The sequence below is a fragment of the Sinorhizobium sp. P24N7 genome (genome assembly GCF_042436655.1).
Classification (GTDB): Bacteria; Pseudomonadota; Alphaproteobacteria; order Rhizobiales; family Rhizobiaceae; genus Sinorhizobium; species Sinorhizobium meliloti_A.
Genome location: NZ_JBHMIW010000003.1, coordinates 392,871 through 449,484 on the forward strand (window position 1 = coordinate 392,871; position 56,614 = coordinate 449,484).

A 56,614-nucleotide genomic window follows, 5' to 3' on the forward strand; every position below is an offset into this window, starting at 1 on the left:
CGCGCCGCGCCGGCTATGTCGTCGAAATCGATCCGTCGGATGCATCGTCGACCCCGGTCAAGCGCACCGCACTCGGCCGTATCAAGCATGAGAACGCCGCTGTTGTCATCGCACGCGACGGTCGCGTGGTTGTCTACATGGGCGACGACGAACGCGGCGAATTCCTCTATAAATATGTCTCGAACGGCATCTACGTCCCTGGCGGCGACACCTCTAAGCTGCTGGATGAAGGCACGCTCTTCGTTGCGAAGTTTTCCGACGACGGCAATGGCGAATGGTTGGCCCTCACCCCAGAAACGACCGGCATGAAGATGGACGAGATCTGCGTCTTCACCCGGCAGGCCGCCTCCAAGGTGGGCGCCACCACCATGGATCGACCGGAATGGGTGGCAATCAACCCCGTCGCCATCGAAGCCTATTGCGCGCTCACCAACAACAGCCGCCGCGGCGAAATCAAAGATGGCAAGCTGCGCACCAATGCCGGCGGCGACGAAATGTCGGTCGGCGGCCCGAATCCGCGCGAAAAGAACGAATATGGCCAGATCGTCCGCTGGTATCCGGAAAACGACGACCATGCCGATGGCAAGTTCAAGTGGGACCTGTTCGTCATGGCCGGCAATCCGGACGTCCACAAGGGCGACGCCTATGCCGGTTCGTCCAACATCAACTCCGGCAACATGTTCAACTCGCCGGACGGTATGATTTTCGATTCCACCGGTCTCCTTTGGATCCAGACTGACGGAGAAGACACCAACGAGGCCGACTTCGCCGGTCAGGGCAACAATCAGATGCTCGCCGGCGATCCCGCGACCGGCCGCATCGAGCGCTTCCTGACAGGCCCGCTGGGCTGCGAAGTTACCGGGCTAATCTGGTCTGCCGACAGGCGCACCATGTTTGTCGGCATCCAGCATCCCAACGCGCCGTTCCCGGATGGCGAAGGCAAGCTGCCGCGTTCTACGCTCATCGCCGTTAAGCGCGAGGACGGCGCCCTGATAGGGTAAGCAGGTAAGACGGTCGAGCATGCACGAGGCGCCGGCTTTCGGCGCCTCGTCTACTCTATACGTTTTTACCGAAGTCGTTGCCGTTGATGGCGGTGCTAAAAGCGGAGGGTGGCGTCAGCCGCGCCACTGCCTGTTCAGGCCACTGTTCGTTGAAAGGGTATTGGCCAGGGCGGCTCCTGGTTCGAGCCGGCTCATGCTGGAGAGCGAGATCCCCGCTTTCGCCGATGCGGTGATAAATGCCGGCTGCGCCATCGGGTTACGTCTCGGCGATTTGGAAGAGATTGTCGAGGCGACCGACAAGCTCAAGCGGTGAATGTATTCGGTATAGGGATTTCCCACCTTCGTTCGCCGGCCGGTACCGGGACCCGGCACACGCATCTAGCGGCGGGGATGCCGCTCAGGGCAATAACGCCACCATGTGTGTTGAAAAATCCGCTTGCTCACTCGGCTAAGAGCGGGGGCCCATTCCCCCGGCCTGAAGAAGGCGCATATCGAGAGGTGAACGGCAGCGTCCACAGACCTCCCAGCTCGGTCGCCTGCAATGTCTGCATTCAGGAGAAGCTGGTTTTACGGCCGAAATGGGGGCGCAATGCTGTCGTTTGCAGACCTAAGCGTGGACGCGCCTTACGGGCCGGACAGAATGTGCTTCCACGAGCCCTGCACGCCTTGTTGCTGTGATGTTCACCCTTTGGGCCACGAAGATCGCATAATGTATCGACTGGCACTGACCGGCTTCTCCAGGTCTGGTGGCTCTTTTTGAATAACTAACCAATGGCTGTTGGGCCGTCGCGATCAGTATGGTGGTATGGTGGGCCGGGCAGGGCTCGAACCTGCAACCAGTCGGTCATGAGTCGACGGCTCTAACCATTGAGCTACAGGCCCCACCAGGACGTTTCTAAGAAAAACCGATGGATCAGTCGCGTAGCGGATGCTTTGAAGAATTGCTTTGAACCTTGACGCACCAGTGCGGTTCATCGATAATCAAAGTGAACCAAGGAAGGTTAGATCCCATGACCGCTGCGTTTACCGTGCGTGTAAAAGATGAAACCGCGAGCAAGCTGGATCAGCTCGCTGAGAAGCTGGATCGGTCTCGCTCTTATATGGCTGCAGAGGCCATCGAAGCTTTCGTTGAGCAGCAAGAATGGCAGCTTGCCGAGATTGAAGCCGGGTTGACCGAGGCCGACCGGGGTGAGTTCGCCAGCGATGAAGATGTGGCGAGAGTCCTCAGGAAGTACGTCAAGTCTGCTCGCCAATCATGAGTCGGAAGCGTATTCGTTGGACGCTGCGGGCGTTGCGGCGACTTGATGAGATCGGCGCGTATATCGAGAAAGACGATCCAGATGCGGCGGCTCGCGTCGTGGCGCGGATTGTCACTGCCGTGGATGCGTTAGCGGAGTACCCTGCCAGTGGGCGGCCTGGTCGTATCAAGAGCACGCGCGAGCTCGTGCTGGCCGACATTCCCTACATCATTCCCTACCGCATAAGTCGAGACGTCGAGATCCTCACCGTCATGCACGCGCACCAGCAATGGCCGCAGGTTCTCTAGTCACGACCAACAAAACGCGTCGGCGCGATGAGCGATGATCCGCTCATCAGCCTGCCCGTTACGCCAAGGTGGCCTATTCCCGGCTCCGTCCGAAAAGCACGGCGCTCATGCCACCCCACTCCCCGGGACGTCATCAGATCATCGAGGTCGTCGCGCCCGATACCTTCAAACGGCCGATCTATGCCGGCAACGCCATCCAGACGGTGCAGACGAGCGAGCCGAAGAAGGTGATCACCGTGCGCACCGCCTCCTTTGCCGCTGCTCAAGAAGGCGGCTCGGCCCCGGTCGAGACGGTTGCCGCCGCGGCTAATCCCGGCCTTTCCGCCCATGTTTCCGATGCGCTGTCGTCCTCCGACCGGCCGGAACTGACCTCGGCGAAGATCATCATCTCCGGCGGCCGGGCGCTCGGCTCCTCGGAGAAGTTCAAGGAAGTCATCCTCCCGGTTGCCGACAAGCTCGGGGCCGCCGTCGGCGCCTCACGCGCCGCCGTCGATGCCGGCTATGCGCCGAACGACTGGCAGGTCGGCCAGACCGGTAAGGTGGTCGCCCCCGACCTCTACATCGCCTGCGGCATTTCCGGTGCGATCCAGCACCTCGCCGGCATGAAGGACAGCAAGGTGATCGTCGCCATCAACAAGGACGAGGAAGCGCCGATCTTCCAGGTCGCCGACTACGGCCTCGTCGCTGATCTCTTCGACGTCCTGCCGGAGATACAGAAGACGATGTGACGGAGTCGTTCGCAGTGCGTCGCTCCCGCCTGATGTTTGAACAAAGGAAAGCTATGACTTCTTATGTCCTGACCGTCAGCTGCAAATCCACCCGCGGGATTATCGCCGCCGTTTCCGGCTATCTTGCCGAGAAGGGCTGCAACATCATCGACTCGTCGCAGTTCGACGATCTCGAAACGGGTTTGTTCTTCATGCGGTTGGCTTTCGTCAGCGAGCAGGGCGCCAAGCTCGAAGAACTCCGCGAAGGCTTCGAACCGGTGATCAAGCGCTTCGAGATGACGATGCAGATCCGTGATTCCGAGGAGCGCATGAAGGTGCTGCTCATGGTGTCGCGCTTCGGCCATTGCCTGAACGATCTTCTCTACCGCTGGAAGATCGGCGCCTTGCCGATCGACATCGTCGGGGTCGTCTCCAACCACTTCGACTACCAGAAGGTGGTCGTCAACCACGACATCCCCTTCCACTGCATCAAGGTGACGAAGGAAAACAAGCCGAAGGCCGAAGCCCAGCTGATGGACGTCGTCGAGCAGACCGGCGCCGAGCTGATCGTGCTGGCCCGCTACATGCAGGTGCTTTCCGATGCGCTCTGCAAGAAGATGTCGGGGAAGATCGTCAACATCCACCACTCCTTCCTGCCCTCGTTCAAGGGGGCGAACCCCTACAAGCAGGCCAATGAGCGCGGCGTGAAGCTGATCGGCGCGACGGCGCATTACGTCACCGCCGATCTCGACGAGGGACCGATCATCGAGCAGGATATCGCCCGCATCACCCATGCGCAGTCGGCCGAGGATTACGTCTCGATCGGCCGCGACGTCGAAAGCCAGGTGCTGGCTCGCGCCGTGCACGCCCATATCCATCACCGCTGCTTCATCAACGGCAACCGCGCCGTCGTCTTCCCGCCGAGCCCGGGGTCCTACGCGTCAGAACGGATGGGGTGATCCGTGGCGCAATGTATTGATGGCAAGGCTGTTGCCGCTTCGGTCATCGAAACCGTGAAATTCGCCACCAAGGCGCTGGAAAGCGAAGCGGGTGTGCGCGCGGGGCTCGCGGTGGTCATCGTTGGAGACGATCCGGCAGGGTAAGCTTCACGATATGAGGTGAGCCTCCGGGGCACCCTGCGTGGCTTCGGCCTTGAGATAGGGGCGACGACGCGACGCACTTGCGCCGGGCGCATCCGGGAGCTGAATGCGGCCCATCCGACCGTGGAAGCGATCGCGCTTCTCCGCGATCGCCGCAGCGGCCTCCGGATCCGTGCACAAGGTCCAGGTCGTCACGACCGTGTCGACGCTCTGGTGGTCAAGGGGGATGGATTCTGCAGACGCCTCGATGAAGCTGACGGGCATTCCTGGATCCGGCACACGACGCGCCATCGCTAGAAGTTTTGGGGCCGGCTCGAGCGCGAGAACTTCCCTCACCGTCGGACCGTAGAAAGGCAGGTTAAGACCCGAACCAACTCCGATCTCAAGGACTCGCCCCTCCGCCGCGCGATCACCCGCTCCCGATAGGGCCGCAGTCGGTCGTTGCGCATCGAATGATCGCAGAGCCTCGGTAAGATGATATCAGCGTAGATGCCCATGTGCTCCCTTCCGCGTTCTCAGGCGAGCAGTTCTTCTAGGCCCAGCACGTCGCATTCAATCTTGGGCATATCCGCGCGGGCATTCTGCCGACCTACGATGATAGTCGAATCCTAGCGGGTTTGTGCTGAAAGTGAGCGCGCCCTTGGCAAAAACTCATGTGCCGCGACAGGCAATGCGCGCTTATGCCCGGTCAGCAGATATGCCTTGATGATCCGCTGGTGGGCGACTTCGTCTATGGCCTTTCCCTCGAGGAAGTCGTCGATCTGGTCGTAGGTGACCCCGTAGGCGTCTTCGTCCGGACGCAATGGCGCGTTGGATTCCAAATCGGCGGTCGGCGTCTTGTAGACCAGGTGTTCGGGTGCGCCGAGAACTGTCGCCAGGGCGCGGACGCGGCGCTTCGTGAGGCCCGACAGCGGCAGGATGTCGGCTGCGCCATCCCCGAACTTCGTGAAGAAACCCATGACCGCCTCGGCGGCATGATCAGTGCCAATGACGAGGCCCCTCGACGCGCCGGCCAGCGCGAACTGGGCAATCATCCGCTGCCGGGCCTTGATATTGCCGAGCAGGAAGTCCTCGTGTGCGGCACTCTCAGCCCTGAATCCGCCGGCCTTGAGGTCGGCCAACATTGCGTCGGCCGCCGCTCGTATGTTGACGGTCATGGTCTTGTCCGGGCCGATCGCCGCGAGCGCGCGCTGAGCATCCTCTTCGTCTGCTTGCTCGCCATAGGGAAGACGGACGGCGACGAATTCGGCTTCGTAGCCGGTTTCCCGAAGCTCCCCAACGGCGGTTTGCGCCAGGAGCGCCGCTGTGAGGGAGTCCACGCCGCCGCTGATGCCGAGAACGTAGCAGCGCATATGCGCCGCGACGAGATACTCCTTCAGGAAGGCGACCCGCTCCTCGATCTCGCGTTGCGGATCAAAGAGTGCAGTCACGCCGAGTTCGGCTCCGATTTCTTGAGGTTCTGACATCCGCATCTTCCTGGAGGGTCATAGATGATCGGTTCGAATGCACTACCAGGATTAACTGTTCCGGTCAGTGGCGATTGGAGCGCAGAGTTTTTCACAACCGCCCGTGCAGCTCTAGTTGCTAGAGGTCTTATCCCGCGGAAATTTCAGAAGGAAAGACTCATGACGAAAGCTTCCGTGGAATCGCGCTTCCGTGTCGAAGGAATGGATTGCGCCTACACGCAAGCTCACAAAGCTATAGCGGCCCGACTATGCAGCATCGGTCGCTGGCCAAACTTCGACACCGGCCGCGTTGGAAGATCAGACCGTCGGGTACGCGGGCGCTGGGATTGTTTGAAGACGACCAAGGCAGCAGATCAAGGACATGCCAAGGCGAACTTTCGGGTGCAGAAGCGCCCTTCAACACCCGGCCACGGCGCCGCCCCGTCGCTTACTCAACGATGCCGAGTCTCTGTAGTTGGTCTAGTGCAGCGTTCACAGCAACCGCTGGTGCATTTCCCGGATGAGGCGCAGTGACAGCGGCACCTGCCGCATTCGCTCGAGACCGAACATCATGGCGTCGATATAGTTGGAGACTTCGCGGATGTCATCGACAGGCTCGCCGCTGATTGCTTCTGTCTCGAAGCGCAGGAGATCGGACTGTGTCGACTGCGTGCCCTCGATTTGGGAAGAAAGGACAGCCTCCTTGCGTGCGTACATGTACAGGCAACGTTCTTTGTTCGGAAGCAGGATGGAAATGCCATCAGGTCGCCCCAGAGCGCATTCGGCGGCGCTGAGTCGCGTCAAGAGGCCAGTAATTTCGTTTGGGGGAGAGGTGGAGGTACAAAAGCCTTCACACGCTCGCCGCCAACAGCGGTCTCCACAAAACGACCAAGGTGATTTCCACCAGCTGTGTCGTCCCTCATGCACTTTCTAGTTTGGCTAAGTCTGTCGGCTTTAATTAGCATGCCCGGTTAATAAACAAAATCCCATTTTCGTTAATTACTGAAATCGCTTATTTGATCTGACCGCGGATCATAGCCTCAGTTCGAACCCTGCAAGGCAAGGGCAACCCGGATCATTGTATTTGCGGGTCTACGTCTCGATTCCGATCAAGGCGAGGTGTGAAAGTCGGTTCCGCGCCAGAGGTGAGGGAGACGCCACTCACCGTCAGTTCAATCGAAGTACCCATAGGTTAGATCTTTTCCCCTCCGGAATCCTTGCGAGGCTGTGACACGATCTCCTCGATCTCACGCCGCTGCTCAGCATGCTTCTCTGGATTCTGAGCCTTCAGCTTTTCTAGGTTGAGCAGCTTCCAGCGGACGGCGGGCAGCTCCGCCGCCTGGGGCAGGCCGATTGCCTTGAAATCTGGTTCGCCATCGTGGAGTGACAGCAGGAAGCGCATCGCCTTGTCGTCGAGCTTTGCGAGGATATCCGCCGTCATCCGGGTCCTCGCTGCTTTCAGATCGTCGAGGCCGACGGGCTCGATCGTCATCCCCTCGAACTCCCTCACGAAGGCTTCGTCGAGATCTGCGAGCGAAGGCCTGACCAGCTCGTGCGGCGGGCGCCCGGAGCTGGCGACATAGATCAGGAAAGTCCGGAACAGGGCGTCGGTCAATCCCTCGTTTTCATAGAGCAGCTTCACATCGAACAGGTCTCGCGGATGCTGCCGGTCCACCGCCGCGTGCAGCTTTCCGCCGAACAGGTCCTCGAACGAGACGACCTGCATTTCGGCGAACCCGTATGCGTCTTCGACGGCCGCGCTCACACGTCGGCGTTCGGGCGGATGGACCGTTCCTCGCGCAACGGGTGACGTCTCGATCTTGATTTCGGCATTTCCCTGCCGGACGAGAACGCGCGTGTCGTTGTTCCCGCCGCCGGCGATTCTCTGGACGCTCACACCGCGCAGATTGCGGATCAAGTCTTCACGGATGTGTTCCAGTGTCGTGTCGATGTTTTTCAGCGTCGTTTCACGGTCCTCGATCGGCAGATAGGTCAGATCGATATCGACCGAGAGCCGCGGCATGTCGCGATAGAAGAGGTTGATCGCAGTCCCGCCCTTCAGGGCGAAGGCCTCGTGGCGGGCGATGAAAGGAAGGGTCCGCACCAGGAGGTCGACCTGGCGCATGTATTGTTCACGGGCCATTCGGGGTCTCCTTTGGCATCAAGTCGGCCGGGACTGTGATGCGGTAGATAGGGTGCAGCCGGCCGCCCGGCGTCAGCGCCCGGTCACCCTTGCCGAGATCGACGGAGGAGATGTCGATGTGCCGGCGCCAGGCATGATTGTGCTTGTCGGCAAACACGAAGAAGAGGCGCTTGGTTTTGACGCTTCGGCATAGGGTGAGGAGCGTCGTCAGCAGTTTCGGGCGCAGATTGGCGAGGCTCTCGAACGCCACGTCCACCTTGTGGAAGCTTTCTCCTTTTGGGACCTCGCCGAGCATTTCGAGGATCGCGCGTTCGGGTGAGGACATCGGCATCGGCCAGCGCCATGGGCTTTGTGCCAGCTCCGGATCCTCGTCGTTGGAAAGATCGAAATCCGCGTTTTCGACGCCGATCGCTCCTTCGCCGAACAGGACGTTGCTCCTGGTCTTCACGTCGGCGTCCGTCCGCAGCTTCGATAGCCATGCCGGGATATCGGATCCGTAGAGATAGAGGGCGAATTCGCCCCCGAACGACAGGTAATGAGCATGTCCTCGCAAGGAGAGGGAACTTGCTCCTCCGACATGAAATTTATGCCGCATGAGCCAGACGGCCGAGAGCAGGGGAATTTTCCAGCCTCCGACGGCTTCTGGATTGGGGTCCGAGGAAAACGGGCGGCGGTACACGCCCGACATGACCGGCTCGAGCCAGCCCTGTTTGACATAGCCCGAGACGGACTGCCGCGAGATGGCATGGCGAGCCATCCACCCCGAATCCACCAGGAAACCAGGGGGGACTTGCTGGAGGACGTGCTTTAGCTTTGTCTCTGATTGTCCACTCATGTTTGACATTATGGCATAATGTTAAAGTTCGTGCGACTCCAACTTTACGGAGCGCCAAATTTGTCAATTCAGGCTTGACCGCATGCGTTGGTCTCAAAGTAGACGCCGGACGACCTCCATCGACATGCCTGCATCGCCTACGACGAGGAAGCGATCGCCGAGAGCTGGGAGCTGACGAACGGCGGGCGGATCCGAAGGGCATTGGCCGGCAAAATACTGGCGGCGAACTACGGCGAGCTTATCGCCAGACCGCCAAAAAGATGACAGGCGCTGCTGCATCCACGCCGTCAGGCCAGCAGATTGCTCGCATGGAAAGGGAACTGGCAGCACTTCAGACTCAAGTGAAAAGCGTCGAGGAAACTTACGGCATCGACAATCTGCATCTTACCGTCGCACGCGGATACGTTGCTAAGCTCCTCGCCAACACTCGCATCACCCCGGTGGCTTTCGTATCACCGCCAAGAATATCTTGGGGAGTTTCAGAAAATCGCTGAGATCGATGCGATCGGTCCTCAACCGGAGGCCCCGGAGGCGTAAAGTTCCTTATGGGGCAGGGACGTGGCCCACCGGAATCACGAAATGTTCGCGGCTTGTTCGTCCAGGATCGCATAAATGTATCGACTGGAATGCTTGCCGTCGCTTCGGCTGATGGCACGCGGGGCGTGGTGCCAGCTTTCATGCGCTCAAATCATGGCCGGAGTTTGCTTCGCCGTTGACAGCGCTTGTAGAGAGAAGCTTTGCGGTATCCGCCACGCGCCAATCCGACGTGCTAGGCAATCTGTCTAACTTGTGTGGCGCAACGCTGCGCCACACAGGATGATCCCGCGTTACTTTCCCGCCGCTTGGGCAGCATACACGTAGCTGTCGTAGCTGTATTCGGCGACGCGGAACCACTCGAAGGACTCGTCACGGAACTTCTTCCAGGCCGGATAGATCTTCGCCCAAGCGGGGTGCTTCTCGCTGTATTCGGCATAGAGCTCAAAGGTCGCCTTAAAGGCGGCGTCCATCACGTCGCGCGGCATCGGGCGAAGGTTGACGCCCTTGCCGACCAGGGAGCGGATCGCCGTCGTGTTCTTCACGTCGTAGAGCGCCTGCATGTTGATGTTGGCAGCCTTGCAGGCCGTGTCGAGCGCGACCTTGTAGGGCTCGGGCAGCGCTTCGTATTGCGCCTTGTTGATGAAGAAGTGAATGGTCAGCCCGCCCTCCCAATAGGCCGGGTAGTAGTAGTAAGGAGCAATCTGGTAGAAGCCGAGGCGCTCGTCGTCATAGGGGCCGACCCATTCGGCGGCATCGATCGTGCCGCGTTCCAGCGCCGGATAGATGTCGCCGCCCGGAAGCTGCTGCGGCACGACCCCAAGGCGCGACATGACTTCGCCGGCAACGCCGGCAATGCGCATCTTGATGCCCTTGAGGTCGTCCAGGGTCTTGATCTCATTGCGGAACCAGCCACCCATCTGGGCACCGGTGCCGCCGCCGGGCTTGCCTACGATGCCGTATTCCTTCAGGAACTCGTCATATCGCTCGTTGCCGCCGCCGTGATAGAGCCAGGCATTCTGCTGGCGGGCGTTGAGGCCGAAGGGAATGGTCGAGCCGATGGCGAAGGTCGGGTTCTTGCCGGTGAAATAGTAGCCGCAGGTATGGGCGATTTCCACGGTGTTGCTCTGCACCGCGTCGATTGCCTGGGGGCCCGGCACCAGTTCGCCGGCTTGGAAAACCTGGATCTGGAACTTGCCCTCGGTCATCTTCGACAGCGCTTCCGCCATGACGACGGCGCCGCCATAGATGGTGTCGAGATTGTTCGGGAAGCCGGACGTCAGGCGCCATTTCAGGGTCGGGAGTTCCTGGGCGATTGCAGGTGCCGCGAGCGAAGCCCCGGCGACCGCTGCCGCGCCGCCGAGCGCGCCCTTGGTCAGAAAATTGCGGCGGTTCAAAATGTCAGTCATCGTATCCTCCTCAGGTGGCTGCGTGTCCGGCTGGCGCGGATGTCCGACCGGGGCCGTTTGGTTGTGGTCATTTGGACTGGGCGGGCTGGCCGAAGCTTGGCTGCGGCGAACCGAATTCCGGTGTTTGCGCTCCGAAGGACGGCATCGAACTGTCATCAGACGATTCCGGGGCGCCGAAGGGCTGCGTCGGCGTTCCGAACGGGCTTTCACCCTCGGTACCGGGCATCGGCACATTCAGCTGGATCGTTGCCGGATCGACCGCCGCCTGACCGGATTTGTAGTGGGTGACCAGACCCGGGAATGCCACGACCATCGCGACCATGAACAGTTGGATGCCGAGGAACGGCAGGGCGCCCATGTAGATCTGGCCCGAGGTCACCGGCTGGATCGTCGCGCCGGTCATCCTGTCCTTGTAGGCCCGGTTGGGTGCAACAGAACGCAGGTAGAACAGCGAGAAGCCGAAGGGCGGATGCATGAACGAGGTCTGCATGTTGATCGCCAGCATCACGCCGAACCAGATGAGGTCGATGCCGAGCGCATCGGCGACCGGCGCTAGGAGCGGGATGATGATGAAGGCCAGCTCGAAATAATCGAGGAAGAAGGCCAGGAAGAACACCAGCAGGTTGGCAACGATGAGGAAGCCGATTTCCCCGCCGGGGATCGAGGTCATCAGGTGCTCGACCCAGATATGGCCGTCGACGCCGTAGAAGGTCAGCGAGAAGACGCGCGCGCCGAGCAGGATAAAAATCACGAAGGACGACAGTTTTGCCGTGGCATAGAGCGCCGACCTCATCATGGAGAGATCCAGGCGGCGGTTGGATGCGGCCAGGACGAGCGCGCCGACGGCTCCCATCGCGCCGCCCTCGGTGGGCGTCGCAAGGCCGATGAAGATCGTGCCGAGCACCAGGAAGATCAGAACGAGCGGCGGCACCAGCGAGGTCACCACCTTGCGGCCAAGCCTCCAGCCGCGCAGTATTCGGGCCTCCGGCGGCAACGCCGGAACGCTGGCGGGCTGTAGGTAGGACATGAGAATGATGTAACCGGCATAGATCGCAACGAGCAGCAGGCCGGGCACCAGCGCGCCCTTGTACATGTCGCCGACCGAGCGGCCGAGCTGGTCGGCGAGGATGATCAGCACGAGCGACGGTGGAATGATCTGTGCGAGCGTTCCCGACGCCGCGATCGTACCGGCCGCCACGCGGCGGTCGTAGCCGTAGCGCAGCATGATAGGCAGGGAGATCAGGCCCATCGAGATGACCGAGGCCGCGACGACGCCAGTGGTAGCCGCAAGGATCGCGCCGACGAAGATGACCGCGAAGGCAAGCCCCCCGCGGACCGGACCGAACAGCTGGCCGATCGTATCGAGCAGGTCCTCCGCCATGCCACTTCGTTCCAAAATCAGCCCCATGAAGGTGAAGAACGGAATAGCAAGCAGGGTTTCATTCGACATTTGCCCGAAGATGCGGTCGGGCACGGCGCCGAACAGATTGATCGGCAGCAGGCCCATTTCGATGCCGATGAAGCCGAAGACAAAGCCGACGAAGGCCAGTGCGAAGGCGACGGGATAGCCCATCAGCAGCACGATCACCAGCGACAGGAACATGATGGGCGCGAGGTTTTCCGCGAAGAAAGCAAACATGGGATCGGTTCCTGGCGTTAGAGCGTCTGGGCTTCGGCGTCGGCAAGTGCCGTCGCGTCGGGCATGTCGCCGCGCAAAATGGCTACGCGCTTGATGAGCTCGGAGACACCTTGCAGGGTCAGCAGGCCGAAGCCGATGGGGATCAGCGCCCAGACCGGCCAGAGAAGCAGGCCGCCGGTGTTGTTCGACACCTCACCGCTCAGGAACTTCGACACCACGATCGGCCAGGAGAGATAAATGGTGATGAGGCAGAAAGGGAACAGGAAGAAGATCGTGCCGAGAATCTCGACCCAGAGCTGGGCCTTGCGCGGCATGTGGCCGTAGACAAGGTCGACCTTCACATGTTCGCTGCTAAGCAGGGTAAAGGCAGCCGCGATCAGGAAGACGGCCGAAAACAGGTACCACTGCGCTTCGAGCCACGCGTTGGAGCTCAGGTTGAAGAGCTTGCGCGTGACGGCGTTGACGGCACTGATCAGCACCGCGGCAAGCAGCAGCCACGACACCGATTTTCCAATAAACGTGTTGAGCGCGTCGATGACGCGCGACAGCGACAAAAGGCCGGACATGATGAATTCCTCCCCGGCCGGCACCCTCCGCCGACCGTCATCGGAACTCGTATGGCGTCCTTATTGGGTGAACAAGATAGCTGGGATCACCAAATAAAACCGCCTACCCAGTTGTGGGTAGGCCTACCGGTTAGCCGTCCGCAAGGCTAAAACCGCTGTCGATTGCGTAGCGAATAAGGCCAGCGGTGCTGGAAATTCCAAGCTTCTTCTTGATGTTCTTACGATGTGTTTCCACCGTCGCCTCGGAAAGGGCCAGCGACTGGGCAATGGCGCGGTTGCTCTTGCCGGATGCCAGCAGCATCAGCACGTCGTGCTCGCGGGTGGTCAGCGGATTTGCGGGCTCGCTCGGCCGGCGATCGAGAAGAACTTCGGAGACGCCGGTGGAGAAATAGGTCCGTCCCGCAGCAACGGTCTCGATCGCCGTGACGATCTCGTCAGTCGAAACATCCTTGAGGACATAACCGGACGCGCCATGCAGGACAGATGCCGAGATGTATTCTCGGCTGTCATGCATTGACAGCATCACGATGCGACAGTCGGGCAACTTTGCCTTGAACAGCTCGATTGCCTCGATTCCGCTGAGCTTCGGCATGTTGATGTCGATCAGCACCACCGCTGGGTTGGTCTGGATCGCGACTTCCAAGCCGGTCAGCGCCAGGCCCGCCGTGCCGACCACCTCGATATGCGAAAACGTCTCCAACACGGCGCGAAGGCCGTCGAGAACCAGCGGGTGATTGTCGATGAGGACGACCTTGATCGGCTTGACAATACTCATGCAGCTTCCGTCCGGTTCTTCGGGCTGACATTGGCCGAAAGAGGAAGCATCGCGGTTAGCACGGTTCCCTCCGGCTTGCTCCGGACGAGGAGAACACCGCCGAAATGCGCCATGCGCTCCTGCATGTTGCGAAGGCCAAGGCCGCTCTGCTGCCCGGTCCGGCCAAGGCGAGCGCTTTCTTCGAAACCGTTGCCATTATCCGAAATCGTCATACGCATCCGGCCGCGAGTACTCCAGAGCTTGATCCGCACCTCGCGGGCGCCGGAATGGCGCTCGATGTTGTTCAACGCTTCCTGGGCAACCCTGTAGAGCGCCGTGCTCGCTTCGGTCTTCAGCCTGTCCTTGCCGGCGTCGGCCTCTAGAACCGTACGGATGCCGGTCCGTTCGGAGAAATGGTTGCTCAGTGCTGTCAGCGCAGCCGTCAGACCGAGGTCGTCCAGCGCGGGGGGCCTCAGATCGTGCGACAATCGGCGGACCTCCTTGATGGCGACGTTGAGCGCCTCCACGCCCTTATCGATGGCGCCGGATGCGTCATCGGCGTGGTTCCGCACCTTTCTTCCGGCAAGGTCGATTGCATAGCGCACGCCGACAAGGTTTTGCGATATGCCGTCGTGCAATTCGCGGGCAAGGCGTGCGCGCTCTTCCTCCTGGGTGTCGATAATGCGCTGTGTGAGGGCCTTGAGCTTGCTATCTGCCATGCGCCGTTCACGCAACGTAACGAGCATGCAGGTGGCAAAGACGACCATAACGGCGGGCACAGCTATCAACGCCACCACGAGGAAGGTATGGCCGATCTTTTCGCGCAGGTCCGCTTTCGCAGCCGCCGTCTGCGCGAAGACGTCATCGAGATAGACGCCAGTTCCCAGCATCCACCGCCACTTGTCCAGCCCCATGGCGAAGGAGAGCTTGTCGGCCATCGTGCCGGATGAGGGTTTCTCCCACTTGTACTGATACAGACCGCCGCCTTCCTTGGCCTTTTGGATTAGGTTGGCGATTACCTGGTTGCCGTCAGGGTCGGTCAGATCCAGCCAGTTGTGGCCCGGCCGGAAGGCCTGCCGCGGGTGCACGACATTGTTGCCATCGTAGTCATAGACGAAGAAATAGCCGTCCTTGCCGTAGTCGAGAGACGTCAGAATGCTGCGCACGCGATCCTTGGCCGCTTCATCGTTCGCACCCGCCGAGGCATAAACGTCCTCGATCGCCGAGCGGGCGAGGTTGGTGAGGTTGAGCAGCTCAGTCTCCTTCGCTTTCAGCATGTTGCGTTCGAACGTGTCGATGCTGCTCTGCGCGAGGCTCGTAGCCTGCCACGTGATGAAGGCGGTAATGGTGAGGATCGCAATGACGAGTGGCACGACCGCAAGAGCGACGATCTGATGGCGAAGGTTCACGGCATTCCCCAATGCATTTATTTAGACCATAAGGGTAAAGCGAGCCACGGCTCCGCGCCAGACCCCTCGTCTCACGCAGTCAAATTGCTCCTGAGGAGCGTGTTCGCTTAGCTACGTTTTGGAGGCAACTCAATCAACAAAACTCCATATAGGGCCAGGCGTATGATGAAATGTTCCACTTTCAGGTGACTAGGGCTTCGTGACCGTCTGGTGGTAATATAGTCAGCAGTGGCAGAGGGGTAGAGCTCAACGAGCGCATGCCGGCGGGCGCGCCCACGGGTGACACTCATGGAGGAAACAATGACGGATTGGGAACTCCACGGAATGGAATTCGGAAATTGCAACTGTTCCTACGGATGCCCGTGCCAGTTCAATGCCTTACCGACCCATGGCCATTGCCAGGCCATCGGATTCTTCACGATCGCCAGGGGAAATTTCGGCGCGGCGAAGCTAGATGGATTGAATATGGCCATCGCCGTTGCTTGGCCAGGTGCGGTTCATGAGGGTCGCGGCGTCATGCAGCCGATTATTGACGAACGCGCGGACGACGCTCAGCGCGGTGCACTCCTCAGTATTCTGACCGGCGAGGAAACTGATCCGATGGCAACGTTCTGGGCGGTCTACACTGCGATGTGCGAAACCGTCCGCGATCCGATCTATACGGCGATCAGCATCGATGTCGACATGAAGGCTCGTCGGGCGAAGTGCAAAGCGGAGGGCGTCGCCATTGGCCGTGGCGAGCCTATCCTGAACCCGGTAACGGGCGACGAGCATCGCGTTGGTATTCTCCTGCCGAACGGCTTCGAATACGAGCGGAACGAAGTCGGCCGCGGATGGTCGTCGTCATTCACGGGTGTGCCGTTGAACTTGGAGGACAGTTACGCTCACTGGTGCGAGTTGCATTTTAATCAGCATGGGCGTATTCAATAGCCCTAGGCCGGCAGGACTCGAACCTGGAACCAATCGGTTATGAACCGACGGCTCTAACCATTTAGCTACAGGCCCCACCAGAGAGTTTCTAGGGACAGCAAACCGATCGATCAAGCTCGGTCGCGATGAATTGTTCCCCTCTCAAGAGCGCCGGCTTTGAGGCTCAGATGACAGTCCAGGGGATCGCTGAAACGCCAGGTGGGTAAATAGTAGCTTTGGTGACCTAGCTACCTCGGCCATGCTGCCCCGCGGGCACTTTTGACTATTCTTTCGGCAGACCGTAGCGAAGCACGCGGAGGTCTTCGTCTTCGAGGGAAATCTCCAACACCCGATTGATGAGGTCATCGTCATTGTCGAGCTCGATCAATGCCTGCTCGAACAACTCAAGCTGCATGTCGAGGTCCATGCCGGGTGGCCGTTAAGGCAGATCAGCCCGGCATGGATGGCGACGTCGGCATATTGTCCCTTGGTGCCCGGCTTGTCTTTTGGTCCCCGGAAATCGACCGAGTTCTTCGTGACAAACGTCCAGTCGTCTTCGAGAATCATCGGTTTGAGCTCCCAGTCCTTCAGGCCGCCCATTTTCATCCAGACGACGTGGCTTGTTTCGCCGTGGCCCTTTTCGATTGCCATTTTTGCCAGTTGCGGACTGAGGCACTCATCGATCAGAAACTTCATCCCGTCTTCCTACGACGGGGGACGCGACGATCCTTGATGATGACTGAGCCTTCGGGAATGTCGCCGGAGACGCGGGGCCGGCCGCGCAAGGGGTTCGCTTCCGCGTAGATAGACGCGAGCTTTATATTCTCCGCGTCCAGGCTAGGCCAGGCTTCCAGGATGCGCTCAACCGCATGACCAGCAGCTACGGATGCGGCAACATCATAGACCGGAACGCGGGTGCCGCGGATGACAGGCGTACCGCCAAGTACGTCGGGTGAGGCTGTCACGATCTCTCGCGCTGCGGCAAGGTCGTCCAGCCGTTCGCTCGCACCTCTCATAAAGGGCATAAGATCGATCGTCAGAAACTCGTGGTGAACGGTCCAGTCCTCGCGCAACAGGGCCGCCCAGGGGAGTGTGCGCGCTTTTGTCAGTCGGGCCTCTGCGGTGCGGATGGCAAACAGTCGCTCCTCCGACGTGAGGCGGCGCGCGCTCTCAAAATAGAAGGCAATGAGTGAACAGGCCCCCGCCAGGACGTGGCGGCCATTGTCGAGCGAAACAAAGGCGTCTGGCAGGATGTGCTCATCGATGACGCGATTGATGTCGCGTAGGCTCACGCGTGAGACAACGGCGGCCTCGCTCGCCTTCAGCATTTCCGCAACTGCGGGCATGTGAGCCTCCATATTAAATCTTCCGATGTGTCGGAATATATAACTCGCGAACGGCGGTAGCAAGGTCTTGTCGAGGAGTTCCGAGCTTCCATAAAAACGAGTGTCAGCCTAGAGCAGCTTTTCTGAAGCTACGTGACGGCGTGATAGGCCGATCGCTATATAGCCGACGACCCGCGCGACGACCTGCGCGAAGTCTCGCGCGGGATCGAGAACGGCTATTTATCGGCAAGGCGTCAGAACTCTGGCCATTGCGCTCGCCGCCGTTGCGCGGCCGGCGCAGAGTCTTTATCAGGCCGGGCCGGAAAAAGCTCTACCGATCACAAACGTCGCCATCCAACACTTTGATGTGGCCGCTCTGATGGCGGGTTCGCGGTTCGATTCCGTTCAAGGCGTTCAACTGCAGAACTAACGCTGATACCGCCTGCAGACCTCAACGATCCAAGCCTTGAAACGCTCGACGGCGTCCGAGTTTCTGCGGTCTGGGGTCGTCACGATGTAGTGTGCGGAGGCGCTAGTCATAACAGCTGGCGAGATCGGCACCAGCGCACCGGTCGCAAGATATTTTTCGACGATCGCTTTCCAGCCGAGCACAACACCTTGTCCCTCCACCGCGGCGGTGACTGCATCCATGTAGTAGCTGTAATAAGTGTCAATGCGCGCTGCAATCGGTATGCCGAAGGCAAACTGGGTCCAGTCCTCCCAGCCTTGCCACGCCTTGCCGCCCCGGCTGTAGTCGATGATGCTGTGCGCTTTCATGCTATCCGGCGTGGTCATGGGCGGAAGGTCGCGGAGATAACCCGGACTGCAGACCGGAACGATTTCGTCGCGGAAAAGGAAGGTTGCCTCGCCATCGGGCCAATTTCCGCCGCCGAACCGCAATGCGAGGTCGAAGTCGTTGCGCCTGAGGTCCGGATCGTGATCCTGCGTATCGACGAAGATGCTGAGTTCCGGGTTCTCCGCGCGGAAAAGCGGCAGACGCGGGGCAAGCCAGAGGGTTGAGAAGGCGACGTAGGCGGATACGTGAAGCTGTCTTTTTACCGTGTCGCGCTGGATCTCCTGCCATGTGCCGACGATGTGTTCAATTGAATGTGTAAGCGCGGTCGCCATCTGCTGCCCCTTCGCCGTCAGGTCCAGCGCGCGGTGACGCCGCACGAACAATGGAAAGCCGAGGCTCTTCTCAAGATCCCTGATCTGGCGGCTCACCGCGGGCTGGGTAACGTTCAGTTCCTTCCCGGCTTCCGTGAAGCTCATGTGCCTTGCCGCGGATTCGAACGTCACGAGCGCAGAAAGCGAAGGGATGTTGCGTCTGAATGTGCTCACTAGGCCTGCCTCCTGATCACAAGACTAGACGCATAACGAAGTGTTATGCAAGACGGCAAATTTACTGCCGTTGACCCCGATACCTGTTGAAGCCCTCAATTGCTGGGACAACAACAGGAGAAGCCTATGACGGATATTTTCATGGCGGCAACGAAGGATGGCGACGTGCCCTCGTTTCACACCGTCGAAACCACCAAGCAGGAGTGGGAATATGGAGGCAGCGCGGGATTCTGGCTTAAGCGTCTCCACGACCGGCCAGAGGCACGCGAACAGACGTTCCTGATGAAGGTGGATGCGGGTGCGCATGCCGAAAGCCATGCCCACGACCAGACCGAACAGATTTTCGTGGTGGAGGGCACCTTCTACGACCAGACCCGTACCTATCAGGCGGGCGACTATGTGCTGCGCGAAGCCGGAACGAACCATACGGCCGGCAGCGCTACCGGCGCGACCGTTCTCGTCGTCTACACGCCCTAAGCGGCGCCAGCGTGATCACCTCAAAGAAAGGGAAACGAACAGATGAAACGCATCTTGATGACACTGCCACTTCTCTTCGCGGCCGCCGGCGCCGGGGCTGCCGACTGCGGAGACGTTTCCATCGCCGACATGAACTGGCAATCGGCAACGCTTCTGGCCAACATCGACAAGTTCATACTGGAGACCGGCTACGGCTGCAATGCCACGCTCGTTGCCGGCGACCTGGTGCCGAGCATGACATCGATGGCCGAGAAGGGCGAGCCGGACGTCGCACCGGAAAATTGGATCGCCCTGCTTCCGGATATCCTCAAGCGTGGCAAGGAGGAGGGCAAGATCGTCTCGCTCGGGAAGTCCCTGCCGGACGGTGGCCAGCTCGGCTGGTGGATCCCGCAATACATGGTCGAAAAGTACCCGCACCTGACGTCGATCGCTGAGGTGTTGAAGCACCCTGAACTCTTCCCGGCGCCGGAGGATTCGTCGAAGGGCGCCATCTACAACGGTCCTGAAGGGTGGGCGGCGACGCTCATCACAGCGCAGTACTACAGGGCCTATAAGGCCGAGGAGGCGGGATTCGAATTGGTCTCCTCTGGGACGGCCGCCTCGCTCGATGCGGCTCTCATCCGGGCCTATGAGAAGAAGGAGGGCTGGGTCGGGTTCTACTGGTCGCCGACGCCGTTGCTCGGCAAGTACAAGATGGTCAAGCTCAGTCACGGCGCGCACTTCGATCAGCAGGAATGGACGCGGTGCAACACAGTCGGCGACTGTCCCGATCCCGTGCCAAACGACTGGCCATCCGACACCATTGAAACGGCTGTATCGGGGCGATTCTTCGCCAAGGGCGGTCCTGCGATCGACTACCTTCGCAAGCGCGCAATCCGCAACGACGTGGTCAGCGAGATGTTGAGCTGGATGACCGACAATCAGGGTACGGGCGCCGACGGCGCGCTGGAGTTCCTGCGCAAGCACGAGGCGATCTGGAGCGCCTGGGTGACGCCGGAGGCTGCCGACAAGATCAAGGCCTCGATGTAGCTGATGGAGCGCGGCGAGGCGAGAGTCTCCGTCGCCTTTCTTACTCGCCATCTTCATAACCTCAGGTTTGGCAGCCCGGCATTTTTTTCGCCCTGCTCAGCGCGCGGCAGAATGCTAACATTCTCGAAATAACAACGGGAACATTGGCCGGAACCGGAAACTCCGACGGCCAACTCACACGAAAGCGGTTCAAGCGAACGGCCAGCCGCCGACAGCGGCGCGTGGACTGCTGTTGCACGGGGATCAGGATGATATGGACGGTGGTATCCTTTACGTCGGCGGCGAAGATCGGTTGCGAGTCTCATCGACCGGGGCGCAACCCGTGACGACGACCTCGGATAACGTGCTTATTCGCCTCGCCTCCTTGAGCAAGCACTACGGAAGTCACACTGTCATCGACGGTATCGATCTGGAGGTGCGTTCAGGCGAGGTGCTCGCCATCATCGGGCCGAGCGGCTCGGGCAAGAGCACGCTTCTGCGCTGCATCAACTATCTCGAGCCGCCGGATGGCGGCACCATAACGATCGGTGCGACCACGATCGACGCGACGCGGCCTGTGGCGAGGGCGGAGCTTTCCGGTCTTCGCCGGCGCGTCGGCATGGTCTTCCAGTCCTTCAATCTCTTTCCGCACATGTCGGTGCTGCGCAATGTCAGCCTTGCTCAGGAGCGTGTGCTCGGCCGCAGCCGCAAGGAGGCCGATGAGCGCTCTATGCAGCTCCTGAAGAGGGTTGGTCTCGCCGACAAGGCAGCACAGTTCCCCGTACGGTGTTCCGGCGGCCAGCAGCAGCGCATTGCCATTGCCCGCTCGCTCGCGCTCGATCCGGAAATCATGCTGTTCGACGAACCGACGTCGGCGCTCGACCCGGAACTCGGCCTTGAGGTTCTCACCGTCATGCGCGAGTTGGCCGAAACCGGCATGACCATGATCGTCGTCACGCACGAGATGGGCTTCGCGGAGAATGTCTCCGACACCGTCATGATCATGGCCGATGGCCATATCGTCGAGAAAGGGCCGTCGAAAGAGGTCATGCGCAATCCGCAACAGGAGCGGACCAAGCGCTTTCTCCGCGCGGTACACGACCGATGAGCATGGTGGACCTGTTGCCCCTCCTGCGCGGATTGACTTGGACGATCGCGCTGACCGCCGGTGCGTTCTTCATTGGCGCGGTGCTTGGCGTTCCCTTGCTCGCAGCGCGCCAAAGCCGGTTTCTGCCTTTGCGCTTCGTCGCGATGGTCGTCATCCAGATCGTGCGCGCCATCCCGCCCATCCTCTGGCTTTTCATCATCTTTTTCGGCCTGGGCATGAGCATCATGCCGATCAGCCCGTTCAACGCGGCGCTGATGGGCCTTGGTCTGATCGCAGCCGCGAACATGGCGGAGATCTACCGCGGTGCCGTCGCTTCCATCCATCATGGCCAGTGGGAGGCGTCCGCAGCTCTTGATCTCGGCCGCTGGTCAACCTTCCGCGACATCGTTGCGCCACAGGCCTTCCGCGTCGCATTGCCGTCGGCGGCGAGCTACCTCATCGGCCTCATGAAGGAGACGGCGGTCGCTTCTGCCATCGGCGTTTCGGAACTCGCCTATCAGGGCAACCAGCTCTCGCAAATGACATATCGTGGCCTCGAAGTGTTTGCGCTCGTCGGCCTCTTCTACGTGTTGTTGAGCCTGCCGATCGCCTGGCTCTCGCGCATTGCCGATGGTTATCTCCAGGCAAGGGTGGCACGCTGATGTTCCCGACCTACGACGAAGTCTCCTCGTGGCTGCCGGATCTCCTCGGTGGGCTGTCGATCAGCCTGCAGGTAACGGCGCTGAGCCTTCTGATCGGCATTCCCTTCGGCCTCGTTCTGGCGCTCGGCGTTTTGGCAAAGAGCCGGATGGTGAAAAGCCTCAGCCTCTTTCTGGTCGAGATTGGCCGTGGCGCGCCCGCACTGGTGCTCCTGCAGTTCATCTATTTCGGTCTCCCGACGACAGGATTGACGCTTGGCTCTTATGCTGCCGCGGTAATCGCGCTTGCCTGGAACACCGGAGCCTATACCAGCGAGATCATCCGCGCGAGCCTTCAATCGGTCGCTCATGGCCAGCGGGAGGCCGCGGCCGCCCTTGGTCTCAACCGGCTGGACGAGCTGCGGTACGTGCTGCTGCCGCAGGGCTTGCGTGTTGCTCTTCCGGCACTGCTCGGCTTCTCGATCCTGATCTTTCAAGGAACGTCGCTCTGCTTCACCATCGCGCTGCCGGAACTGGTCAGCCGTGCCTACGAAATCGGCTCCACGACCTTCCGCTATTTCCCGGCACTGCTTTCCGCCGGTGCGCTTTACGCCAGCATCTCCATCCCCGCGGCCCTCCTCGTCAATCACGTCGAGAAGCGTGCGGGCCTTTACGCCCACCGTTGAACCTCGTTGAAAGGATGCCTGCATGACCATGATGACCACCACCAAGCAGACTCTTCTTGCCGGCATTGCCGGTTTCCTGATCTCCTCTTCTCTTGCGGCCGCGCAGGACTGCACGCCAAAGCACCAGTTCTCCACGGTCGAGGCCGGTACGCTGACGGTCGCCGTGACGACCTATGCGCCGCATTCCTTCGTCGATGACAGCGGCAACATGAAGGGCATCGACGGCGACATCGCCGCGGAATTTGCCAAGCGCGAATGCCTGAAAGTCAAACCAATTGCCGTCGATCCGGCAGCGGCCATCCAATATGTCCTCTCCGGCCAGGCCGATATCACGACCGGCGATTGGTATCGCACGGCGGAGCGAGCGAAGGTCATGAGCCTTTCCGCACCGCTCTATACCGACCAGATGGGCATCTACTCGAAGGAAGATTTCAAGAACGTCTCCGATCTCGAAGGCAAGCAGGTTGGCACGGTGCAGGGTTACCTTTGGGTTGCCGACCTTAAGGCCTTGCTGGGCGGTTCGCTGAAGCTCTATCCGAATTCGGTGAACTTGCAGCAGGATCTGAAGTCCGGTCGTATCGATGTGGCCGTCGACGGCTATTCGACCGGTGTCGTTGCGCAACAGAAGGGCGCGCTTGGTGATATCAAGGTCAACGTCGGGGCGCCGGATGATCGCGTGAAGGCGACCAAGGAAGCAGCGCAGGCCGCCTTCCCTTATTCGCTCAAGGCCAAGGACCTGGGCGTTGCCCTCGACGCGGTGATCGCTGAGATGCACACGGACGGTACGATTGTCACGATCCTCAAGACCTACGGTCTTGACGGCACGGCGGCAAACACCGGCGCACCGCGCCTCGTCGAGTAAGCACATATGGCGGGGAGGGCGCTCCCCGCCCCACCCCTGACATCGAAACGGAGACAACGACGATGACTGTCTATACGGTCACGCGCAAAACGCAGTCGTGGTACGGCGAGACGGTAGGCATCTTGATCCTCGATGCGGCGTATCCGTGCGTGCCCGGTAATGTCGGCAACGCGACGACCTATGATTATTCCGTGCGCTTTCAGGAGGTGCGCGGCGCGTCGATCGACCGGCTGCTCAACCAGCGCGATCCGGCGTTGAAGGAAGCCTTTGTAGAAGCCGCCGTCGAATTGCAGAACCGCGGCGTCAAGGCGATCACCGGTGCTTGCGGTTTCATGGCTTATTTTCAAGAAGAGGTCGCGTCCGCGGTCGAGATCCCGGTCTTTCTCTCGAGCCTTATGCAGATACCCTTCATGCATGCACTCTGCGGTGGCCGGGTGGGTGTGATCACCGCCAATGCCTCACGGTTGACCCGGCGCCATTTCGCTGCCTGCAATGTGGGTGATCATGTTCCGCTGGTGGTGGCCGGCATGGAAGGGCAGACGGAATTCCGCGAGGCGATCCTCGAGGAACGGGGCACGCTCGATTCCGCCGCGATCGAGCGAGAGGTGACCGAAGTCGCCCGGCAGCTCGTTGCCGATAACCCCGACGTCAGATCGATCCTGCTCGAATGCAGTGACCTGCCGCCCTATGCACATGCGGTGCAGGCCGCCACCAGCCGGCCAGTCTTCGATTTCATAACGATGATCAACTACGTCCAGCAGAGCACAACGCGCCGGCCTTATACCGGCAACATGTAATCAGTCAGCCGGAATGAACGGGCGCGCAAAGGAACGCGGAAATGCTCAACAATCCACGCTCTCACGGACTGTGGGAAAAGACGGCTCCAGCCGCACCGGCAACAGTGGCGTTGGCGGGCGACACTCGTGCCGATGTCGTGATTGTCGGTGGGGGATTCACCGGCATTTCGGCCGCCCTTCATCTCGCAGAGACGGGGCGGCGCGTGGTCGTGCTCGAGGGCGCGGAAATCGGCTTTGGTGGTGCCGGCCGCAATGTCGGGCTGATCAATGCCGGCATGTGGGTGACGCCGGACGATCTCCCGGGCGAGCTCGGCGAGGTACATGGCGAGCGTCTGCTCGATATGCTCGGCAATGCGCCGAAGCTCGTCATGGAGTTGATCGAACGGCACGGCATTGCATGCGAGCTGGAGCGCAACGGCACATTGCATTGTGCTGTCGGCGAAGCCGGCCTGAAGGAAATCACCGACCGCGCAAGCCAGTGGCGCCGGCGCGGCGCACCTGTGACACTGCTCGATGCAGCCGAGACGGCGAAGCGGGTGGGAACCGGTGCCTATGCTGGCTCGCTACTGGACATGCGCGCTGGTACCCTCCAGCCCCTTGCTTATGTGCGCGGTCTGGCAAAGGCGGCCCTTGCGGCGGGCGCGACCATCCATACCGGATCTCGGGTGACGGGCTATACGCGGTCGGGTTCGGAATGGACCGTGCGGACCGATGCCGGTTCCGTCAAGGCGTCCTGGGTCATCGTGTCGACCGACGCCTACAGCACTGGGCCTTGGGAAGGCGTGCGGCAGGAGCAGGTTCATCTGCCTTACTTCAATCTTGCAACGCACCCTCTGCCAGCCGATATCCTTTCCACCATCCTGCCGGAACGCGAGGGCGTCTGGGATACCAAGGAGATCCTCTCGTCCTTCCGCCTGGATCAGGTTGGCCGGCTCGTCTTCGGCAGCGTCGGCGCGCTGCGCAATACCGGCCGGGCCGTGCATGTCGCCTGGGCAAGGCGGGCGTTGAAGCGTCTCTTTCCGGCGCTCGGCCCTGTTGAATTCGAATGCGAGTGGTTCGGCAAGATCGGCATGACGGACAACGCTTTACCGCGTTTTCATCGTTTTGCCGAGAATGTTGTGGGCTTCTCCGGCTACAATGGCCGCGGCATCGCGCCTGGCACGGTTTTTGGCCATACGCTGGCTCAACTGGTGCTCGGTGACCTCGATGAGGAGGACCTGCCGCTGCCGTTAACAGATCCGAAGGTTCCCGCGTTCCGGCCGGTGAAGGAACTCTACTACGAGGCGGGCGCCCAGATAGCGCACTTTGCCAGCGACCGATTCTAGCGGCAATCAGATCTGGAGGCTCGCATCCGCATTCTGCTCCATCAGCCAGTCACGGAACAGCTCCGCGCCGCGCTTCGGCGGACGTTGTGCCGGCATGATGAGGTGCACCGACTGACCCGATTTATAGGTCTCTTTCAGTGGCGCTACTAGCCGTCCATCCAGCAGATGCTCGTGCACCAGATGCTTCCAACCAAGCGCAATGCCCTGGCCGCGCACCGCTGCCTCAATCGAGCCGAGCGCATCGGTAAACACGAAATCCTGCTTCAGTTTCGCTACCGGAACCGCTTGGCGCTCCAGCCATTCACGCCAGCCAAGCCGCGTGCGATGTCGTTCCTCGAAATTTAGGAGCGTGTGCCGCAGCAGATCGGCCGGCGTTTGAATCGGGCCGTGTTCCTTCAGGTAGTCGGGGCTGCACACCGGCAGCACCTCCTCCGTCACGAAGTGCCAGGAATGGATGCCCGGCCATTTGCCATTACCGAGGCGGGCGGAAAGATCGATGTCCTCCTCCACCAGATCCTGGTCGTCGCGGCTGCTTTCCTCGATGCGCAGCGACACGTCCGGATGCCTGGCCTTGAAGTCCTTCAGCCGCGGCAGCAGCCAGAGCTGCACGAAGGACGCGGAGAAGGAGACACGCACCACGTCATACGAATGCTTTTTCTGGAGCGAGGAGATGACCATGTGCAAGTGGTCGAACGCTTGCTGAACCTCCTTGTAGAGCCGCTGGCCGTCCGCCGTCAGTTCCAGCCGCGTGTGCTCGCGGCGGAAGAGCTTCAGGCCCGTCGCTTCCTCCAGCAGGCGGATAGTCTTGCTGACCGCCGGTTGGCTGACGTTCAGTTCCTCCGCGGCGGCTGTGAAACTGCGCCTTCGTGCGGCAGCCTCGAAGCAGAAGAGGTAGTTGGCGGACGGGATGAGGGAGCGGAGCCTGTGCATAATCTCAAGTTATGCCCGTCGATATTTTTTAGCAAGATTACAGGTGGATGCCGCCCTTGTACGGTGATGGAAATCACTTCGAGGGAACCACTCCATGCAAACTCATGCTCGCGCCGTCGTTATCGGCGGCGGTTGCGTCGGCGCCGCCATTCTTTACGGTCTCACCAAGCGCGGCTGGACCGACGTCGCGCTTCTGGAACGCACACAACTCACCGCGGGCTCGACCTGGCACGCCGCCGGCCTCATCCCCTCTTATGCCCGCAGCATCAATATCGGCCGCATGATCGCCAAGACGATTGAAATTTATGAGGGTCTCGAAGCGGAGACGGGACAGCACGTCGGCTGGCACAGGTGCGGGCAGTTGCGCATCGCCAATACACGCGACCGCCTCGACGAATACAAGAGCTACATGAGCGTCGCCGCCGTGCAGGGCATCCGCGCCGAGTTGGTGACGCCGAGGGAAGCGCGCGACCTCTGGCCTCTGCTCGAAAACAACAACGAGATGCTGGCGGCACTCTATCACCCGGACGACGGCCACATCGCTCCGGCCGACGTCACGCAGGCCATGGCGAAGGGCGCGCGCGACCGCGGCGCCAAGATCCATCTCAACACCGAAGTGAAGGGCTTTGAGCGCCTCGCCGGCGGTGAGTGGAAGATCATGACCAACAATGGCGAGATCATCTGCGAGCACATCATCTCGGCAACCGGCAACTACGCCCGCCAAACAGGCGCGATGCTCGGCCTCGAAATCCCCGCCATTCCGATCCTGCATCAGTATTGGATCACCGATGCTGTACCGGAGATCGTGGAACGCAAGCGCCAGGGTTTGCCCGAAATGCCGATCCTACGCGACGAAGGTTTCGAAGGCTACCTGCGTGAGGAAGGCGATGGCTTGATGTTCGGCCCCTACGAAAAGACCGAGCATCTTAAGCTCTTTGCCGAGAACGGCGTACCAGAATGGTTCGGTGCCGATCTGGTTGAGGAGGATTTCGACGCCGTCGCGTGGAACTGGGAAGCTGCGATGGAAATGGTTCCGGCTCTCGGGCGCGCCGGCATTAAAGCCAACGTTCGAGGCCCGTTCCAGATGACGGCGGACGAACTGCCGCTGGTGGGCCCGGCCTGGGGGCTGGAGAATGTCTGGATAGCCGAGGGCGTTCCGGGCGGCATCCTGTGGGGCGGCGCCATCGGCTATTATCTCTCCGAGCGCATCGTCGAGGGCGCTAACAGCCTCGATACGTCAGAGCTGGACCCGCGCCGCTTCGGCAACTACGCCAACAAGGAATGGACGCGCCAGAAGGTGCGCGAAAGCTGGGGCACCCATGCCGAGTTGCACTTCCCAGGCCAGGACATGCCCGCCGCCCGCCCGCAGAAAACAGCCCCGTCCTTTGATATCCTGTCGCAGCGCGGCGCCGTCTGGGGCGTCTTAAACGGCTGGGAAGTGCCGAACTGGTTTGCGCCGGAAGGTGTGGAGGCCAAGGATCAGTACAGCTGGCGCTGGACGCAGAAGGGCCATTACGTCGCGGAAGAGGTGAAGGCGGTGCGAACCGCAGTCGGCCTCGTCGAGATGACGCCGATGACGAAGTTCGAGGTTTCGGGCCCTGGCGCCGAAGGCTGGCTCGACGGTATCCTTGCCAACCGCCTGCCGAAGGCCGGCCGCGTCAATCTCAGCCACCACCTGACAAAGAACGGCGGCGTGCAGGCTGAATATGTGGTGGCGCGCCTTGAAGATGGAAGCTTCTACCTGATTTCGACACCGCGCGCCGAACGCTGGAATTTCGATGATCTGTCGAAGCTCCTGCCAAAGGACGGCAGCGTGCAGTTGCGCAACGTCACCAACGAGCGCGGCTGCTTCACCGTCGTCGGCCCCAAGGCCCGCGAGGTGTTGCAGGGCCTCACCGAGACGGATCTTTCCAACGAGGAATTCCCGTGGTTCGGCGTCAAGTCCGGCACCTTCGGCCTTGCGACTGACGTGCGTATGCTGCGCGTCAACTATGAAGGCGAACTTGGTTGGGAACTCTACCACCCGCTGCCTTATCAGCGTCAGCTGCTGCAGGCGATTCTTGCGGCCGGTGAGCCGCACGGCCTGCGCCTCATCGGCTACCACGCGCTGGAATCGCTGCGCCTCGAAAAGTCCTACCGCGCCATGTATCGCGATATGAACCCGGAACTGACGGCGTGGGAAAGCAGCCTCGACCGCTTCATCCGGCTCGACAAAGGCGACTTCATCGGCAAGGCGGCCCTGGTGCGCCAGCAGCAGGAAGGTGTGGAAAGGCGCTCGGTGACGATCGCTATCGATACGGACGGAGCAAGCTCGCTCATCCACGAAGGCGTTTATCACGAGGGCAGGCTCGTCGGGCGCATCACCTCCGGCAGCTATGCCTATACGCTCGGATACGATGTCGCCTTGGCGCTGCTGCCGTTGGAATTCGGGACTCCCGGAACGAAACTGCAAGTGCCAATCCTTGGTGAGTTGAGAAAGGCTCGGGTAATCGCGGAATCGCCATACGATCCGGAAGCTCTGCGCGGCCGCATGTGACCGCGACGAATTGCAAAGACAACGAGGAGCCCCGACATGAAAGTACTTGTAACGGTGAAACGGGTCGTCGACTACAACGTCAAGATCCGGGTCAAAGCGGATGGAACGGGCGTCGAGCTTGCCAATGTGAAGATGTCGATGAACCCCTTCGACGAGATCTCGGTCGAAGAGGCGCTGCGGCTGAAGGAAGCCGGCAAGGCGAGTGAAGTGGTGGTCGTGTCGATCGGCCCGGCCAAGGCGGAAGAGACGCTCAGGACCGCGCTCGCCATGGGCGCCGACCGGGCGATCCTGGTCGAGACCGAAGACCAGGTCGAGCCGCTCGCTGTGGCCAAGATCGTCAGGCAAGTCGCCGAGGCCGAACAGCCGGGGCTGATCATCGTCGGCAAGCAGGCGATCGACGACGATTCCAACCAGACCGGCCAGATGCTGTCGGCCTTGCTCGGCTGGGCCCAGGGCACCTTTGCCTCCAAGGTCGAGATCGGCGACGGCAAGATCAACGTTACCCGCGAGGTCGACGGCGGCCTGCAGACGGTCGAACTGAAGCTGCCGGCGGTCGTCACCACCGATCTGCGCCTCAACGAGCCGCGCTATGCCTCGCTGCCGAACATCATGAAGGCGAAGAAGAAGCCGCTCGACAAGAAGACCCCGGCCGATTTCGGCGTCGACACGGCGCCGCGATTGAAAGTCTTGAAGACCGAAGAGCCCTCCGGCCGCAAGGCCGGCGTCAAGGTGAAGACGGTCGCCGAGCTCGTCGAGAAGCTCAAGACCGAAGCCGGCGTGCTTTAAGTTCATGCGTCCGGAAAGCGGACACCGGCTTCCGGGCAAACGCATGAACCACTTCAGACTCAGGAGCTCCGATCCGGAACGGATCGTTGAGCTCGATCGAAAGGGAGAATTCTACCATGGCCATTCTGCTTCTGGCTGACCACGACAACAGCCACCTTTCCGACCAGACGGCGAAGGCGCTGACGGCGGCAACGAAGATCGCCAGTGGGACCGGAACCGACGTGCATGTGCTGGTTGCCGGTCAGAACGTCAAAGGGATTGCCGAGCAAGCCTCCAAGCTTTCGGGCGTCGCCAAGGTGCTGGTCGCCGAGGACGCCTCGCTCGCCAACAATCTCGCCGAGCCGCTGGCCGCGCTGATCGTTTCGCTCGCCGGCAATTACGACACCGTCGTTGCCGCCGCCACGTCGGTCGGCAAGAACGTCATGCCACGGGTCGCAGCCCTTCTCGACGTCGCCCAGGTTTCGGAGATCATCGAGGTCGTCGCGCCCGATACCTTCAAACGGCCGATCTATGCCGGCAACGCCATCCAGACGGTGCAGACGAGCGAGCCGAAGAAGGTGATCACCGTGCGCACCGCCTCCTTTGCCGCTGCTCAAGACGGCGGCTCGGCCCCGGTCGAGACGGTTGCCGCCGCCGCAAATCCCGGCCTTTCCGCCCATGTTTCCGATGCGCTGTCGTCCTCCGACCGGCCGGAACTGACCTCGGCGAAGATCATCATCTCCGGCGGCCGGGCGCTCGGCTCCTCGGAGAAGTTCAAGGAAGTCATCCTCCCGGTTGCCGACAAGCTCGGCGCCGCCGTCGGCGCCTCACGCGCCGCCGTCGATGCCGGCTATGCGCCGAACGACTGGCAGGTCGGCCAGACCGGTAAGGTGGTCGCCCCCGACCTCTACATCGCCTGCGGCATTTCCGGTGCGATCCAGCACCTCGCCGGCATGAAGGACAGCAAGGTGATCGTCGCCATCAACAAGGACGAGGAAGCGCCGATCTTCCAGGTCGCCGACTACGGCCTCGTCGCTGATCTCTTCGACGTCCTGCCGGAGATACAGAAGACGATGTGACGGAGTCGTTCGCAGTGCGTCGCTCCCGCCTGATGTTTGAACAAAGGAAAGCTATGACTTCTTATGTCCTGACCGTCAGCTGCAAATCCACCCGCGGGATTATCGCCGCCGTTTCCGGCTATCTTGCCGAGAAGGGCTGCAACATCATCGACTCGTCGCAGTTCGACGATCTCGAAACGGGTTTGTTCTTCATGCGGTTGGCTTTCGTCAGCGAGCAGGGCGCCAAGCTCGAAGAACTCCGCGAAGGCTTCGAACCGGTGATCAAGCGCTTCGAGATGACGATGCAGATCCGTGATTCCGAGGAGCGCATGAAGGTGCTGCTCATGGTGTCGCGCTTCGGCCATTGCCTGAACGATCTTCTCTACCGCTGGAAGATCGGCGCCTTGCCGATCGACATCGTCGGGGTCGTCTCCAACCACTTCGACTACCAGAAGGTGGTCGTCAACCACGACATCCCCTTCCACTGCATCAAGGTGACGAAGGAGAACAAGCCCAAGGCCGAAGCCCAGCTGATGGACGTCGTCGAGCAGACCGGCGCCGAGCTGATCGTGCTGGCCCGCTACATGCAGGTGCTTTCCGATGCGCTCTGCAAGAAGATGTCGGGGAAGATCGTCAACATCCACCACTCCTTCCTGCCCTCGTTCAAGGGGGCGAACCCCTACAAGCAGGCCAATGAGCGCGGCGTGAAGCTGATCGGCGCGACGGCGCATTACGTCACCGCCGATCTCGACGAGGGACCGATCATCGAGCAGGATATCGCCCGCATCACCCATGCGCAGTCGGCCGAGGATTACGTCTCGATCGGCCGCGACGTCGAAAGCCAGGTGCTGGCCCGCGCCGTGCACGCCCATATCCATCACCGCTGCTTCATCAACGGCAACCGCGCCGTCGTCTTCCCGCCGAGCCCGGGGTCCTACGCGTCAGAACGGATGGGGTGATCCGTGGCGCAATGTATTGATGGCAAGGCTGTTGCCGCTTCGGTCATCGAAACCGTGAAATTCGCCACCAAGGCGCTGGAAAGCGAAGCGGGTGTGCGCGCGGGGCTCGCGGTGGTCATCGTTGGAGACGATCCGGCAGGGTAAGCTTCACGATATGAGGTGAGCCTCCGGGGCATCCTGCGTGGCTTCGGCCTTGAGATAGGGGCGACGACGCGACGCACTTGCGCGGGGCGCATCCGTGAGCTGATTGCCGGCCATCCGACCCTGGAAGCGATACCGACGGCACTATTGAAGGTGCGCGACGCGCTTGTGCATGAATTTACAGGTTTTGAGCGCAAGCTGCGTGCCATCGCCGGCCAGGATGATCTACGCACAGCGGCCAATCACGATGCCAGGCGTTGGCGTGCTGCTGGCGCTGACGTTCGTGGCGGCCGTCGATGCGCCGGAGCGATTCCGCTCCTCACGCGCGGTGGGGCCGCACTTCGGACTGACGCTAAGATCGCATAATGTATCGACGGGAACGTGAAATGGCTTCCCGTCTTCCGTGCGGCGGGAGTTAAATGGGAACGCGATCCAATCTTGCCAATTTTTGCCATTGCCGTTATGGTCTCTCGTATGGGCACGATGAACATTTCTCTACCGGACCACTTGAAGAGCTTCGTCGATGAGCAGGTCGCGGGGCGGGGCTACGGGACGAGCAGCGAGTATATCCGCGAACTGATCCGTCGAGATCAGGACCGTCTTGTTCTGCGCCGGCTTTTGCTTGACGGAGCATCGTCCGCACGGTCCGAACCGGTCGATGGGCATTACTTCAGCAGCCTTCGCGATCGAGCACGTGGTCGGCACAGCAAGTGAATAAATCGATTGTTCCCCGAGAGCTTGCTCGCAGTGATGTCGAGGCAGCCGTCGATTACTATGCTCGCGAGGCTGGGTCCGAAGTCGCTCTCGGCTTCATCGACGCACTTGAAGATGCTTATGATCTGATCGCAAGCTATCCGGAAGCCGGATCATTGCGGTATGCATACGAGTTGGGGTTGCCTGATCTGCGGAGCGTTTCGCTGAAGCGATATCCCTATCTAATCTTTTATCGTGACCAGCCAGATCATGTCGACGTCTGGCGTGTGCTTCATGCCAAACGCGACATTCCGCAGGGGATGCAGGAGCCGGAATAATCATTGAATGCAACATTTCCGCAGCCGTGGGGCCTTGAAAGATTGTGGGGCTGCGGTTCGAATCCACTCACATCAGGATTTTTGTCAATGGTTCATTCCGGTGGCATTGGTTTGTCCCTCGTAGTCGGATCCACGGTCTGAGCCCACAGCAATTACCGGCCCGTCCTCGGGCCTATACAACCTCACATCCGGTCGCCGCTTTCAGCGGCTGCACCATTGTCCCGCTTTCGACGGGCACGGGCTCAGGAGAACGGGGCCAAACTCAAGGTCGGCATTTAAAGCCAAAAGGATTCCCGGTCCGTTCACCTGGATCCGTCAGGACTGATCAGGCCCTGAGGATGAGTATTCTGACTACGATAGCTGCGCCGTGCTTCAGGCGTTTTTCATGATTGCACCCTCGATCACGACGCCGGAGTTCACGTACTTCCAGAGCGCGACCAGCAATTTGCGAGCCAGAGCCACGATCATCGGCGTTTTAAGGCGGCCGCTGTTGCGCGCAATGCGCTCTTTGAACACGACGTCAGCGCGGAGTTCGGTTGATGCCGCAGCCAAAGCCAGGCGAGTTCGATCATCGTCGCTCGCAGACGTGGGTTACCCGCCTTCGACACGCCCTGCTCGCGATTGACGTTGCCGCTTTGCCAAGGCGAGGGAGCGAGTCCCGCGTAGGAGGCGATTTGCCGACGATTGTCGAAGTGTCTGAACAGACCTTCGGTGTAGAGTATCGTAGCGAACTCGGGGCCAATTCCTCTGACCCTTAGAAGCGCGGCCTTCGCCGGTGCGCTCGTTACCTCGCGGGAACGCCGCTGGGCTTTCTGGCGAAGGGCCGCAAAACACGCGAACAAGCCGGCGATGTCGCCTCCCGGTAATCGTATGGCGAGACATCTTTTCGCTCCCCGGCGAAAGAGGCGTCACAAGCGACGTCGATTTGCTCAATTCCAACGAGACAAAAATTACGCCAAGATCGACGGGGGTAGCGGCATGCACTTGGGGTTGATCTGCTTTCATCGGCATGACTGGCCTCCAGAGAGATTTCTAGCGACCTCAATCTGCCACGGTGCGGGCCGCTATCCACTCCTGATGGGATCTCAAGGCGAGGCCTTCACACACACGCTGATCTCCACCGCCCGTCACGCCGCAATATGCGCGACGTTATTCCCGTTCGTCCCTCAGCATCGCCTCACGGATCTGCTGCCGCAACCATGCGCAGCCAAGATCGCTGTCCGTCTGAAGCGGCCAAACCGGTGGAAAAGAAAGCTCCAGTGGCACCGGGCTCACCTCAAGTCCCAGCAGCGGTCCGTAACGAAGTGCAATGCGCCATGATACGGTGGCAATCACGGCAGATGAGCGTGCCGTGGCCAATATCGACATGAAATCGGGTGCTGCCGCCACCACCTCCAGTTCTGCGCCCGCGTGTTTCAGCGCATCCTAGATTGAAATGATTGATGACTTGCATGACCGATATCGATTTGATTGCTGACCGAGACATCCTTACAGGAACAGCGCCGTCGCCGGTCCGAGTCCGCTTGACCGCCCCGTCGTCGCTAGCAAGAGCCCATAACTGCCGGTTGACACAGTTGGCTCACAAGCGCCGCAACTAATGTGCTGCACGACTGGGATCCTGCCGATCAATTACGGGGCCGCCAATTGGCCGGCTGCCCCGTCGCGCTGGTCAAGGATGTGCCAAATTTGCCCCAGGAGGTCCGCGCGCATCGTTGGGTAGTTGAGTGGAGAATGCCAGTCGAAGAATGGACGCCAACCCGACAGGCTGCTCAAGTGTATCTCATGGTAAGAGGGATGGGGGATTTTAAAGCTGTACGCTTCCGTCCGCTCCAGCAGCACTTGCGAATCGTCGGGAGGGCGGAGAGTTGGAACGAAGTTGCCGGGATTTTCGGGCGCCCCCCACGGATCAGAAATCGCCCCTGGATCTTCTGGCATCAACTCGCGGTGGATCCGGAATGTTTCCTCCCGATCCATGCCCGATCCGATCGCCAAGGTTTGTGGCAGCGTCCTGACGGTCTCCCCCTCCACAGGAAACACGCGTGGCCCTTGACAAAGCCCAGGGACGAACATTTCGTCCGTGGCGTACATACGACTGAGTGTGATGTCGTCCGCTGACCGGGTTACAATAAGGTGTCGTGCTTTTCTCGCGGCTTCGACATAGCAGCCAACCCCTTCTCCTTCTTCGATGTAGCCAGGGTGTGGCTTTCGCCCCGCTATACGATCATGAGTTTCCGCCGCAGGAAAACGCACCGTAATCTTGTAGGACCAGGTGCGGAGGCTGGCGACGGGAATTGCCCCCTGGATAAGGATGATAGCATGGAAGCTCGGGTTTTCCGCTGTCTGTGGGACCTCGGATAAGGCCTCCATAGCGACTGCGGCCCCGAGACTATGGGCAATCAGGATGATTCGTCTCTTCCGCAATTGCGACAGCAAGTCAGCAAGATATTTTGCCGCTTGCGATGCAGCGGTCTGAGCACGCGAAAACTGCCTCGCCTTCGTTTCGCCCGGCCAGCCGAACACCAGCACATCCGGTTTGTGGCTGTTTTCCGGAGGCTGCCGTTCGGCAAGCTCCGCAGCCACTAATTTCGCGGCGCAGTCAGCATCGCCCATACTGGTAAGAAAGCCATGGATGTAGACGATCAGGTCGCCAGACCCAGATCGAAGTGGCGCGAGAATGTCCGAGTTGGCCCTGACCCAGTCCGCTGGCTCCCCCGAAACGAAAACAGTGCCCGACCCAGCGTGGCGTAGGTCCAGAGAAATGAACTGATCCACATTCGGTGACAGATTTTTCGGCAAACGGCAAGGTGAGGATAGCGCCTGGACGACTACAAATTTCACCACATCGAGATTAAAGGGCAACGCGACGCCCAAGACCAGCACGATGACTGCAAGAAAGGCTCGCATGTTACGCACCCTGGTGCCGGCTGCACGAGACCTGATGGCGGGGCGAAAGGACGCAGGTCGATTCCGATTGTGTCTCACCGGGAAGTCGGCTGGCGTGGCCCATCGTGGTGGCAGTGAGCAGATTTGGCAACAGTATGTCGGCTACTCCAATGGAGTTAGGCCGAATGCCGCGAAGGGCCGAATGCCGTGGCGAATCGCAGATGGTTGGCGAATCCGATTTCACTCCCTTACCTCAACAACGTTCTCCTTGCTCAAGATCGCGCGCAACTGCCTCGATGTGGTTGCTCCCAGCATGCGATCTACCAGGTGAACTCGAGATAATGACCCAACGCTTCGTGGTCGTTGAAAAGAATTGCGAGTTCAAGAAATTCCGTCCACGCGCCGCTCCCCACTCCAGCCGAGCAAAAACGAACGACTGATATTTTCCTTGCTTGAACAGGATTGACGGACCGCCGTGTGGCCGAAGACGTTGGACCACATAAGAAGGAGCCCTGACCGTCCCCGGTCAGGGCTTTTTTTAAACCGGAAATCTGTCGGCAACATTGAGCAACGACACGGAAATACGGTCCGCCGCAAAGCCCACTACAAGCACTGGCCAAGCTAGAAGATGTGCCGCTGCATGGTGGATCTTACACAAAGGCATCAGAGGCTCCAGTAACAATATAGGGGTTTTGTAGCCTGTGTGGACGAATCTTGAAGGGGGCGACGCCAGTAATCTTTGAAGGCCGTAGCCGCGGTCATGCGGCCGATGCGTGCGCGGCGACCGGGCTTCTCACTGCCACCTGAAGCGACAGTACTCCCAAAGCGACGAAGAAGGAGTATTTTGGATCAGTCGTGATGGGGAGCCACGCTGATGAAGCGCCTTCGCGTGCTCGGTGCCATTGGGAGCCTCTGCGTGCTGGCGGCTGTCCTTTTCGTCGCCGCCGGTCCGCCCAAGGTTCCCGAGGATGCGATCCAATCCTCGGTGATACGCGCGCCCGAACTCATGAAGCGTGCCTGGACGCTTCCAGTGGCCGCGACTTTTCAGTCGAACATTTCTTGGCAATCGAACGGATCGCTATGCGGCCCGTCCAGCCTTGCGAACGTGTTCCGTTCGATCGGCGAAGAGGAGACCACAGAAAGTGAAATCCTGGAGGGTACCGGATTGTGCTGGACTGGGTTTTGCATCATGGGTCTCACGCTCGACGAGCTTGCAACTGTCGCTCGCAGGCACACGGAACGTCGGATTTCGCTACTGCGCGATATCACAGCGGATGAATTTCGGGAGCACATGAAGCGCAGCAACGACCCGAGCCGCCGCTATGTTATCAATTTTACGCGAGAGAAGATATTCGGCTCTGGCGCCGGCCATCATTCTCCCATTGCGGGGTATCTGGAAGCTCAAGACCTCGTGCTCGTGCTGGACGTTAATGAAGACTACAAACCGTGGCTGATTGAGCGTGAGCGCCTGTTTGCCGCCATGGACACGTTCGATGGGGACAATAAACGGGGACTGCTCCTGATAGAGTAACAGCTCCACGTCCGCACGGTTCGTTCAGTCAGAGCACCTTGCTGTGTGTTCACGAGCCGCCACGGGTGGCGCAGTGCACCGGGATGCTCTAGTTATGGGCTGCGAAACTCCCAATCGGATCGCCAACGCCCTTGTTCACCACAAGGGAGAAAACCGCTAACAATCGTGCTATTTTCTGCCGATACTAGTCCGAGACATTGGTGAGCAAATGGGAGAGGCGTCTTCGACCAGCCGGATCGACCGTCGCTTGGCTGCCGTCGTCGTCGCGGATGTCGTCGGCTATTCCCGCATGATGGGGGTAGACGAGTCCGGAACTCTGCATGCAGTCGCTGAGGCTCGTGAAACGATCGTCGCACCGCTTGTTCGAGAATGTAGCGGCAGGATCGTCAAACTCCTGGGGGATGGCGTTCTCATCGAATTTGCGAGCGTTGTGCACGCGGTCGATTGCTCGATACGCATTCAACAGCAGATGAGGGACGCTAATTCTTCTCTCCTGGCCCAACGGCAGATCGTCTTGCGAATTGGGATAAATCTCGGCGACATCATCGATCAGGGAGACGACATCTACGGTGATGGTGTCAATGTCGCTGCTCGTCTGGAGCAGCTTGCAGACCCCGGCGGCATTTGCATATCCGGTAAGGTGTTCGACGAGATCCAGGGCAAGACCCACGCGGCGACCCGAGACATGGGCTTGATCGAACTCAAGAATATCCGGAACCCCGTCAGAGCATACGCCATCGACATACCAAGGTCGGGGGATCCGTCTTCTCCCGCGCCATCGCCCCATGCTTCTCGTGAGTTTACGACCATCGTCGTTATGCCGTTCGCCAATCTGTCTGGCCGAGAGGATCAGAGCTATTTTGCAGACGGAATTACAGAAGACATCATCACAGAGCTCAGCAAGCATAGAGACCTGTCGGTCATCGCTCGCAGCACCGCTTTCGCTTATAGGGATCAGCCGGTAAGCGCCGTTGAGCTGGGGCGGAAATTTGGGGCCGATGTAGTCGTGACGGGAGGCATCCGACGTGCGGAGCAACAGGTTCGCGCGACAGTGCAGCTCGTCGACACCTGTACGGGAAAAGAAGTCTTCGCAGAGCGCTTCGATCGTCGCATCGAGGACATCTTCGCCGTCCAGGACGAGATAGTCGATGCGATCATCGGACGGTTGTTCTTCAATTTGCAGACTGTCGCGAGCACCGCGCGATCTAGAAATCCAACGACAAGCGTTTCGGCATATACGAGTTGGCTTCGCGCCGGCAATGCTTGGCGGAATGGCGACGAGGCGGCTGCACGCCAACACATGCACGATGCCGTTGCCATCGATCCGAGTTACGCGCCAGCCCTTGCCTCGCTATCGCTGATGTATGCCTATTGGCGGTTCAGTGCCCCGGCACGAGAGACTGACGAAGAGCGCAAGCAGCTTTCCATCCAGTACGCCAACAAGGCGCTAACAACTGGCAAAAACGACCCGTTCGTGTTGACGAGCGTTGCGGCATGTTTCTTGTTGGCGGGCGCGATGAAAGACGCATTGCGCCACTCTGAGATTGCCGTCGCCATGAGCCCTCGCGACATCAATGTGTTGGTCGCCAGAGGAATGATCCTCTCCTATGCGGGCCGCCACGATGAAGGGCTTACCCTCGTCCAGCGTGCGTGCAGCTTCGAGCCGTTGTTGCCGCCGGCGTTCGTCTCCAGTTTGGGCGATTGCTATTATCTTTCTCGTGAGTTCGAACTAGCCTTGGAAGCTTACCGATCGCTCATCGATGCTCCGCCTTTCTTCCGTCTGAACGAGGCGGCCTGCCTTGCGCAGCTTGGTAGGGGGGAAGAGGCGAAGAACGCGGCGAGCGAATTGCCCGGTGAATTCGATGCCGCGCTATATGCACGAATTACCGCGGAGATCTGTAACTTGAAAGAGGACGCCGCTCTATGGGTCGACGGCTTGCGTAATGCTGGGGTCGCGATCTGACGCACAGAAAAACGCAAAGGCCGGGGGTCGAAGCCCCCTACAAGGCGAACTTTTGAACAGCCGCCTCGATCTGAGGCGGTCGCTTGATTCAGTCGGCCGAACGTCGGCAGTGGGTCGGGACCTTCTTCGCGAGGCCTTGTGTGCGGCTTGGTGCGAGGATGTTCACGTTCTGGGAAAATCTAATCCAAGTGCAACATTGACGGGTGAAGAGTAGGGCACTACGCGCATTCGCGCAAATGCGCCATGAAGACCTCGGTGGGGCGTTCGATAGCCCAAGCACTTGCGCGGGAGCGCATTCATATGTTGGGCGAGGGCGACGAGCTGTTGCTGACTGACAGCGGAGAGATCGGTATCGCCAGGCATGAAGCGGCGGATCCGCTTGTTGGTGTTTTCCACGGCACCTTTCTGCCAAGGCGCACTGGGGTCGCAGAACCAGCTCCGCGCGCCGATGCCCTCTTCCAAAGCCCTGAATCCGGCAAACTCCGTGCCGCGATCAAAGGTGAAGCTCTGCCGAGCAAAGGCTGGCAAGGGAGAGAACGTTTCGATGATCTTGTCCATGATTGGTTGTGAATGCCGGCTGTGGTTCTTGATCATGACGGTGTAGCGGCTCTTGCGTTCAACCAAGGACGTGACGTTGGCGTTGCCCAAGTCACGCTGGAAGATCAACAAGTCGCCTTCCCAGTGACTGAACTGCGAACGATTACCAATGAAATCAGGACGTTGCGATATCCTGCAGGCAGCAGGAAAAGTGCCGTCGCGGGGTTTCCTCGAGCCGCGGGGGCGGCGTTTGCGGCGGCCTTCCGCCAGATGCTGATGGAGTTCCAGCGCCTGATCTTCCTTGCCATAGATGAAGCGATAGATCGTCTCGGTGCAGACCCGCACGGCGCTCACGCCATCGGCGAGCAGACGACCGGCAATCTGTTCCGGTGACCAAAGTGCCTTCAGCTGCTCGATCACCAGTTCGCGCAATTGCGGGTGCCGCACAAGCTTCCTCAAACGCTGCCGCCGCTCTTTGCGGATATCGTCAGCAACGGTCGGGAAGTAACCGCTATAGTCGGGCAGCTCGCGATCGTGGAAGGTGTTGCGCCTGATCTCACGGTAAATCGTCGATCGATGACGACCAAGTTCGCGCGCCATTTCTTTGATCGGCACTTTGCGTTCGACAAAGTGGAAGAGGCGGCGTCGATCAGTCAGATTCAGCTGCGAATAGCGTCGGGACATTCCAAATCTCCAAGGGGAACCCATTGAAATCATTGGCATGTCGCACTTGGAAATAGAATGTACCAACCTGTTACAGAAGATCGCATAATGTACGAGTGGGACGGTGGCGCGATGGCCGGTATCTTATTTGCCTGCGCGTGATCTGTATCCATTGGGAGGTGGCCGTCTGACCGGATTTCTGGGTCGGTGATAACTCTGACGCGCGGTCGTCGGCGGCGCGGAGTACGTCGGTCGCGCCTCGCTACCAAGTTCGACCGCGCCACCGGTATTTGCTACAGTGGGTTCTTTGGGGGAGGATATCATGGGTATACTTGATCGCCTGCTTTCGTCGCCTGATCCCTTCATCAGCGACGGGGGCATGGAGACAGACCTGATCTTCCACGAAGGCGCCGAAATGCCGCTGTTCGCCTCCTTCGTCCTGCTCGACAGCCCAGAGGGGCGCGAGATGCTGCGGTGTTACGCGCTTTCGTATTTCGACTTGGCCCAGGTCGCGGGGCGCGGCTTTGTGATGGGCACGCCGACCTGGCGCGCCAATGGCGGCTGGGGGCCGAAGCTCGAGCTCGACGAGGCAGGGATCCGGGACGTCAACCGGCGCGCCGTCGCCTTCGCCCGCGACCTGCGGAGCGCCCATCCCTGGCGTGACCATATCCTGATTGAGGGGGTGCTCGGGCCGGCAGGCGATGGCTATGCACCCGAGCAGCTTCTGACCCCGACCGAAGCGGCCCGCCTGCACAGCGCCCAGCTGGAGACCTTTGCCGAGGAGGGTGTGGACATCGCGTCGGCCTTCACCATCACCCATCCAGGCGAGGCCATCGGCATGGTCAACCGGGCGCGCGATCTTGGCCTGCCTTTCGCACTCTCATTCACGGTCGAGACCGACGGGCGGTTGCCAACCGGACAGGACCTCGATGCCGCGCTCAGCGAGGTCGAGTCCGCGACTGGCGGCTACGCTCTTTATTACGGGATCAACTGCGCCCATCCCGAGCATTTTGGTCAACAGCTGCCATCGCGCTGGCTCAACCGGATTGGCATGATCCGCCCAAACGCCTCGCGCCGCAGCCATGCCGAATTGGACGAAGCCACCGAGCTCGATGACGGTGACCCGCAGGAGTTCGGCGCGCTTTACGCTGAAATGGCAGAGCGGCTCCCCGGATTGCGCGTCGTCGGCGGATGTTGTGGTTCGGACCTGCGGCACATCAAAGCGCTGATCGCGGCGGGCGTCTGAGCGCCGGTCGGGCAAGGATGCCTGCTCTATCTGTCGCAATCGATGTCCTTGTAGAGTAAGTATTCTGCTTCACTGAAGCGGACACCCGAATGGTCGAAGCAGAACCGCTTAGGCAGGATCCTGAAAAGGTAGCGCTTCCCGCATGCCGCCGGAACATCCAGAGAATACAAACGAGCCATGCTGGACGGTACGGGGTCTGTCCATTTTTTATGTCCCGCGAAGGAAACGTCCTGCAGGAGCGTCGCCGATCCGGAGCGGCCGACGCCTCCTGCCGCTGCGACGACGCCCGTTCCCTTCGCCTCGTCAACCGTTGGATACTCGTGCCGCGTCAGTGGTGCGCCGGCCAGCGGCACGTCGGTTGTCTTGAATGCCACGTTGAAGCGCACGTCGTCGCGGGTTGGCACGCGGCCGTAGCCGTTCAGGTACTTCCAGGAAAGGCGTAAGAGCTTTTGCGTGCCTTTCGTGGCGGTGGGGTTAGGATGTACGTCGGCCGAAAAGTTCGTTGGCACGAAGGTGTCGACGCCTCCGCCCGGGGGTGGGCACTGCGTGAACAGCGGCGTGTACCCACATTCGCTTCCGCCGACGCCCCATGCGCATCGGCTGAGACGCAGCCAGTCGTCGTCATTGAGTACGCGCACACCTTTCCATAAGCTCCCCCCATGCCCCGGTGTCATCCACGGACTGATCTTGCCTGCTCCAGTGGCGGAGGCCCAGTCGGTCCTATGGTTCTGGACGAGCATGAGGGCTTCCTTTTGCGCGAAGAGGGCCGCGTTCTGCATCACCGTCGGGTTCGGGATGACGGGCGCCTTCCCAGTGGCATCGGCGGCGAAGCGACGTCCCGACTCCAACGTAGTCAGGCTGTGGCAGCTCGAGCATGGATGGCCTTCGATCAAGAAGGACCTACCGTCAAGCAGCGTGCTGGCGTGGGCGGCCGAATATGCCGAACCGATCACGCGGAACGGCGCGTCCGCTCTCGCGATACGGCCCGGAAGGAAGTTGCCCATGCTGAACACGGCGCGCGGATCGTGCCTGCCCTCGAAATAGCCGACCCTCGCCTGTTGCATGTGCGGATCGATGACTGTGGGCTTCTTGTTGTCGTGACAGAGTACGCAGTCGACCATGGCGCTGCCGTCGTAAAGCTCCTCCGCAGCGCGCCGCCCGGCGGAGTCGCCGTAGGATGCTCCGCCGGGCGGCGGGAAGCGCTCCCTCCAGTCGAACACGGAGCGGTCCTTCCGGCCGTCGAGGAAGGCGATTTCACCCGTGACGTTGTTGAATCCGATTGCGCTGTACCGGGAGAACCGTGGATCTGTCTCCGTCCAGTAGGGCTCCGCCGCGATTTCCAGGCTTTCGGACGATTTCCGGCAGAGGAACAGCCACTGTACATGGTCACGCGTGACCCGGCCCACCCGCGAGTTCAGTCCGCAGAAAGTCACGCCCCCTGCGAGCGAAGGCTTGTCGCAGCGGTCGACGGCAGTCGTCCACTTCACCAGTCCGCCTTCGACGTCACGGTGTGCAAATTCGAGCGGAGTGGCTGGCTTGGAAAGATTTGGTTCCAGCCTTACGACGTTTCCGTCGACCTCGAGACCGACGGGTCGCGAATTCGGCCCCGTGCAGACCCCATCCGGCATGGGGCCGAATACCGACCTGGCCTCGTCGCCGAATTTCGTCACCGGATTGGTGCTCGCCGTTGCCGGACCCCACAACACGTCGCCGTTCCATTGAAGAAGAAGGTCGTATGGCGACACCGTTCGGGTGCCGGCGGTTGCGGCTTTTGGGGCAGCGCCTGCAAAGGCCCCCAATTTCTCACAAGGTTCGGCGTGCAGGTCCTGCAGAGTAGGGATCTCCGATTGAACGGGCAGAGAAAGCGCGACAGCAATAGCCGCGGCGAAATGGACGAAGCGCCCCACGTTTCATTCCCCAATTTTCGTCTCGCGCGGATTGTCAGCGCGCGCTAGCCTGGATCCCGGACTGATTGGGGGCGACCTTGAGGACAACGAACTTCAACAATTCGCCGTCCCGTGTTATCGTTGCGTATAACTTGGCCGTGTAGTCGAGCTGTACCGCGCTGACCCCGATCGTCTGAATGCTCACTTGGACCGATAAAGCAACCTCGAAGTTGCCCTCTTGCGTCTTACCAATCAGGATGCTGCTAAGCTGGCGCGTAGCACTGGAGTTCGTTGCAGCGAGGGGCGCGAACATTGTCTGGAATTGCTTGGCCAGCGATCCTGCCGAAATGGCAAGCACCGAATTCGGATTGCCCGGGTCGCAGTGGTAGTACTGTCCCGCATTCACGAACAAAGCCGCCAGTCCGTCGAAGTCGCGGTTGTCCATCGTCCACGCATATTGGGAGAGCAGGTCAATCACGTCTCGCCGTTCCTCCGGCGTGGGCGCGGTTAATGACCCGCCGCGGTATTCCCTCCAAGGCATATTGTTTGGCCCGGGGCATTCATTGGCCGCGACTGCAGGCGATACCGCAAGCAAGGAGAATACGGCCAAAGCCGTGAAAATCTTATACGTCCTCAAGTTGACCCCCTCTGTGCTGCCCACCGAGGGTCCGGCCCGTCCCTACGCTATTCCATGCCATGCACTACCAACGGACCGCACCGGACGTTCTCGCAGCACTGCAATATACGTGGCCACCATGCGACCACGTCTAGATTAAACTCAAGTTGTTGAATGACCTCAGCTTGAAGAGTAGCTTGAACCGAAGAAACACGCAAGTTGAGTTGCCTGTCTACTGGGCGGATCCGGCGATGAACGACGTCACGCAATGGCTGGCCGAGATCGGATTGGGGCATTTGGCGGACAAATTCGTCGACGCGCAGATCGATTTCGACACGCTCGCGCTGCTTTCCGATCAGGATCTGCGCGAACTGGGCGTCCCCATGGGCCCCCGCCGCAAGCTGCTTGCAGCAATCGCTGCGCTCGGCAGGTCGGCGGAGCCCCGCGCGGGTGATCGCACTCCAATCGAACGCCGGCAGTTAACGATCCTCGTTGGCGACATGGTCGGTTCGACCGAGTACGCCTCCAGGCTCGACCCCGAGGACGTCAGCCAGCTCACGCAGACATTCCTCTCGCGATGCAGCGCGCTTGCAAGGTCGCACGGGGGCTTCGTCGCGAATTATGTCGGCGACGCGCTGCAGGTCCTGTTCGGCTTTCCGGCGGCGGAGGAGAACGACGCCGAGCGCGCGATGCACTTGGCGTTCGACATCGTAGCAGCGATGCCACAGATAGAAACGCCGGACAGTTCGCGCTTGGGGGTGAGGATTGGGGTCGCGAGCGGCTTGGTCGTCGTCGGCGACATCGAGGGCGCGCCTGCCGGGATTTCGACGGTGGCGTTCGGCCATGTCCCGAATCTCGCCCACCGACTTCAGGCTATAGCCGAACCGAACAGCATCTACGTCGACGAGAACACGTTCCAGGCGACGTCGGGCGCCTTCCAGTACGCCGACGTCGGCGGCAAGATGCTGAAGGGCTTCAGCAGTCCCGTCCACATCCGGCGCGCCCTCAAGCCGATCGCAAGGAAATACCGCTTTGCGGGCGAACTCCGGTCGACGCCGCTGGTGGGGAGGAGGAGCGAGCTGCAGGCGGTCGAGGCCCTCTGGGACGCCGTGCGAGCCGACCGCCATGGACGCGTTGCGTTGATAAGCGGCGAGCCGGGGATAGGGAAATCGCGGCTGCTCTTCGAGCTTGGGAGGAGCTTTCCCGAAGCGAAGGCGCTTGTTGTGCAGTGCGCCCCCGCCTTCACCAACAGCGCACTTTATCCGTTCCTGAGGCTGCTCAAGCAGGAGGCTGGCATTACCGAGGACGCGCCGTTGCCGTCTGAAAGGCTGCGGGCCGCTCTGTCGGCGAGCACCGTCCCCTTGTCGGTCTCGTATCCGATCTTCACACGGCTCCTGGCGGTCGAACCCGACTACGAGCCGTCCAGGCTTGCCTCGTTCCAGCAGGAGGTCGCGATCAGCCAAGTGTTTTCGGACTGGCTCCGGCAATTGGCGAGCGCTGGACCCGTGATGCTCTTCGTGGAGGACGAGCAATGGATCGACCCGTCCTCCGGCAAGCTCCTCCAGACGCTCGCGCACGACGTCGCACAGTCTCCGGTGCTCCTCCTGGTGACCTCGCGCGAGAGGCAGACGAAGGCGGCGTTCGACACCGCCGTCACGGTGCATCTTGCCCTCGAACGGTTCTCCCGCGAGGAGGCTGGCGAGTTCGTCCAGAACGTCGTCGAAGGGGGCCATCTGTCTTCCGGCGTCCTCTCAATGCTTCTTAGCAAGGCCGAAGGCGTTCCCCTCTATCTTGAGGAACTCGCCCGATCGGCCCTCATGCTTGCTCTCAATACGCCCGGTCGGTTCGGGGCGAAGGCCGAGAGCGACGTCGACGTCCCCGTCTCCCTCCAGTCCGCGCTCATGTCCCGTCTCGATAAGCTCGGCGCCGTCAAGACGGTCGCGCAGACGGCCGCTGTGATCGGCCGGGAATTCGACCTGAAGACGCTCGCCCATGTCGTCGGTCTCTCGAGCGAGGTGCTGCGGCCTCAGATAGATCGTCTTGTTGCCGTCGGCCTCGTCGCGCCGCAGCCCTTCAGCAACTGGCCCCGCTACTCCTTTGCTCACAGTCTGCTGCAGGAGGCCGCCCGCGGGGCGCTGCTTCGGGACAGGCGGCGGGAGCTTCATGCGCTCGTCGCCAAGGCGATCGAGGTCGTTCAGCCGAGGACGGTCGTGGAGCATCCCGAGATCCTTGCCCAGCACTATGACGAGGCGACGCAGTTCGAGCGCGCCGCCGACTATTGGCTCAGGGCGGGCAGGAAGCTTGGGGCAACGTGGGCGAAGGTCGAGGCTGCGAACATGTTCGCCAAAGGGATCGAATGTGTCCGCAGAATGCCGCCTTCGACGACGCGCGACAGTAGAGAGCTGACCCTCGAACTCGAAAGGGGCGACGTCCTCTACGCGGCATACGGATACATGACCGGGGAAGGCAGTGACGCGTACCGGAACGTCATGCGGCTCAGCGAGGCGACCGGAGATCCGGAGGCGGCGATCCGGGCCCTGGACGGCCTGTTCGGAACTTCGTTCAACTCCGCCCGGTTCTCGGACGCGGAATGGGCGAGTAACCAGCTCAAAGAGATTGGCCGCAGGGATGGCAACATTAAGGCCCTCGTACTCGGGCTGCAGTTCGGAGGCATGTGCGCTTTCGCGCGCGGCAGTTTTCCGGAGGCGCGGGAGGTGTTGCTGGAGGCCCTTGTGCACCGTGAGCACGCCGATGAGGTAGGAAGCGACTTTCCAAGCATGTCGATGCTTTATCTCTCGTGGACGCTGCAAATACTTGGGGAGGCAGATGCGGCCATGGAGTTGTTCCACGCGGCTGAAATGGAGACCCGCGGACAAACGGACTACCGCCTCGCTGCGTGTCTGGGTAACGGCTGCATACTGATGTCTCTTCGTCAAGACGTAGCGACGCTCCAGAGGCTGGTGGACGAGCTCGTGCCGCTCGCCACACGCAACGGATTCCAGCTTTGGCTCAACTTCGCGTCGTTCTTTTCCGGGTGGGCCAAGGCGGCAAGTCAACAAGACGCCTCCGGCATCGCGCAGATGAAGCACATATGCGACAACATGGGCGAGCAGGAGGTCGATAAGACATGCTATCTGGGCGTGCTCGCCGATAGCTACCTTCGAATGGGAAGGACTGACGAGGCGTCAGCGACCCTCGATCAGGGCTTGAAGCTCGCACGGCGTACCGGTGAGCACTACTACATGCCTGAGCTGCTTCGTCTACGAGGAGAGCTGCTTAGGCAGACGGATCGGCCGGCTGAGGCCAAGAAATCGTTTGAGGAGGCGATCTCTTTCGCACGCGATCAGGGGGCCAAGGCATGGGAGGCGAGAGCCAAGCAATCACTTGATTTGCTTTCATTGGATCCGCCGTAAAGATAGAGGATGCAAGTCGGGGTACGGTGTCCTCGAACTGCCGCTGACTGACCACCTGACGATCGGCAGAAGTTCATCGGTGCTGGAGCGCGGCGGAAACTCTCGGCCGGCGTGGACGGTACCGCTTCCCTCGCTCGACGGGACCTTTACGAATGCCTTGGATGTCTTGTTATTGGGCACGACGAGGGTTTGGTCTGGCATGCTTTCCTTGTGCGTCACCCAGTCGTTTCCTTCTAGTGGTCACGCCGCGCGCGCAGAGGCCGCAGTTGAAAAGTCGGCGCTCAAGGCGCGCGCCCCCGTCGACCTTGACGAGTGCGTGAGTCTTGGTCTTGTGGTTGCGCAGCAGCCGGCGTTCCGGGTCGACGACTGGGCCGTAGTCGATCTGGCCACGCATGAAGAGGTCGTCGACGAAGGCCTTGGCCGCCGCAGTTCCGCTCGGGGGGAGGATTGGCTCGGCATTGAAGCCGGCGGACGTCACGGTAAAATCGCGCGGCTCGGCCGCGGCCTCCACGAAGAGCACGCCGTCGATGCCATATTGGGACGCCGGCAGCCCGACCATCGGCAGCGGCTCTCGCTCGGCCGTAGCCGAATTCGCCGCCGCGGTGAGCGACTTGACGTTCGCCATCATTGGGAGCGAGGACGCGGATTGCAAGGAAAGGATGCTTCTCCCCACGAACACGCCCTTGGCGATCGACGAATAGGTCGGGTCCGCCTGGGCCGCGATCACCATGTTGGCAGCGACATGGGCGTAGCAGTTGGTGACGATGGGCGACGACCACTTCACACCTTGAACGAGAAATCCGGCGAGGTCGTCGGCGACGGCAAGCAGCTCCGCCTCAGTCGGGGCGCCTGGGTTGGCCGCCTTCGTGGCGAGCGAAACGCCGAGAATCTCGAAGAAGGCGCCCGTGAAAATGCGCGAGAAAGAGTGCGGCTTCGACGAGAGTTGCGACATGGGTGCTGCACTTGGGAGCGTCATCGGGTCCTGATAGTTGAACGAGTTGACCGCACTGCGCAGGCAGTCCGCTTCGGCCAGGTCAGGATCCTGCGCGCGAAGGGCGCTTCCGAGCTGCTCCGCGAGCCTTGAGAGACGCGACGTCGTGTAGAGGTTTCCGCCACTGACGGCGAGGACCGCCGTCCGCAGCGACGGAATCTGAATGGCCGACATCAAGGCGCTGATGTCGCCGAAGGACTCATGAAAGGCTGCGATCTCCTGGCTGGCGACGCCCCATAGCTCGGGCATGAACGCGTCAAGCACGGCGTGTCCCACCTCGTGACAGCTTACGTCGGGACTTTCGCAGGTGAATACCGTTCCTGTCACACCCGGACCGTGGAAGAAGTTCAACGCAGCCCGATCGTAGTTGGCGTCGAGGTCGAATCCGTTGTCGAGCACGACGTTGAGGCTCGGCCCCCCGTGCCATTGCGTCAGCGGTACCCGCTGCGCCCAATAGTCGGCGCCTCGCCTCAACGCGGCCGCGGTGGCCCAATAACGGAACTCAGACGTACCGTGCGCGTAGATGGCAGGTGGCGGCCCCCCCGCTGGGAACGAGAACGCAAGGGGAAGCTTGGAAAGATCCGGCGTAGGCACCGTCAGACCCATGGCCGTTTCAGGATCGTCCTCCCACGAGCCCACCGTTCCAGCAGGAGTGAAGGAAGGTACATTCGTCTTTGGGGTCCTGGTCTTTGCGGTAGCAGTTGTCGACTTGTTCGGAGCTCTTTTGGCTTTCCTGGGCATTTGAGACATGCGGATGCCCTTTCCCTAATTTGCGCTTGAGTTGAACGATAGCTATTTCGGCGCAGAAGATACGGTGTGAGCGCCTTCCTGCGCCTTCACGGCGGCGCGCACCAAAGCGTCGTGGGCCTGGAAGGTTAGACACTCCCTCGCGGATCCATTGCTCCATGCCTTCCAATCGCTGATCTGGACGATGACGGTCCCACTGTCCGGGTAGACGTGGATGAATTGGCCGTCCCGACCGATCGCAGTGAAGTCAGAGTGCCTACGTCGGAACCACCAAAAGTACCGGTATTCCAGAGGGCAGCCGGCATTTTGATAGCTATTTCTCGGGTCGATCAGGTCGCCGGTGTTTCTTGTGGTTGCTACCTCGAACCACGCCTCCGGGATAATCTGGCGCCGGCCCACCCTTCCTTTATTCAGAACAAAGACACCGAACCGTGCGAGGTCAGCGGCTTCCGCTTTGAAGCAACACGACCCGATCGCAGTGCCGTCCCGGTCAACACCCCACGACGCGTCGCCTTGTGCGTCGATAGCGGACCAGATGCCTTCTGCGAGGAAATCGGTGAGGGAGGATGGAGTTACCATGCGTTCCGCAACGGCGGCCGCAATTGCGGAATCCAGGGCAGAATAATTGAAGCTGTCTTCGCGGTCCTCATCGCGCACTCGATATCGCCTTGCGAAGTCCCGAATATTCATCCTCAGGTTTCGCACGTCGAGGCTGAACTGATTTGCGTCGGAGAAAAGTCCGTACCAACCCAACTCATTCCAGCGGACTCGGGAGCGCATACGCAGGACGTCGTGAAGCGGGACGTCGGCGTATGCACTGGCGGGTGGGACATCTAACCTTGCAACAAACCTGCCTACGGGTGTCTTCAGGATATGCTCGAAATCTTCGCGCGACCTTGCGCCAAAGCGCGTCGCGATTGCATGCCCCAGCAGGGTTGAGGTGAGCGATTTCGCTACAGAAGCGATGCCGTAGCGTCGGGTCGGTTCATTGCTCGCGCCCCGCTCGGGGCAGAAGCCCGCATCGGGACTGAAATATTCGAGGTGCAGCGCGTTTTTTCGCACGACGAGCAGTGCGCAGACGCGTGCGTACTGCACAAATGTGTTCAGATCACATCGTCTGGATGGCGTGACGTCGCAGTCAAATGTGACCCCTTTAATTTCTGCTCCTCGCACGAAGGCGGAACGAGACTTTGGACGATGTATTATGTCGTTCTCGGTGGCGACTGCAGAGCCAAATCCACTTACAAAAGTCGCGAATAGGAGTAGGGCCACCAACGCAGCAAGCGGATTTGCCAAATGGTGGACGCTAAGTCCTCTCATTTGGGCGACACCCTCACTGAATCGACCTCAAGGACGTCTGTACTGGGCGTGTAGTTCCGGTAGTGCCCCATCTTGAACTTCGTCTTAATCGTCGTGCCCGGCGCCGGCACGTATCCGATCTTCCCGGATATTCGCACGATGAAACGACCGTCCTGATGAACTTCAATGAAGTCGCGATCATCTCTCCCGGCCTTGATGAGGTAGCGCATTTCCGTCCACCCGGATGTGGGCGGATCCAGCCACGGGTTGGAGCCATAATTCGCGACGAGCGCGCTGGTGCACGCTTCACCCTCGTCCTTCGTCGGATAGGTCACCTTGCATTGTGACAGAGCGCCTTCCTCCCATTTGAAAGTTTGACTTGGAGCCTTGGCGGATGCAATTAGACACCTGCAGTTCTCATCCTGAACAGTGAGATTGAGAATCCCGCCATCATACCGCTGCGCGAGGAACGGGCTCGGGCTCCAGCCGTCGCCATATGAGGGGAGGGGCTCTTGTTTCCATTGAGCCGTAATCCAGCGCGTCCTGGTGGAGAATTCGTGTTTAGTAGTGCGGAATGTAATTGCATATTCATGCGTCGCTGCACTGTCGTGTTCCAGATCATTGGTGAGACGCAGTTCTTGGCGTTGAACTACCGAGGTGTCGGACTTGAGGATGGTATGATCCGACAGCCCCTGGATGAAGGATGGTCCCAGGTCATCCGGGAACTCGTCGTCACGTTTGAAGGCTGACCCGTTTGGGATTTTGCCCCCATTGGGGACGTCACATTCTATTTCTTCGCTTTCTTCGCACTTGTTGTCAGTGATCGATGGATCAACAGTAATCTGGGCGTGCTTGTCGCCGACCTCTTGCGGGTCAGAATCGAAGGTGACAGGCCGATTTTGAGCGATCTGGCAAGTACACCACCTTTCATCGAGTTTGCCAGCGCGAAAGTCTTCCGACAAATCGGTTGCGTAGGAAATCGAAACGGTTGTGGCTAACACGCATGACAGGACGCTCAACCGCATCTTCGCACCAGCCACGCTAGTTGAATCTATCAACCAGCATGCGTTAAAGTACACAACTTGTCGAGGCGGAAATGCAAGGCGCGCAACTACATTTGCTGCTACTTCGCGCTTGAGTAGATTTGCACGCTCATTGAAACACGCAAAGAGAACCTCCATTAACTCAGTGGGCAATCGCATCCACTTGGTAGGTCCTTGATCAAGTCGTCGTCACCAATGATCGCAACGCGCCCCGACGGCTCAACCAGGAAATCGGCGATGGAAACGGCGTCGGCATAGAGTATCAGGGCCGAGTAGCGGCGGTTGCCGTTTTCGTCATGCCCGAAGAAGCGCGGCGGGCGGTAGAGCTCGCGCAAGCTGCGGCTGCCCGAGTGGTCCGTGGTTGGGCGCCAGTCAACGATGCCACGTGGAAGAAAGTCCTGTTCAAGATCATGGATCACGAGAAAAGGGCCGCCTTTGCCTCTGACAAAAAAGCTAAAGAAGGTCAGGTAAAACAGCGCGTTCTCATCCGTCAGCTGAATTGGAGCCCTGGCGTTGACGGTGTGAATCGGGGGCGAGGTACCGTCCAGCCTGATGCTCTCGCCGTCTGAGAGAAGAAAGCAGAATCGTCGGTGTGGATTGTCCCAACCGGGATCGAATACCTGAATGATGCCCACATTGCGATAGAACGGCAGAGATCTATGCAGAACGACCGCTGTGTCCGGATTGAGCGGCGATGCAGCCTCTCCCGAGATATTGCATACGGCAAAACCTGCGGCTCGTCTGGTAGCCTCGTCGACAGGCTGCCAATCAGGGCCGGAATAGGAGAAAGGCTTCATTTGAAGTCTCTCCGTTTGTGAAGTCCCGCGGCGCTGTATCGGAAATCCTTGCCCACGGCGCTCTTGCGGAATCGCAGCGGCGAGTTTGGCCGCCAATACCGAACACGAAGCCTTCGGTGAGCAATCGACCGGCGTTCGGCCCCAGTGGTCCGTTGCGTCTAGAGGAACCGAGTAACTTAGCAGCGTGTCGAAGACCGCAATGTCGCCGGCCATCGCAGCCGCAAACAACGCTGTTTGCCGACGATCATCCGAAGACCGCGCCGGATCCGCGCCAAGAGCCAGAAGGCGCGCTATCAGATCGCGATTGCCACCTAACGTGATCGTGACGCAAAGGGCCATACTCAGCTCGGAGACAATTGCAGTCGTCCTTTTACGGGGTAGTGTCGCGAGCAACAACTCGACAATGGCAGTTTCGCCTTTACGGAACGCCGTCGCCAGCATTGTCGAGTGGCGGGCTTCACAGTTCCAGGGATTGACCCGACCCTCGCGCAGAAGGTCGAGGACGATCTCACTCATATCGTTTTCCACCATAAGCGCCGGGACATAACAATTGAAGAGCTCCATTTCGTCGAGATTGACATCGGTGCGCGAAAGGATGTGTTCGGCAAGGTTGCGGAACACGGCCGTCTGCTGATTGCTGACGGCGACCTGTATCGCAGTCTCTTGTGACTGGTTGCGGGCCTTAATGTCGGCACCTCGATCGATGAGAAGGCGCGCTACCGCCGCCTGACCCCTGCTCGCCGCCAAGTGCAACGGCGTCGATTGCGCTTGATTGCGCGCCTCGACCTCGGCGCCTTTGTCGATGAGGAGGCGTACCACGGCTTCGTGACCGTTGCTTGCAGCCAGATGCAGCGGTGTCCATTGCACTTGATTGTGCGCGTCGACCTTGGCGCCCGTGTCGATGAGGAGGCGTGCTATCCCTTCATGACCGTTGCTCGCGGCCAGATGCAGGGGGGTCCATTGCGCCTGCTGGCGGGCGTCGACTTCTGCGCCTTTGTCGATGAGGAGGCGTGCCACGGCTTCGTGACCGCTGGCGGCCGCCCAATGCAGGGGGGTTAATTGCGCCTGCTCCTGCGCGCTAACATCGGCGCCCTTGTCGACAAGGAGGCGTGCCACGGCTTCGTAACCATTCTGTGCCGCAGCATGCAGCGGTGTCCATTGCGCTTGATTGCGCGCGTCAACCTCGGCACCGCTGTCGATGAGGAGGCGTGCCACGGCTTCGTGTCCGCTGCTCGCGGCCAGATGCAACGGTGTCCATTGGACCTGCTGGCGTGCGTCGACTTCCGCGTCCTTGTCGATGAGGAGGCGTGCTACGGCTTCGTGTCCGTTGCTCGCAGCCAGGTGCAGCGGCGTCCATTGTTCCTGTTGTCGCGCATCGACATCGGCATCCTTGTCGATGAGGAGGCGTGCCACGACTTCGTGTCCGCTGCTCGCGGCCAGATGCAACGGTGTCCATTGGGCCTGCTGGCGTGCGTCGACTGCCGCGTCCTTGTCGATGAGGAGGCGTGTCACGGCTTCGTGTCCGCTGCTCGCGGCCAGATGCAGCGGTGTCCATTGTTCCTGTTGTCGCGCATCGACCTCGGCGCCCTTGTCGATGAGGGCGCGTGCAACGGCTTCGTGTCCGTTGCTCGCAGCCAGGTGCAGCGGAGTCCACTGCGCCTGCTGGCGCGCGTCGATTTCGGCGCCTTTGTCGACAAGTAGGCGTGCCACGGCATCACGACCACTGTTCGCTGCGAGGTGCAGGGCAGTCCATTGCGCCTGCTCTCGCGCGTCGACTTCCGCACCCTTGTCGATGAGGAGGCGCACCACCGCCACGTGCCCGTTGTTTGCGGCCAGATGCAGGGCCATCCATTGTGATGCCACATTAGCGCGAATGTCGGCGCCGTTGTCGATAAGAAGCTGTGCGACCGCCTCGTGTCCGTAATATGCGGCCACGGTCAGAGCGGACCAACCGTCATTGTCTCTGACTTCGACGTCGGCACCGTAGTCGAGAAGAATCCGGGCGGCGCCGCAATCGTCGCGCATGGCCGCTGCCTGCAAGGCATTGCTGCCCGAACTCCGCGTTTTGTAGTTCACGATAGCCGCGCGCTTTGCCAGATCAGTTCGATCAAGTCGCCGAAGCGCCGCCTCGAAGAGAGTTCCGTCCTGCGTTGCAACTGCTGTCGTGACCAGACTCGCGCTGTCAGACAAGACCCACCAGTCGCCATCGGAGCCGGTGATCAATCGCAGCAGGCAGGATCGCATGAATTCAAGCGGCAACCGATCCGTTTCCTCCCACCAATACCACCAGAGCGTCGTCATCGCCACAAGATCGCCGGCATCGACGACCAAACGCCCTTCATTCCCCTTTGCACGCTCTTCCTGCCACAGGAGGGCCTTTCGTTCCATATCGACCAGGGTTTCCTGATGCGACCGATCCTTATCATACCAGCTTCGGGCCTTGGCCCAACCCTCGATGATGGCGGCATGGGTGAGCCTGAGTTCGCCGGGTTTGGGGGGATAGAGGATTCGCTGCCGCCGCAGCGCAGTCACCAGCCCCGGCGCAGTCAGAACCGCGGGATGGTCGCTCCGACAATTGCGCAGAACACAGAAGGAACCGCCGCCTACGCGCGTCTCGACCAGATGGCGCAGCAGGCGATGCAATTTCGCCTCACCGAGGAAACCGCTGTTGCCGAAAGCTTCGGCAAAGGCCCGCTCCCCGAGTCGGTCGAGGACGGCGGCAAGATCGGGCACCAAAGGGGCAGTGCTTTGGCCAGTCGATAACAGCTTTCTCCTTTGTTCCTCGCGGATCATGACCGGTATTTCAGCCATCAACGCCGACAGCAGAGGAAGCACCGGTCCGGGATCCTCTTGACGCAAGAAAGCCAGAGCCTGGTCTACTACCGTTCCTGCTTGCTCCAGAGGCAGACTGAACTTTGTAAAGGACCTGCGGACAATCTCGTCCAAATCCTCCGGGCCAACCGGCAGCAGCCTTTCGATTTGCAAGTCATGTTCTGAGGCGATTGCTTTAAGTTGATCGACCTGCTCGCTCGGCAGCGTTATTACCGCCCATAGAATGTCTTCTCGCGCGAGCGCAAGGATCGCCGCAAAGAGCGCGTCGACTCTCGCACGAACTTCCGCGTCTCCCTCAGCCACGACCAAGGCCTCGTCGAACTGATCGATGCCAAGGAAGAGCCGCGCCGTATCGCTGGAGTTAGGGCCCTTCAACTTGTCGCGGCACGCTTGGATCAGTTTTGCCTGCCGGGTTTCCGGAGCGAACTCGCTTATTCGGTGCTGACCCCAAAGGGGCATATCGATCGCTGTTTCGATCGCATCTGCCAGCGCGACAAGCGGATCGTCCTTCACCAACGACAAAGCGGTTCGGTCCGCGGTTCGGAAGTCTCCCAAGCTTGGATAAGTCCCCATGCGCAAGCGGCCGACCAAACCGGCCCGCATCACCGAGGATTTGCCTTCGCCGCTGCGACCGGTAAGAACCAGAACCGGCGCTTGGCCATTGCCTCCCGTCGATAGGTCACGCAGACGATCGAGGATGTTTCGGATCGACCGCTCGCGCCCAAACAGGATGTCGTGATCATCGGGGCCATAGGAAAACAGCCCCTTAGGCTCTCGTTGAGCTTTGGATTCCTGCGCGAGGTTTAGAATTCTCGGTATCGCGATCAACAGCTTCTCGCGCAGATCAGTGATGTTTTCGTCAAACGTGACATCGTTTCTGCCGAAAGTGTTGAAGCTGTGCTTGCCGTCACGAAAAAAGGCAGTTGCAAATCGATCAAGGGCGTCAACTTGCCTGTCATAGTCGATCGCGAGCTTTTTAGGCAGTCTTTTGGACCCGTGACATAGCCGGTCGTGCTCGTGCAGGAAGCCGTAATCGCGCTCGTAAGCTTCGATATGGGGATCGTCGAATTTGTCCCTGTCCACCATGAAGTAGCACAGAACCTTCGGGTGCACCGTTGCGCCGTCCATCTTGCATCTTTGTGCCGACGCGACCGCATCGAGGAGTTCGAAGAGCGTTCCAGTGAGCGGCACCTGATCGCCGCAA

At 60.4% G+C, this 56,614-nt stretch carries 46 protein-coding genes, 1 tRNA gene and 9 pseudogenes (2 of these 56 only partly in view); 30 read left to right on the plus strand and 26 right to left on the minus strand.

The window, feature by feature from the left end:
• Together ACFHWW_RS07040 and ACFHWW_RS07045 are read left to right on the plus strand one after the other, a co-directional pair.
• A protein-coding gene (locus tag ACFHWW_RS07040; RefSeq protein ID WP_379937796.1) for a PhoX family protein crosses the window boundary here: on the plus strand, positions 1–1,001 show its 3' portion. Its footprint begins 925 nt before the window's first position; the window shows 1,001 of its 1,926 coding nt (coding positions 926–1,926); its start codon lies off the left edge, out of view; its stop codon occupies positions 999–1,001.
• A 19-nt stretch (positions 1,002–1,020) separates the two neighbouring features.
• Positions 1,021–1,314 carry a hypothetical protein gene (locus ACFHWW_RS07045; RefSeq protein ID WP_379937797.1) on the plus strand — a complete coding sequence of 98 codons (294 nt, stop codon included), beginning with the start codon at positions 1,021–1,023 and terminating at the stop codon, positions 1,312–1,314.
• A gap of 493 nt (positions 1,315–1,807) precedes the next feature.
• On the opposite strand, the gene ACFHWW_RS07050 is transcribed toward ACFHWW_RS07045, so the two are convergent.
• A tRNA-Ile gene (locus ACFHWW_RS07050) sits at positions 1,808–1,883 on the minus strand.
• 128 nt (positions 1,884–2,011) lie between these two features.
• Between ACFHWW_RS07050 and ACFHWW_RS07055 the strand changes: the two genes are divergently transcribed.
• The 5 genes and pseudogenes from ACFHWW_RS07055 to ACFHWW_RS07075 all read left to right on the plus strand — a co-directional run.
• Positions 2,012–2,260 carry a CopG family ribbon-helix-helix protein gene (locus tag ACFHWW_RS07055; RefSeq protein ID WP_379937798.1) on the plus strand — a complete coding sequence of 83 codons (249 nt, stop codon included), beginning with the start codon at positions 2,012–2,014 and terminating at the stop codon, positions 2,258–2,260.
• The gene (locus tag ACFHWW_RS07060) at positions 2,257–2,547 is read left to right on the plus strand and encodes a type II toxin-antitoxin system RelE/ParE family toxin (protein WP_057248323.1); all 291 of its coding nucleotides are present in this window, start codon (positions 2,257–2,259) and stop codon (positions 2,545–2,547) included. The genes ACFHWW_RS07055 and ACFHWW_RS07060 overlap by 4 nt, the downstream gene beginning before the upstream one ends.
• Positions 2,548–2,681: 134 nt before the next feature.
• A pseudogene (locus tag ACFHWW_RS07065) lies at positions 2,682–3,275 on the plus strand (electron transfer flavoprotein subunit alpha/FixB family protein); the annotation flags it as partial.
• 53 nt (positions 3,276–3,328) lie between these two features.
• Entirely contained in the window at positions 3,329–4,213 is an 885-nt protein-coding gene (purU, locus tag ACFHWW_RS07070; protein WP_379937799.1) for a formyltetrahydrofolate deformylase, read from the plus strand.
• 3 nt (positions 4,214–4,216) lie between these two features.
• Positions 4,217–4,351 (plus strand): annotated as a pseudogene (locus ACFHWW_RS07075) (bifunctional methylenetetrahydrofolate dehydrogenase/methenyltetrahydrofolate cyclohydrolase); the annotation flags it as partial.
• A 138-nt stretch (positions 4,352–4,489) separates the two neighbouring features.
• On the opposite strand, the pseudogene ACFHWW_RS07080 reads toward ACFHWW_RS07075, so the two are convergent.
• From ACFHWW_RS07080 to ACFHWW_RS07100, 5 genes and pseudogenes are all read right to left on the minus strand, one after another.
• A pseudogene (locus ACFHWW_RS07080) lies at positions 4,490–4,851 on the minus strand (class I SAM-dependent methyltransferase); the annotation flags it as partial.
• A gap of 111 nt (positions 4,852–4,962) precedes the next feature.
• Positions 4,963–5,820, minus strand: coding sequence for an ammonia-dependent NAD(+) synthetase (gene nadE, locus ACFHWW_RS07085; RefSeq protein WP_379937800.1), 858 nt, complete (start codon positions 5,818–5,820; stop codon positions 4,963–4,965).
• Between the two features lie 474 nt (positions 5,821–6,294).
• Positions 6,295–6,722, minus strand: a pseudogene (locus ACFHWW_RS07090) (Fic/DOC family N-terminal domain-containing protein); the annotation flags it as partial.
• Positions 6,723–6,991: 269 nt separating this feature from the next.
• Entirely contained in the window at positions 6,992–7,942 is a 951-nt protein-coding gene (locus ACFHWW_RS07095; RefSeq protein ID WP_379937801.1) for a nucleotidyl transferase AbiEii/AbiGii toxin family protein, read from the minus strand.
• A complete protein-coding gene (locus ACFHWW_RS07100; RefSeq protein WP_379937803.1) occupies positions 7,932–8,786 on the minus strand; it encodes a type IV toxin-antitoxin system AbiEi family antitoxin domain-containing protein in 855 nt (284 codons plus the stop codon). The genes ACFHWW_RS07095 and ACFHWW_RS07100 overlap by 11 nt, the downstream gene beginning before the upstream one ends.
• A gap of 93 nt (positions 8,787–8,879) precedes the next feature.
• Between ACFHWW_RS07100 and ACFHWW_RS07105 the strand changes: the two are divergent.
• Together ACFHWW_RS07105 and ACFHWW_RS07110 are read left to right on the plus strand one after the other, a co-directional pair.
• Positions 8,880–9,026, plus strand: a pseudogene (locus ACFHWW_RS07105) (LysR family transcriptional regulator); the annotation flags it as partial.
• A gap of 59 nt (positions 9,027–9,085) precedes the next feature.
• A complete protein-coding gene (locus ACFHWW_RS07110; RefSeq protein WP_379937804.1) occupies positions 9,086–9,271 on the plus strand; it encodes a plasmid partitioning protein RepB C-terminal domain-containing protein in 186 nt (61 codons plus the stop codon).
• Positions 9,272–9,604: 333 nt separating this feature from the next.
• Here the strand turns inward: ACFHWW_RS07110 and ACFHWW_RS07115 are convergent, their stop codons facing one another.
• From ACFHWW_RS07115 to ACFHWW_RS07135, 5 genes are all read right to left on the minus strand, one after another.
• Positions 9,605–10,720 (minus strand): TRAP transporter substrate-binding protein, encoded by a 1,116-nt coding sequence (locus ACFHWW_RS07115; protein ID WP_379937805.1) that lies wholly within the window; start codon positions 10,718–10,720, stop codon positions 9,605–9,607.
• Between the two features lie 67 nt (positions 10,721–10,787).
• Positions 10,788–12,359, minus strand: coding sequence for a TRAP transporter large permease subunit (locus tag ACFHWW_RS07120; RefSeq protein WP_379937806.1), 1,572 nt, complete (start codon positions 12,357–12,359; stop codon positions 10,788–10,790).
• Positions 12,360–12,376: 17 nt separating this feature from the next.
• Entirely contained in the window at positions 12,377–12,925 is a 549-nt protein-coding gene (locus ACFHWW_RS07125; RefSeq protein ID WP_275598517.1) for a TRAP transporter small permease subunit, read from the minus strand.
• 130 nt (positions 12,926–13,055) lie between these two features.
• Positions 13,056–13,700, minus strand: coding sequence for a response regulator transcription factor (locus ACFHWW_RS07130; protein WP_275598516.1), 645 nt, complete (start codon positions 13,698–13,700; stop codon positions 13,056–13,058).
• Positions 13,697–15,088: a cache domain-containing protein gene (locus ACFHWW_RS07135; RefSeq protein WP_379937807.1), complete on the minus strand. Its 1,392-nt coding sequence runs from the start codon at positions 15,086–15,088 to the stop codon at positions 13,697–13,699. The genes ACFHWW_RS07130 and ACFHWW_RS07135 overlap by 4 nt, the downstream gene beginning before the upstream one ends.
• Positions 15,089–15,388: 300 nt before the next feature.
• Between ACFHWW_RS07135 and ACFHWW_RS07140 the strand changes: the two genes are divergently transcribed.
• Positions 15,389–16,018, plus strand: coding sequence for a DUF1326 domain-containing protein (locus ACFHWW_RS07140; protein ID WP_379937808.1), 630 nt, complete (start codon positions 15,389–15,391; stop codon positions 16,016–16,018).
• 262 nt (positions 16,019–16,280) lie between these two features.
• Here ACFHWW_RS07140 and ACFHWW_RS07145 read toward each other — a convergent pair whose 3' ends face one another.
• From ACFHWW_RS07145 to ACFHWW_RS07160, 4 genes are all read right to left on the minus strand, one after another.
• Positions 16,281–16,412 (minus strand): hypothetical protein, encoded by a 132-nt coding sequence (locus ACFHWW_RS07145; RefSeq protein ID WP_379937809.1) that lies wholly within the window; start codon positions 16,410–16,412, stop codon positions 16,281–16,283.
• Complete coding sequence (locus tag ACFHWW_RS07150) at positions 16,382–16,693, minus strand: DUF5615 family PIN-like protein (protein WP_379937810.1); 312 nt, start codon at positions 16,691–16,693, stop codon at positions 16,382–16,384. Before ACFHWW_RS07150 ends, ACFHWW_RS07145 begins: the two co-directional genes overlap by 31 nt.
• Positions 16,690–17,355 carry a DUF433 domain-containing protein gene (locus ACFHWW_RS07155; RefSeq protein WP_379937811.1) on the minus strand — a complete coding sequence of 222 codons (666 nt, stop codon included), beginning with the start codon at positions 17,353–17,355 and terminating at the stop codon, positions 16,690–16,692. The genes ACFHWW_RS07150 and ACFHWW_RS07155 overlap by 4 nt, the downstream gene beginning before the upstream one ends.
• Before the next feature lie 393 nt (positions 17,356–17,748).
• Positions 17,749–18,663 carry a LysR substrate-binding domain-containing protein gene (locus tag ACFHWW_RS07160; protein WP_379937812.1) on the minus strand — a complete coding sequence of 305 codons (915 nt, stop codon included), beginning with the start codon at positions 18,661–18,663 and terminating at the stop codon, positions 17,749–17,751.
• A 126-nt stretch (positions 18,664–18,789) separates the two neighbouring features.
• Between ACFHWW_RS07160 and ACFHWW_RS07165 the strand changes: the two genes are divergently transcribed.
• The 8 genes from ACFHWW_RS07165 (at position 18,790) to ACFHWW_RS07200 (ending at position 25,543) form a co-directional block, all read left to right on the plus strand.
• Positions 18,790–19,140: a cupin domain-containing protein gene (locus ACFHWW_RS07165; protein WP_379937813.1), complete on the plus strand. Its 351-nt coding sequence runs from the start codon at positions 18,790–18,792 to the stop codon at positions 19,138–19,140.
• Positions 19,141–19,182: 42 nt separating this feature from the next.
• Positions 19,183–20,169, plus strand: a complete 987-nt coding sequence (locus tag ACFHWW_RS07170; protein ID WP_379937814.1) for a glycine betaine ABC transporter substrate-binding protein — start codon at positions 19,183–19,185, stop codon at positions 20,167–20,169.
• Between the two features lie 253 nt (positions 20,170–20,422).
• Positions 20,423–21,256: an amino acid ABC transporter ATP-binding protein gene (locus ACFHWW_RS07175; protein ID WP_379937815.1), complete on the plus strand. Its 834-nt coding sequence runs from the start codon at positions 20,423–20,425 to the stop codon at positions 21,254–21,256.
• Positions 21,253–21,897 carry an amino acid ABC transporter permease gene (locus ACFHWW_RS07180; protein WP_379937816.1) on the plus strand — a complete coding sequence of 215 codons (645 nt, stop codon included), beginning with the start codon at positions 21,253–21,255 and terminating at the stop codon, positions 21,895–21,897. Before ACFHWW_RS07175 ends, ACFHWW_RS07180 begins: the two co-directional genes overlap by 4 nt.
• Positions 21,897–22,559 carry an amino acid ABC transporter permease gene (locus ACFHWW_RS07185; protein WP_379937817.1) on the plus strand — a complete coding sequence of 221 codons (663 nt, stop codon included), beginning with the start codon at positions 21,897–21,899 and terminating at the stop codon, positions 22,557–22,559. Before ACFHWW_RS07180 ends, ACFHWW_RS07185 begins: the two co-directional genes overlap by 1 nt.
• A gap of 22 nt (positions 22,560–22,581) precedes the next feature.
• Entirely contained in the window at positions 22,582–23,421 is an 840-nt protein-coding gene (locus tag ACFHWW_RS07190) for a substrate-binding periplasmic protein (protein ID WP_379937818.1), read from the plus strand.
• A 62-nt stretch (positions 23,422–23,483) separates the two neighbouring features.
• Positions 23,484–24,218 (plus strand): aspartate/glutamate racemase family protein, encoded by a 735-nt coding sequence (locus ACFHWW_RS07195; RefSeq protein ID WP_379937819.1) that lies wholly within the window; start codon positions 23,484–23,486, stop codon positions 24,216–24,218.
• Between the two features lie 41 nt (positions 24,219–24,259).
• The gene (locus ACFHWW_RS07200) at positions 24,260–25,543 is read left to right on the plus strand and encodes an NAD(P)/FAD-dependent oxidoreductase (protein WP_379937820.1); all 1,284 of its coding nucleotides are present in this window, start codon (positions 24,260–24,262) and stop codon (positions 25,541–25,543) included.
• A 6-nt stretch (positions 25,544–25,549) separates the two neighbouring features.
• Here ACFHWW_RS07200 and ACFHWW_RS07205 read toward each other — a convergent pair whose 3' ends face one another.
• Entirely contained in the window at positions 25,550–26,473 is a 924-nt protein-coding gene (locus ACFHWW_RS07205; RefSeq protein ID WP_379937821.1) for a LysR substrate-binding domain-containing protein, read from the minus strand.
• Between the two features lie 94 nt (positions 26,474–26,567).
• Here ACFHWW_RS07205 and ACFHWW_RS07210 point away from each other — a divergent pair, with 94 nt between their 5' ends.
• The 8 genes and pseudogenes from ACFHWW_RS07210 (at position 26,568) to ACFHWW_RS07245 (ending at position 32,963) form a co-directional block, all read left to right on the plus strand.
• Complete coding sequence (locus ACFHWW_RS07210; protein WP_379937822.1) at positions 26,568–29,009, plus strand: FAD-dependent oxidoreductase; 2,442 nt, start codon at positions 26,568–26,570, stop codon at positions 29,007–29,009.
• Between the two features lie 36 nt (positions 29,010–29,045).
• Positions 29,046–29,795 carry an electron transfer flavoprotein subunit beta/FixA family protein gene (locus tag ACFHWW_RS07215; RefSeq protein ID WP_379937823.1) on the plus strand — a complete coding sequence of 250 codons (750 nt, stop codon included), beginning with the start codon at positions 29,046–29,048 and terminating at the stop codon, positions 29,793–29,795.
• Positions 29,796–29,911: 116 nt separating this feature from the next.
• Complete coding sequence (locus ACFHWW_RS07220; RefSeq protein ID WP_379937824.1) at positions 29,912–30,853, plus strand: electron transfer flavoprotein subunit alpha/FixB family protein; 942 nt, start codon at positions 29,912–29,914, stop codon at positions 30,851–30,853.
• A 53-nt stretch (positions 30,854–30,906) separates the two neighbouring features.
• The gene (purU, locus tag ACFHWW_RS07225) at positions 30,907–31,791 is read left to right on the plus strand and encodes a formyltetrahydrofolate deformylase (RefSeq protein WP_379937799.1); all 885 of its coding nucleotides are present in this window, start codon (positions 30,907–30,909) and stop codon (positions 31,789–31,791) included.
• Positions 31,792–31,794: 3 nt separating this feature from the next.
• A pseudogene (locus ACFHWW_RS07230) lies at positions 31,795–31,929 on the plus strand (bifunctional methylenetetrahydrofolate dehydrogenase/methenyltetrahydrofolate cyclohydrolase); the annotation flags it as partial.
• 250 nt (positions 31,930–32,179) lie between these two features.
• Positions 32,180–32,317, plus strand: a complete 138-nt coding sequence (locus ACFHWW_RS07235; protein ID WP_379937888.1) for a transposase — start codon at positions 32,180–32,182, stop codon at positions 32,315–32,317.
• Positions 32,318–32,370: 53 nt separating this feature from the next.
• Positions 32,371–32,646: a type II toxin-antitoxin system ParD family antitoxin gene (locus tag ACFHWW_RS07240; protein WP_020479825.1), complete on the plus strand. Its 276-nt coding sequence runs from the start codon at positions 32,371–32,373 to the stop codon at positions 32,644–32,646.
• A complete protein-coding gene (locus tag ACFHWW_RS07245) occupies positions 32,643–32,963 on the plus strand; it encodes a type II toxin-antitoxin system RelE/ParE family toxin (protein WP_379937825.1) in 321 nt (106 codons plus the stop codon). Before ACFHWW_RS07240 ends, ACFHWW_RS07245 begins: the two co-directional genes overlap by 4 nt.
• A 372-nt stretch (positions 32,964–33,335) precedes the next feature.
• On the opposite strand, the pseudogene ACFHWW_RS07250 reads toward ACFHWW_RS07245, so the two are convergent.
• The 3 genes and pseudogenes from ACFHWW_RS07250 to ACFHWW_RS07260 all read right to left on the minus strand — a co-directional run.
• A pseudogene (locus ACFHWW_RS07250) lies at positions 33,336–33,745 on the minus strand (transposase); the annotation flags it as partial.
• A 345-nt stretch (positions 33,746–34,090) separates the two neighbouring features.
• Positions 34,091–34,388 (minus strand): annotated as a pseudogene (locus ACFHWW_RS07255) (LysR family transcriptional regulator); the annotation flags it as partial.
• Positions 34,389–34,592: 204 nt separating this feature from the next.
• Positions 34,593–35,867, minus strand: coding sequence for an alpha/beta fold hydrolase (locus ACFHWW_RS07260; protein ID WP_379937826.1), 1,275 nt, complete (start codon positions 35,865–35,867; stop codon positions 34,593–34,595).
• An 853-nt stretch (positions 35,868–36,720) separates the two neighbouring features.
• Here ACFHWW_RS07260 and ACFHWW_RS07265 point away from each other — a divergent pair.
• Entirely contained in the window at positions 36,721–37,377 is a 657-nt protein-coding gene (locus ACFHWW_RS07265; protein WP_379937827.1) for a phytochelatin synthase family protein, read from the plus strand.
• A gap of 247 nt (positions 37,378–37,624) precedes the next feature.
• Positions 37,625–39,340, plus strand: a complete 1,716-nt coding sequence (locus ACFHWW_RS07270; protein ID WP_379937828.1) for an adenylate/guanylate cyclase domain-containing protein — start codon at positions 37,625–37,627, stop codon at positions 39,338–39,340.
• A gap of 218 nt (positions 39,341–39,558) precedes the next feature.
• On the opposite strand, the pseudogene ACFHWW_RS07275 reads toward ACFHWW_RS07270, so the two are convergent.
• Positions 39,559–40,561 (minus strand): annotated as a pseudogene (locus tag ACFHWW_RS07275) (IS30 family transposase).
• Positions 40,562–40,862: 301 nt separating this feature from the next.
• Here ACFHWW_RS07275 and ACFHWW_RS07280 point away from each other — a divergent pair.
• On the plus strand, positions 40,863–41,786 hold the full coding sequence (locus tag ACFHWW_RS07280) for a homocysteine S-methyltransferase family protein (RefSeq protein WP_379937829.1): 924 nt from the start codon (positions 40,863–40,865) through the stop codon (positions 41,784–41,786).
• Between the two features lie 26 nt (positions 41,787–41,812).
• On the opposite strand, the gene ACFHWW_RS07285 is transcribed toward ACFHWW_RS07280, so the two are convergent.
• Together ACFHWW_RS07285 and ACFHWW_RS07290 are read right to left on the minus strand one after the other, a co-directional pair.
• Positions 41,813–43,693, minus strand: coding sequence for a hypothetical protein (locus tag ACFHWW_RS07285; RefSeq protein WP_379937830.1), 1,881 nt, complete (start codon positions 43,691–43,693; stop codon positions 41,813–41,815).
• Positions 43,694–43,727: 34 nt separating this feature from the next.
• Positions 43,728–44,150, minus strand: coding sequence for a hypothetical protein (locus ACFHWW_RS07290; protein WP_379937831.1), 423 nt, complete (start codon positions 44,148–44,150; stop codon positions 43,728–43,730).
• Positions 44,151–44,539: 389 nt separating this feature from the next.
• Here ACFHWW_RS07290 and ACFHWW_RS07295 point away from each other — a divergent pair, with 389 nt between their 5' ends.
• On the plus strand, positions 44,540–47,701 hold the full coding sequence (locus ACFHWW_RS07295; protein WP_379937832.1) for an AAA family ATPase: 3,162 nt from the start codon (positions 44,540–44,542) through the stop codon (positions 47,699–47,701).
• Positions 47,702–47,870: 169 nt separating this feature from the next.
• Here the strand turns inward: ACFHWW_RS07295 and ACFHWW_RS07300 are convergent, their stop codons facing one another.
• From ACFHWW_RS07300 to ACFHWW_RS07315, 4 genes are all read right to left on the minus strand, one after another.
• Positions 47,871–49,298, minus strand: coding sequence for a hypothetical protein (locus ACFHWW_RS07300; RefSeq protein WP_379937833.1), 1,428 nt, complete (start codon positions 49,296–49,298; stop codon positions 47,871–47,873).
• Positions 49,299–49,484: 186 nt separating this feature from the next.
• The gene (locus tag ACFHWW_RS07305; RefSeq protein ID WP_379937834.1) at positions 49,485–50,534 is read right to left on the minus strand and encodes a serine hydrolase domain-containing protein; all 1,050 of its coding nucleotides are present in this window, start codon (positions 50,532–50,534) and stop codon (positions 49,485–49,487) included.
• Between the two features lie 221 nt (positions 50,535–50,755).
• Positions 50,756–51,757, minus strand: a complete 1,002-nt coding sequence (locus tag ACFHWW_RS07310; RefSeq protein ID WP_379937835.1) for a hypothetical protein — start codon at positions 51,755–51,757, stop codon at positions 50,756–50,758.
• Positions 51,758–51,918: 161 nt separating this feature from the next.
• Positions 51,919–56,614, minus strand: partial view of an ankyrin repeat domain-containing protein gene (locus ACFHWW_RS07315; RefSeq protein WP_379937836.1) — the 3' portion only. The gene runs 257 nt beyond the window's last position; 4,696 of the gene's 4,953 nt are visible here — the last part of the coding sequence; the start codon falls outside the window, past its right edge; it ends in the stop codon at positions 51,919–51,921.

Excerpts from the sequence above, each read along its gene's own strand:
- ACFHWW_RS07045 (WP_379937797.1), top strand. The coding sequence starts at position 1,021 with ATGCACGAGGCGCCGGCTTTCGGCGCCTCGTCTACTCTATACGTTTTT.
- ACFHWW_RS07055 (WP_379937798.1), top strand. The coding sequence starts at position 2,012 with ATGACCGCTGCGTTTACCGTGCGTGTAAAAGATGAAACCGCGAGCAAG.
- ACFHWW_RS07060 (WP_057248323.1), top strand. The coding sequence starts at position 2,257 with ATGAGTCGGAAGCGTATTCGTTGGACGCTGCGGGCGTTGCGGCGACTT.
- purU (WP_379937799.1), top strand. The coding sequence starts at position 3,329 with ATGACTTCTTATGTCCTGACCGTCAGCTGCAAATCCACCCGCGGGATT.
- nadE (WP_379937800.1), bottom strand. The coding sequence starts at position 5,820 with ATGTCAGAACCTCAAGAAATCGGAGCCGAACTCGGCGTGACTGCACTC.
- ACFHWW_RS07095 (WP_379937801.1), bottom strand. The coding sequence starts at position 7,942 with ATGGCCCGTGAACAATACATGCGCCAGGTCGACCTCCTGGTGCGGACC.
- ACFHWW_RS07100 (WP_379937803.1), bottom strand. The coding sequence starts at position 8,786 with ATGTCAAACATGAGTGGACAATCAGAGACAAAGCTAAAGCACGTCCTC.
- ACFHWW_RS07110 (WP_379937804.1), top strand. The coding sequence starts at position 9,086 with ATGGAAAGGGAACTGGCAGCACTTCAGACTCAAGTGAAAAGCGTCGAG.
- ACFHWW_RS07115 (WP_379937805.1), bottom strand. The coding sequence starts at position 10,720 with ATGACTGACATTTTGAACCGCCGCAATTTTCTGACCAAGGGCGCGCTC.
- ACFHWW_RS07120 (WP_379937806.1), bottom strand. The coding sequence starts at position 12,359 with ATGTTTGCTTTCTTCGCGGAAAACCTCGCGCCCATCATGTTCCTGTCG.
- ACFHWW_RS07125 (WP_275598517.1), bottom strand. The coding sequence starts at position 12,925 with ATGTCCGGCCTTTTGTCGCTGTCGCGCGTCATCGACGCGCTCAACACG.
- ACFHWW_RS07130 (WP_275598516.1), bottom strand. The coding sequence starts at position 13,700 with ATGAGTATTGTCAAGCCGATCAAGGTCGTCCTCATCGACAATCACCCG.
- ACFHWW_RS07140 (WP_379937808.1), top strand. The coding sequence starts at position 15,389 with ATGACGGATTGGGAACTCCACGGAATGGAATTCGGAAATTGCAACTGT.
- ACFHWW_RS07145 (WP_379937809.1), bottom strand. The coding sequence starts at position 16,412 with ATGCAGCTTGAGTTGTTCGAGCAGGCATTGATCGAGCTCGACAATGAC.
- ACFHWW_RS07150 (WP_379937810.1), bottom strand. The coding sequence starts at position 16,693 with ATGAAGTTTCTGATCGATGAGTGCCTCAGTCCGCAACTGGCAAAAATG.
- ACFHWW_RS07155 (WP_379937811.1), bottom strand. The coding sequence starts at position 17,355 with ATGGAGGCTCACATGCCCGCAGTTGCGGAAATGCTGAAGGCGAGCGAG.
- ACFHWW_RS07165 (WP_379937813.1), top strand. The coding sequence starts at position 18,790 with ATGACGGATATTTTCATGGCGGCAACGAAGGATGGCGACGTGCCCTCG.
- ACFHWW_RS07170 (WP_379937814.1), top strand. The coding sequence starts at position 19,183 with ATGAAACGCATCTTGATGACACTGCCACTTCTCTTCGCGGCCGCCGGC.
- ACFHWW_RS07175 (WP_379937815.1), top strand. The coding sequence starts at position 20,423 with ATGGACGGTGGTATCCTTTACGTCGGCGGCGAAGATCGGTTGCGAGTC.
- ACFHWW_RS07180 (WP_379937816.1), top strand. The coding sequence starts at position 21,253 with ATGAGCATGGTGGACCTGTTGCCCCTCCTGCGCGGATTGACTTGGACG.
- ACFHWW_RS07185 (WP_379937817.1), top strand. The coding sequence starts at position 21,897 with ATGTTCCCGACCTACGACGAAGTCTCCTCGTGGCTGCCGGATCTCCTC.
- ACFHWW_RS07190 (WP_379937818.1), top strand. The coding sequence starts at position 22,582 with ATGACCATGATGACCACCACCAAGCAGACTCTTCTTGCCGGCATTGCC.
- ACFHWW_RS07195 (WP_379937819.1), top strand. The coding sequence starts at position 23,484 with ATGACTGTCTATACGGTCACGCGCAAAACGCAGTCGTGGTACGGCGAG.
- ACFHWW_RS07200 (WP_379937820.1), top strand. The coding sequence starts at position 24,260 with ATGCTCAACAATCCACGCTCTCACGGACTGTGGGAAAAGACGGCTCCA.
- ACFHWW_RS07205 (WP_379937821.1), bottom strand. The coding sequence starts at position 26,473 with ATGCACAGGCTCCGCTCCCTCATCCCGTCCGCCAACTACCTCTTCTGC.
- ACFHWW_RS07210 (WP_379937822.1), top strand. The coding sequence starts at position 26,568 with ATGCAAACTCATGCTCGCGCCGTCGTTATCGGCGGCGGTTGCGTCGGC.
- ACFHWW_RS07215 (WP_379937823.1), top strand. The coding sequence starts at position 29,046 with ATGAAAGTACTTGTAACGGTGAAACGGGTCGTCGACTACAACGTCAAG.
- ACFHWW_RS07220 (WP_379937824.1), top strand. The coding sequence starts at position 29,912 with ATGGCCATTCTGCTTCTGGCTGACCACGACAACAGCCACCTTTCCGAC.
- purU (WP_379937799.1), top strand. The coding sequence starts at position 30,907 with ATGACTTCTTATGTCCTGACCGTCAGCTGCAAATCCACCCGCGGGATT.
- ACFHWW_RS07235 (WP_379937888.1), top strand. The coding sequence starts at position 32,180 with ATGCCAGGCGTTGGCGTGCTGCTGGCGCTGACGTTCGTGGCGGCCGTC.
- ACFHWW_RS07260 (WP_379937826.1), bottom strand. The coding sequence starts at position 35,867 with ATGCGAGCCTTTCTTGCAGTCATCGTGCTGGTCTTGGGCGTCGCGTTG.
- ACFHWW_RS07265 (WP_379937827.1), top strand. The coding sequence starts at position 36,721 with ATGAAGCGCCTTCGCGTGCTCGGTGCCATTGGGAGCCTCTGCGTGCTG.
- ACFHWW_RS07280 (WP_379937829.1), top strand. The coding sequence starts at position 40,863 with ATGGGTATACTTGATCGCCTGCTTTCGTCGCCTGATCCCTTCATCAGC.
- ACFHWW_RS07295 (WP_379937832.1), top strand. The coding sequence starts at position 44,540 with ATGAACGACGTCACGCAATGGCTGGCCGAGATCGGATTGGGGCATTTG.
- ACFHWW_RS07300 (WP_379937833.1), bottom strand. The coding sequence starts at position 49,298 with ATGGGTCTGACGGTGCCTACGCCGGATCTTTCCAAGCTTCCCCTTGCG.